53 protein-coding genes (1 of these 53 running past the window's edge) are annotated in these 57671 nt (G+C 38.9%); 8 read left to right on the top strand and 45 right to left on the bottom strand.

Going from position 1 to position 57671, the window contains the following annotated elements; genetic code table 11:
• The 3 genes from HC179_RS19005 to HC179_RS18995 form a co-directional block, all read right to left on the bottom strand.
• Positions 1-74 carry the beginning of a ring-cleaving dioxygenase gene (locus tag HC179_RS19005; protein WP_168865883.1) on the bottom strand. It extends 904 nt beyond the left edge of the window, so the window shows 74 of its 978 coding nt (coding positions 1-74); it begins with the start codon at positions 72-74; its stop codon lies beyond the left edge, outside the window.
• A gap of 42 nt (positions 75-116) precedes the next feature.
• Positions 117-1133 (bottom strand): nuclease-related domain-containing protein, encoded by a 1017-nt coding sequence (locus HC179_RS19000; RefSeq protein WP_168865774.1) that lies wholly within the window; start codon positions 1131-1133, stop codon positions 117-119.
• Between the two features lie 425 nt (positions 1134-1558).
• Positions 1559-2362: an RDD family protein gene (locus tag HC179_RS18995; protein WP_168865773.1), complete on the bottom strand. Its 804-nt coding sequence runs from the start codon at positions 2360-2362 to the stop codon at positions 1559-1561.
• Positions 2363-2470: 108 nt separating this feature from the next.
• On the opposite strand from HC179_RS18995, the gene HC179_RS18990 reads away from it, so the two are divergent.
• Entirely contained in the window at positions 2471-3433 is a 963-nt protein-coding gene (locus HC179_RS18990; RefSeq protein WP_168865772.1) for a stage II sporulation protein M, read from the top strand.
• Here the strand turns inward: HC179_RS18990 and HC179_RS18985 are convergent.
• The 22 genes from HC179_RS18985 to HC179_RS18880 form a co-directional block, all read right to left on the bottom strand.
• Positions 3425-4786, bottom strand: a complete 1362-nt coding sequence (locus tag HC179_RS18985; RefSeq protein ID WP_168865771.1) for a DUF58 domain-containing protein — start codon at positions 4784-4786, stop codon at positions 3425-3427. The genes HC179_RS18990 and HC179_RS18985 overlap by 9 nt on opposite strands.
• Positions 4737-5666: an AAA family ATPase gene (locus tag HC179_RS18980; protein ID WP_168865770.1), complete on the bottom strand. Its 930-nt coding sequence runs from the start codon at positions 5664-5666 to the stop codon at positions 4737-4739. Before HC179_RS18980 ends, HC179_RS18985 begins: the two co-directional genes overlap by 50 nt.
• Positions 5663-6802, bottom strand: a complete 1140-nt coding sequence (locus HC179_RS18975; protein ID WP_168865769.1) for a DUF4350 domain-containing protein — start codon at positions 6800-6802, stop codon at positions 5663-5665. Before HC179_RS18975 ends, HC179_RS18980 begins: the two co-directional genes overlap by 4 nt.
• Before the next feature lie 18 nt (positions 6803-6820).
• Entirely contained in the window at positions 6821-7456 is a 636-nt protein-coding gene (locus tag HC179_RS18970; RefSeq protein ID WP_168865768.1) for a DUF4129 domain-containing protein, read from the bottom strand.
• Positions 7457-7492: 36 nt separating this feature from the next.
• Positions 7493-8407: a hypothetical protein gene (locus tag HC179_RS18965; RefSeq protein WP_168865767.1), complete on the bottom strand. Its 915-nt coding sequence runs from the start codon at positions 8405-8407 to the stop codon at positions 7493-7495.
• A gap of 152 nt (positions 8408-8559) precedes the next feature.
• Positions 8560-8937 carry a nucleotide excision repair endonuclease gene (locus tag HC179_RS18960; protein ID WP_168865766.1) on the bottom strand — a complete coding sequence of 126 codons (378 nt, stop codon included), beginning with the start codon at positions 8935-8937 and terminating at the stop codon, positions 8560-8562.
• Between the two features lie 70 nt (positions 8938-9007).
• Complete coding sequence (locus tag HC179_RS18955; protein WP_168865765.1) at positions 9008-10132, bottom strand: NAD(P)/FAD-dependent oxidoreductase; 1125 nt, start codon at positions 10130-10132, stop codon at positions 9008-9010.
• Between the two features lie 115 nt (positions 10133-10247).
• Entirely contained in the window at positions 10248-11585 is a 1338-nt protein-coding gene (locus tag HC179_RS18950) for an alkaline phosphatase (protein ID WP_168865764.1), read from the bottom strand.
• Positions 11586-11809: 224 nt separating this feature from the next.
• Positions 11810-12646 (bottom strand): sugar phosphate isomerase/epimerase family protein, encoded by an 837-nt coding sequence (locus HC179_RS18945; protein WP_168865763.1) that lies wholly within the window; start codon positions 12644-12646, stop codon positions 11810-11812.
• A 14-nt stretch (positions 12647-12660) separates the two neighbouring features.
• The gene (locus HC179_RS18940) at positions 12661-13632 is read right to left on the bottom strand and encodes a DUF6005 family protein (protein WP_168865762.1); all 972 of its coding nucleotides are present in this window, start codon (positions 13630-13632) and stop codon (positions 12661-12663) included.
• Complete coding sequence (gene asbD / locus HC179_RS18935; protein WP_168865761.1) at positions 13629-13922, bottom strand: petrobactin biosynthesis protein AsbD; 294 nt, start codon at positions 13920-13922, stop codon at positions 13629-13631. Before asbD ends, HC179_RS18940 begins: the two co-directional genes overlap by 4 nt.
• Positions 13919-15157, bottom strand: a complete 1239-nt coding sequence (locus HC179_RS18930) for an AMP-binding protein (RefSeq protein WP_168865760.1) — start codon at positions 15155-15157, stop codon at positions 13919-13921. Before HC179_RS18930 ends, asbD begins: the two co-directional genes overlap by 4 nt.
• Positions 15158-16873 (bottom strand): IucA/IucC family protein, encoded by a 1716-nt coding sequence (locus tag HC179_RS18925; RefSeq protein ID WP_168865759.1) that lies wholly within the window; start codon positions 16871-16873, stop codon positions 15158-15160. It lies immediately after the preceding gene.
• Complete coding sequence (locus tag HC179_RS18920) at positions 16851-18665, bottom strand: IucA/IucC family protein (protein ID WP_168865758.1); 1815 nt, start codon at positions 18663-18665, stop codon at positions 16851-16853. The genes HC179_RS18925 and HC179_RS18920 overlap by 23 nt, the downstream gene beginning before the upstream one ends.
• A 161-nt stretch (positions 18666-18826) precedes the next feature.
• Positions 18827-20329 carry a helix-turn-helix domain-containing protein gene (locus HC179_RS18915; protein ID WP_168865757.1) on the bottom strand — a complete coding sequence of 501 codons (1503 nt, stop codon included), beginning with the start codon at positions 20327-20329 and terminating at the stop codon, positions 18827-18829.
• A gap of 103 nt (positions 20330-20432) precedes the next feature.
• Positions 20433-20876, bottom strand: coding sequence for a YrvL family regulatory protein (locus HC179_RS18910; protein ID WP_168865756.1), 444 nt, complete (start codon positions 20874-20876; stop codon positions 20433-20435).
• A 114-nt stretch (positions 20877-20990) separates the two neighbouring features.
• The gene (speD, locus tag HC179_RS18905) at positions 20991-21812 is read right to left on the bottom strand and encodes an adenosylmethionine decarboxylase (RefSeq protein WP_168865755.1); all 822 of its coding nucleotides are present in this window, start codon (positions 21810-21812) and stop codon (positions 20991-20993) included.
• Between the two features lie 66 nt (positions 21813-21878).
• Complete coding sequence (locus HC179_RS18900) at positions 21879-22790, bottom strand: CBASS cGAMP-activated phospholipase (RefSeq protein ID WP_168865754.1); 912 nt, start codon at positions 22788-22790, stop codon at positions 21879-21881.
• A gap of 86 nt (positions 22791-22876) precedes the next feature.
• On the bottom strand, positions 22877-23830 hold the full coding sequence (locus tag HC179_RS18895; protein WP_168865753.1) for an ArsA family ATPase: 954 nt from the start codon (positions 23828-23830) through the stop codon (positions 22877-22879).
• 11 nt (positions 23831-23841) lie between these two features.
• The gene (locus tag HC179_RS18890; RefSeq protein WP_148986263.1) at positions 23842-24105 is read right to left on the bottom strand and encodes a cory-CC-star protein; all 264 of its coding nucleotides are present in this window, start codon (positions 24103-24105) and stop codon (positions 23842-23844) included.
• Positions 24106-24296: 191 nt separating this feature from the next.
• Complete coding sequence (locus HC179_RS18885; protein ID WP_168865752.1) at positions 24297-26039, bottom strand: carbon starvation CstA family protein; 1743 nt, start codon at positions 26037-26039, stop codon at positions 24297-24299.
• A gap of 422 nt (positions 26040-26461) precedes the next feature.
• Positions 26462-29050: a DEAD/DEAH box helicase gene (locus tag HC179_RS18880; RefSeq protein ID WP_168865751.1), complete on the bottom strand. Its 2589-nt coding sequence runs from the start codon at positions 29048-29050 to the stop codon at positions 26462-26464.
• Positions 29051-29361: 311 nt separating this feature from the next.
• Between HC179_RS18880 and HC179_RS18875 the strand changes: the two genes are divergently transcribed.
• Positions 29362-29892 carry a YceI family protein gene (locus tag HC179_RS18875; RefSeq protein ID WP_168865750.1) on the top strand — a complete coding sequence of 177 codons (531 nt, stop codon included), beginning with the start codon at positions 29362-29364 and terminating at the stop codon, positions 29890-29892.
• 49 nt (positions 29893-29941) lie between these two features.
• On the opposite strand, the gene HC179_RS18870 is transcribed toward HC179_RS18875, so the two are convergent.
• From HC179_RS18870 to HC179_RS18835, 8 genes are all read right to left on the bottom strand, one after another.
• Positions 29942-30220, bottom strand: coding sequence for a DUF1871 family protein (locus HC179_RS18870; protein WP_168865749.1), 279 nt, complete (start codon positions 30218-30220; stop codon positions 29942-29944).
• An 18-nt stretch (positions 30221-30238) separates the two neighbouring features.
• The gene (locus HC179_RS18865; RefSeq protein ID WP_168865748.1) at positions 30239-32218 is read right to left on the bottom strand and encodes a penicillin-binding transpeptidase domain-containing protein; all 1980 of its coding nucleotides are present in this window, start codon (positions 32216-32218) and stop codon (positions 30239-30241) included.
• Between the two features lie 667 nt (positions 32219-32885).
• Positions 32886-33890, bottom strand: coding sequence for an LLM class flavin-dependent oxidoreductase (locus HC179_RS18860; RefSeq protein ID WP_168865882.1), 1005 nt, complete (start codon positions 33888-33890; stop codon positions 32886-32888).
• Between the two features lie 16 nt (positions 33891-33906).
• Positions 33907-35076: a M20 family metallopeptidase gene (locus tag HC179_RS18855; RefSeq protein WP_168865747.1), complete on the bottom strand. Its 1170-nt coding sequence runs from the start codon at positions 35074-35076 to the stop codon at positions 33907-33909.
• A 126-nt stretch (positions 35077-35202) separates the two neighbouring features.
• Positions 35203-36426 carry an NADH:flavin oxidoreductase/NADH oxidase family protein gene (locus HC179_RS18850; protein ID WP_168865746.1) on the bottom strand — a complete coding sequence of 408 codons (1224 nt, stop codon included), beginning with the start codon at positions 36424-36426 and terminating at the stop codon, positions 35203-35205.
• Between the two features lie 86 nt (positions 36427-36512).
• A complete protein-coding gene (locus tag HC179_RS18845; protein WP_010199532.1) occupies positions 36513-36605 on the bottom strand; it encodes a YjcZ family sporulation protein in 93 nt (30 codons plus the stop codon).
• Positions 36606-36708: 103 nt separating this feature from the next.
• Positions 36709-37938, bottom strand: coding sequence for an aminopeptidase (locus HC179_RS18840; RefSeq protein ID WP_168865745.1), 1230 nt, complete (start codon positions 37936-37938; stop codon positions 36709-36711).
• A 562-nt stretch (positions 37939-38500) separates the two neighbouring features.
• The gene (locus HC179_RS18835; protein ID WP_168865744.1) at positions 38501-39778 is read right to left on the bottom strand and encodes a hypothetical protein; all 1278 of its coding nucleotides are present in this window, start codon (positions 39776-39778) and stop codon (positions 38501-38503) included.
• 189 nt (positions 39779-39967) lie between these two features.
• Here HC179_RS18835 and HC179_RS18830 point away from each other — a divergent pair, with 189 nt between their 5' ends.
• Positions 39968-40723 (top strand): helix-turn-helix domain-containing protein, encoded by a 756-nt coding sequence (locus HC179_RS18830; protein WP_168865743.1) that lies wholly within the window; start codon positions 39968-39970, stop codon positions 40721-40723.
• Between the two features lie 22 nt (positions 40724-40745).
• Here HC179_RS18830 and dat read toward each other — a convergent pair whose 3' ends face one another.
• The 3 genes from dat to HC179_RS18815 form a co-directional block, all read right to left on the bottom strand.
• Positions 40746-41606, bottom strand: a complete 861-nt coding sequence (gene dat / locus HC179_RS18825; RefSeq protein WP_168865742.1) for a D-amino-acid transaminase — start codon at positions 41604-41606, stop codon at positions 40746-40748.
• Between the two features lie 21 nt (positions 41607-41627).
• Positions 41628-42392 carry an exodeoxyribonuclease III gene (locus tag HC179_RS18820; RefSeq protein WP_168865741.1) on the bottom strand — a complete coding sequence of 255 codons (765 nt, stop codon included), beginning with the start codon at positions 42390-42392 and terminating at the stop codon, positions 41628-41630.
• 93 nt (positions 42393-42485) lie between these two features.
• Positions 42486-43400 (bottom strand): DUF899 family protein, encoded by a 915-nt coding sequence (locus HC179_RS18815; protein WP_346775162.1) that lies wholly within the window; start codon positions 43398-43400, stop codon positions 42486-42488.
• A gap of 100 nt (positions 43401-43500) precedes the next feature.
• Here HC179_RS18815 and HC179_RS18810 point away from each other — a divergent pair, with 100 nt between their 5' ends.
• Both HC179_RS18810 and HC179_RS18805 read left to right on the top strand, forming a co-directional pair.
• Entirely contained in the window at positions 43501-43788 is a 288-nt protein-coding gene (locus HC179_RS18810) for a hypothetical protein (RefSeq protein WP_168865739.1), read from the top strand.
• Positions 43789-44109: 321 nt separating this feature from the next.
• Positions 44110-44448 carry a hypothetical protein gene (locus HC179_RS18805; protein WP_168865738.1) on the top strand — a complete coding sequence of 113 codons (339 nt, stop codon included), beginning with the start codon at positions 44110-44112 and terminating at the stop codon, positions 44446-44448.
• 697 nt (positions 44449-45145) lie between these two features.
• Here the strand turns inward: HC179_RS18805 and HC179_RS18800 are convergent.
• The 5 genes from HC179_RS18800 to HC179_RS18780 all read right to left on the bottom strand — a co-directional run bounded on the left by HC179_RS18800 (position 45146) and on the right by HC179_RS18780 (position 49647).
• A complete protein-coding gene (locus HC179_RS18800) occupies positions 45146-45460 on the bottom strand; it encodes a ferredoxin family protein (RefSeq protein ID WP_047968712.1) in 315 nt (104 codons plus the stop codon).
• A complete protein-coding gene (locus tag HC179_RS18795) occupies positions 45442-46737 on the bottom strand; it encodes an FAD-dependent oxidoreductase (protein WP_088018292.1) in 1296 nt (431 codons plus the stop codon). Before HC179_RS18795 ends, HC179_RS18800 begins: the two co-directional genes overlap by 19 nt.
• Complete coding sequence (locus tag HC179_RS18790; RefSeq protein WP_168865737.1) at positions 46737-47759, bottom strand: FAD-binding protein; 1023 nt, start codon at positions 47757-47759, stop codon at positions 46737-46739. The genes HC179_RS18795 and HC179_RS18790 overlap by 1 nt, the downstream gene beginning before the upstream one ends.
• Complete coding sequence (locus HC179_RS18785; protein WP_168865736.1) at positions 47756-48586, bottom strand: electron transfer flavoprotein subunit beta/FixA family protein; 831 nt, start codon at positions 48584-48586, stop codon at positions 47756-47758. Before HC179_RS18785 ends, HC179_RS18790 begins: the two co-directional genes overlap by 4 nt.
• 182 nt (positions 48587-48768) lie before the next feature.
• Entirely contained in the window at positions 48769-49647 is an 879-nt protein-coding gene (locus HC179_RS18780) for a LysR family transcriptional regulator (RefSeq protein ID WP_168865735.1), read from the bottom strand.
• 108 nt (positions 49648-49755) lie between these two features.
• Here HC179_RS18780 and HC179_RS18775 point away from each other — a divergent pair, with 108 nt between their 5' ends.
• Positions 49756-50844, top strand: a complete 1089-nt coding sequence (locus HC179_RS18775) for a citrate/2-methylcitrate synthase (protein ID WP_168865734.1) — start codon at positions 49756-49758, stop codon at positions 50842-50844.
• Between the two features lie 674 nt (positions 50845-51518).
• Here the strand turns inward: HC179_RS18775 and HC179_RS18770 are convergent.
• Together HC179_RS18770 and HC179_RS18765 are read right to left on the bottom strand one after the other, a co-directional pair.
• A complete protein-coding gene (locus HC179_RS18770; protein WP_168865733.1) occupies positions 51519-52232 on the bottom strand; it encodes a DsbA family oxidoreductase in 714 nt (237 codons plus the stop codon).
• A gap of 108 nt (positions 52233-52340) precedes the next feature.
• Complete coding sequence (locus tag HC179_RS18765; RefSeq protein ID WP_168865732.1) at positions 52341-54530, bottom strand: DEAD/DEAH box helicase; 2190 nt, start codon at positions 54528-54530, stop codon at positions 52341-52343.
• Positions 54531-54681: 151 nt separating this feature from the next.
• On the opposite strand from HC179_RS18765, the gene HC179_RS18760 reads away from it, so the two are divergent.
• Together HC179_RS18760 and HC179_RS18755 are read left to right on the top strand one after the other, a co-directional pair.
• On the top strand, positions 54682-54852 hold the full coding sequence (locus HC179_RS18760) for a hypothetical protein (RefSeq protein WP_168865731.1): 171 nt from the start codon (positions 54682-54684) through the stop codon (positions 54850-54852).
• Positions 54853-54980: 128 nt separating this feature from the next.
• Entirely contained in the window at positions 54981-55295 is a 315-nt protein-coding gene (locus HC179_RS18755; RefSeq protein WP_168865730.1) for a hypothetical protein, read from the top strand.
• A 56-nt stretch (positions 55296-55351) separates the two neighbouring features.
• Here HC179_RS18755 and HC179_RS18750 read toward each other — a convergent pair whose 3' ends face one another.
• Both HC179_RS18750 and HC179_RS18745 read right to left on the bottom strand, forming a co-directional pair.
• Positions 55352-56212 (bottom strand): YhjD/YihY/BrkB family envelope integrity protein, encoded by an 861-nt coding sequence (locus tag HC179_RS18750; protein ID WP_168865729.1) that lies wholly within the window; start codon positions 56210-56212, stop codon positions 55352-55354.
• Positions 56213-56233: 21 nt separating this feature from the next.
• Entirely contained in the window at positions 56234-57067 is an 834-nt protein-coding gene (locus HC179_RS18745; RefSeq protein WP_168865881.1) for a dimethylarginine dimethylaminohydrolase family protein, read from the bottom strand.
• Between the last annotated feature and the right edge of the window lie 604 nt (positions 57068-57671).

The following is a 57671-nucleotide window of genomic DNA, read 5'->3' as shown; positions in this document are numbered from 1 at the left end:
GTGAAAAATTCGTAGTTCTTTTCTGCACTGCTGGTTATCGCCGTTACGTGATGAATCCCTTTTAATCCGTTTATCATAAGGATCTCCCCTTTTTTATTGAAATGTTATTGTGATATTTATCTTGAATTCGAGATAATTATATCGTGGTTGGATGAAGATGTCAAATTGATGAGTGGACATAGGTTATATTTTATCGACCTGGTGTTTCCAACAGTTTGAAGTCCCATGGAAGTCAGGATTCTTTTCATTACATTAGTAGAGGGTACACATAGGAACTCTCTAGCCTCTTTATTGGAAATGGTCTCGTTAAATAATAAACAATAATCTCTTAACGCCGGTATGTGTGCGTCTTTTGATTTATTGTAGCACTTAGGACAACACCAAAAAGTATGAGTCCTATACATAGGAATAGCCAGGCAGCTTGAACATTGTACACCTAATAAAAGTTCATTTGGCTTAATGTTTACCTGTTTTAAAGTGAGGGTTGGTTTAACTTTATGGTGCTTAATAATGGCGCGAGCAAGGTTATGAATTTCTTTAGTGGAAAGAATCTGTTTATTGGAGATTGTTTGTTGTTGTTCGATTTTTGTCGGGAGAAAATGACCATGAATGACCTTTTGGTTTGTTGATTTATCTCCGGGATCGACTTGAATAATGCAAGAAGGATTCGAGATGACGACGAAAGAGTTAAGTGGGATTCGAGGGAAATCAAACTGTTCAATCCATTGCTTGAGCAGCCTTTCTTGATTACTGACCTGTGTAATCGGACACTGATAATTTTTCACATTGCCCATATACGTCTGAGTCAGCTGATTGAATTTCCTGTCAAAATAAATGGTCCCACCCATATTTTTCACTTCTAATAGGGATATAAAGTTAGCCGAAAGGAGTAACGTATCAATATGGAAGTTTTGATTCTGGAATTGTAAACTGACGGAATGGAGAATGTGATAGTCTTGATTAGGAAGGATGCTAAGGGGGTAGTTAATGGCACTTTCGCCTTTATAGCCTTTAAATTGTTTGGCTATCAATTCCTTTACTCGCGGCATCGAGGGGTGATCTTCATCAAGGCGTCTCTCAATAGCCTGCAAAAATAGTATATTAACAGGGTACTCTCTCTCTTTTACTATCATTTTTAACCTCCGATGCTAATTTATTTGTAAATTATACCACTTACACAGTGGAATGTCGCTCGAAATTGAGTGGTTTTTTGGAATCGGGCGAAAATTTCAATTTACGGGCGATTTTTAAAAAATACGGGCGATAATCAGAGTAATCGGGCGATTTTTAGGATTTACGGGCGATAATTCAACTTTACGGGCGAAAATAGCAATTAATCGGGCGAATCCCAATAATAGGTAAAATCCGCCCACCTGCCTCATGCTATTCCTCGCCCCAAAGTCAAAGCCGGAAACCATCATCCCTCAAGTCCAAAAGGAAAAGCCGGAAACCATCATCCCTCAAGTCCAAAAGGAAAAGCCCCCGGTCAAAATCTAAACCGCTAATTTCCCATCTCCTATGCAATTGCCACTCCTATATTGCAAATCCTGCCCCCCGTCTACAACTCATACTCCCACTCTTCCTTCATCTGCAAATACAGTACTAGCAGCATATCCTCTAACTCATCATAATGCTTACTAGACGGGTCTAGCCCTAATTTCGGAAACAAGATATCAGCCATTTTTCGAGTCATAACGATGCGGTCATCAGCATTTAAAGTTTCCAATCGCTCTGCGTAAGTCTTCAAAAGCTTCCACTCTTTAGCTCCAAGGGACTTCAACGCCCATTCTTCTACAAGGCCGCCTTCCGAACTAAGTCCTTTTTCAGCAATACGTTTATCCAGCTTGGAAACTTTCTTTTTCTTCTTTCCCCTTCTTTCATGCACAACAATGGTACCTGCAACAAGATCCCCTAATCGCTTATGCTTGGAGTGAAAAAAGATCATCAGCATCCCCACAAGGTAGTTTGCTGGCAAAATATCGATGATTCGAAGGAAATTACGAATGATGCTAGCAAGCAAGGTGATGCTGTGCCCATTTTCTTGAATGACACGTATTCCAACCATCTTTTTCCCTAATGTTCGACCACCTGTAAAGTACTCAAACACGACATAATAGCCCCAATTTAGTAAAAACATTAATATAAGGACTCCTGCAAACATATAAGACGGAATGTCTGTTTCAACGTACTCAAATATACTTGCATTCAATCCGAAAATTAGTGCAATAACAATTAAAATATTAATTATAACCAACAAGATTGTATCAAGAATAAAGGCTGCTGCACGGCTGCCTAAGCCTGCAGCGTGAAACTGTAAAGAAACATATTCGGGAGTTTTAATATCCACTTGTTCAGTCTTCAAGGTGATTCCCACTTTCTATGGATAAATTTTACTTTAGGGTGTTTCTATTTATCTATAATATTACTATAATATAGAAGATAGGTGAAAATGAGACACGAGGTGTAAAAGATGAATGTCAAACAATTTATTAAACAACACCGCGGCCAATGGAAGGAGCTAGAAAAACTAGCATCTGATTTACATAAGCGAAAGAATATTACCGGAAAGAACCTCGAGCGGTTTCACAGTCTTTACCAAAAGGCCGCACAACATTTATCTTATAGTCAAACTTATTTTCCAGAAGAAGAAGTCACATTTTACCTGAATGGCCTTGTATCCAAGTCTCATAATCTTTTATACAAAGATCAGATAACGAGTTGGAAGCAAGCAAGCGACTTTTTGGGCCATAAGTTTATTGGATTGCTTTTCGAACAATGGAAGTTTGTCTTGGTAGCTTTGCTTCTTTTTACGATTGGGGGACTTGGAAGTTATTTTGCCGTCCTGTATGATCCACTCTATTTGTACTCCATCCTACCAGGAGACATGGCACAAAACTTTGATCCTGAAAAACTTGGTGACAGTGACGGAAGGGTGGATGCCCCTGTTATGTCAGCAAGTATTTTGACCAATAATATTCAAGTTGCCATCCTTGCATTTGCCGGCGGGATAACCTTTGGATTGTTGACAGTCTATGTATTAATCTACAATGGAATTATTGTAGGCGCGATCTCTGCCCTGTTTTGGCATTATGATAAAACATACGAGTTTTGGGCTTATATTGTTCCACATGGGATGATTGAACTGACAGCGATTTTCATTGCCGGCGGCGCTGGTTTACTAATGGGGTACAAGCTTTTTGTACCTGGTGAATATTCGCGAGGCTATCAGTTGAAGTGGAATGCTAAACGATCTTTGCAATTGTTACTTGGAACGATTCCGTTGTTTATCATAGCAGGGATAATTGAAGGATTCATTACCCCTGCTGCCATATCGTTGGAAGCCAAATATTTGGTTGCTGGACTGACTGTTATGGGATTAATACTTTATGTTACTATAGGTAGTCTTAAGCTTCGTAAAACCCAGTTACAATAATCCTCTGTTCATGGTATCGATATAATGGGATACAGCGGTTGTTGCAAGCCGTTCTTCACGGGCTTCCATCATCAGGAGGCCTTGTTTTTCCCATTTGGCTTTTTCTCGTTTCTTCGTTAATAGTTGTTGCTGTGCGACACCTTTGATCATCGTCTCTTCTAAAGAGGTAACAGGAGCCCCTGCTCTTTTCTTCAATATCTCGTCTTCTACCCCAATCATGAAAAAGAGATGCCTTTGTCTTACCCGCTTTAAGTAAATCAAGGCACTTTCCTCATGCAAAAATGTTTTAACATCACTGAATAAAAGGATAAGGCTTCGCTTCTTTTGAACAAGCTGTAAATATTGAAATACTTCTGCATAATTGGATTCTGCTGCATCAACCTGAATGTTATAAATGGTCTTCAGGATTGTTTGCAAATGAGGCAACCCTTTTGCAGGCGGGATATATGCCTTTACCTTTTTAGAAAAAGCAAGTACCGCGACATAATCTCCTTTTTGCAATGCTGCTGCAGCAACCGTCATGGCTGCTTCTAATGACCGCTCCAAACGGTTTCCCTTTTTTAGTTCTGCCCCCATCATTCTTCCACAATCGATAAGTATAGTGATGTATTTACCGTGCTCTGGTTCATACTCATTTGTCATGACTTCCTGTAATTTAGCCGTTTGGCGCCAGTTTATTTTCCTTGGATCATCCCCCACTCCGTAAGAACGTATTTTAGAAAATTCCCCAACGCCGCTTTTCTGCTTTCTAATGGTTACTCCTTCATGAATCAAAAATTTCTGGGCATTTTCCAAGTACTGTTTAGTTTCCGTCATATCCGGAATGACTTTTATCGTATCTTTCTTTGCAAAGTTCATTTGCTTTTGCCAAAGACCAATCCTACTTTGATATCGTAAATACAGATGTGAAACAAGATACTCACCTCTAACAGGCGCAGTGGTGTGATAGGTAAATTGTTTTTTAGTGTTTTTTTCTACCATTCCGGTAATAGGAAACGGCCGAGAAAAGGACTGAGGAATACCATCTTTTATTTCAACCCTCATATCATATTCTGTTGGATTCTCTACCACTATGTTAACGTGATAACTAATTCCTCTTTCCATCTCGATAGGAATAATTCTCGTCATACTGAGTGCTTTTTTATTTGGTATAAATACAAGATCCACCAAACTAAAAAGAATAAAAAATACATTTAATAGGAAGATAATCGGCCAAGAAACGTTTACAAAAAGACTCAATAGAATAAAAGTCATAGAAAGTATAGAAAGTAAGAGAACTAGTCTACTAGTTGGAAGAATCCCTTTATCTCGGAACAGGAATCGACCCCACAAGTTCTTCAATGATTTGTTCAACAGTCGCTCCCTCCAATTCCGTATGAGGAGATAATTGAATCCGGTGACGAAGCGCGGGTTTTGTCACCATTTTAATATCATCAGGAGTTACATAGTTACGGTTGCTCAAGTAAGCCCATGCCTGTGCTGCTTTTCCAATGGAAATACCTGCACGAGTGCTCGCTCCGAACCTGATAGCATCCGACTCACGAGTGTTACGGACAATTTGCATAACATATTCTAGGATACTTTCACTTAGGGTAACTTGCTGAATCTCTTTTCTAATGTTTAGAAACGTTTCCATATCTAATACTGGCTTGGTATCTGATTGAGTAAATTTATTTTCCAGTACTTGTTTCAGCACTGCCGTTTCTTCTTCCAGGCTAGGAAAATCAATACGTAGCTTGAAAAGAAAGCGGTCTTGCTGTGCTTCCGGTAGCGGATATGTTCCTTCAAATTCAATTGGATTTTGAGTGGCTACCACAAAAAACACATCAGCCAAAGGAAAAGTCTCGCCATGAATTGTAACCTGTTTCTCTTCCATCGCCTCAAGGAGGGCAGCCTGCGTTTTTGCAGGGGTCCTATTAATCTCATCTGCAAGAAGAATGTTACTGAAAATAGGTCCCTTCAATGTTTCAAAGTTGCCTTCTTTCATATTGTAAATGGAACTTCCTGTAATATCACTTGGTAAAAGGTCTGGGGTAAATTGAATTCGATTGAATTTACCGCCCAACAGGCTGGCAAGAGTTCGAACCATTTGGGTTTTCCCGGTGCCCGGCACCCCTTCTAATAAAACGTGGCCGCCTGCCAGTACGGAAGAAAGTAAAAGTTTCAAATTCAAATGTTGACCTAGTATTCTTTCCTCATATTTCTCAAGAAGAGATGCTAATTCTACTTTCATCCCTCTTCCACCTCTTTCCTTAAGGTATCTAATTGTTTTGACCATTCAAGATATTCTTGTTTTGTGATTTTCTTTTTTGCTAACACCTGTGTTAATTGATAAGTAAATAAATCTATTTTCCCATCTTCTTTTGCTTTCCATTTCTTATGGAGGAAGACAGCACACTCTTTCCAGTCCCTGCTATATGGAATACCCCATCTTTCTTGTAGCAAATATTTTACATATTCCGCCTGATTGCTCAGAGAATCCTGATAAGCATTTCCTTTTAAGTACCATGCAGCTAAAGCTCGAAGACTTTCATCACTATACCTGACTGTTTCTTCACGAGGCTGTAATATAGGACCGAATCTCTTACCTTGCTTCCAAAGAAATAAAATCGCAACTAGCATTCCCTGGAAGAGTAACAATAAAAACCAGTCTTGGTAGACATCTATAGAAGATGTGCCAATATCTCCGTGGTTGTACTCATCAAAGAGAATGATTGTGTCATTATTTAACCCTTCTTCTTGTATAAGGCTAAGTAAAAGCGGGAGATGATCCTTTTTTAAAATTTCTTGGTTTGTTAGCCAATGAGGCGTCAAAGCTACGATGAGTGTTCCATCTCCATACTTCCGCTTAACAGCTACATCACCGAGCTGATCGGAAAGAAGTATTTCATCTTCTCCTCCTGGTTCTATCCTTACAGGAGAATAAATATCCCCTACAAAGTTGGTTTGGCCCGCATCATCGATGGTTTGCTCAGGGAACATCGACTCAACAAAGGTCGTGCGAATATCAAAAAATCCCTTTGGGTTATTTTTAAATAAAAGGATGGTGTTCCCTTTTTCCAAGAAATCAATATAAGATTCCATCGTTTTTGTATCAGGAGTAAAGTATGGTTCAACCATCAACAATACCTGTCGTCTTTCTTTATCAGGTAACAAATTCGGGGATTGTTCCCATCTATTCACCATTCCTATTTCGTTTTCCAGATAAGTGTAGAAGGCTTTCAAACCCGTAGGTGAAGGAGATTCTGAGTCATATGGTGAGAATTCTTCAGGATTTTGAGATAGAACAAAGTAGGAGCAGATTGCAAAAAGAACGAGTAGAATTCCAAGCCATATCCATCCTTTTTTCTTTGTGGTAATTCCGTTCAAGTCCCACCCTCCTTCCTTTTATAGATCTTGATCTGTATCATATATCCACTTTAATGCGGTATCACGGTAAGATAAATAGTCGTCTTTTCCAATTTTTTGTTTACCATAAGTTCCTCTGTCGAACAAATGGGCAAAATTAAAGAAAAAATCAGCTAGTTTTCTCTGTTCTCTTCTTAATTCATCATAATACTCCCAATTTGTTTTCCATATTTTTGCTACGAGCCAATTCCGATCATGGAAGTTTAGTAATAACCCCAGAAATAGATGTCTAGTAGCAAGTGAATAGTCTTCCATGTCTTCGTATTTCTTTGCCTCCGCCACATGTTGTTGAAAAGACCATTCTAACTCCTCACCTGATTGAAAAGGCTTCGTTTCATTTTTACGACTATTTCGCTTACTTCTTGCAAGGTAAGCAATGATCCAAACCGTTAAAATTACAATTACAAGGATGATGACCAAAATCAATATATTCCCTGCTGTTCCGCTTGTATTTTCCATGGAAGGGAAAAGTCGTGATAGCAAATCTGCTAGCCATGCTTTTAATTCATCCCACCAAATTTGCAAGGTATTTCTCGAATCAGTATAAAATGCTTGATATTCCTGTTGATCTAGGATTTCTTGTATTTGTTCTCTTGCTTTTGGTTCTTTAAGCACGATTTATCACCTGTCCTTTTCCAAAGGAGTCGGGGTTTATCCAATATGATAATCATCAATGAGCTCTCTCAAATCATCTGCATCATGACGAACTTTCAAATCCAGATACATGACAGCGTACCCTACTGCCATAATGAGTGTTGTAAAAAGAGTGGTAAAACTAACAATTAACCCAAGAAGTACACTGTTACCAAGGAAAGCTGAGAACGATAATTCTATTGCTACGCCTATTGAAGCAGTTATCAGAAAGAAAATGATGTAAAGACCAATCAACTTAAATGTTCTACCTTTAGATAAACGCCAGCTTCTTGTTAACCCCGGAGCGTTCTTATCCAACACTACAGAGCCGAAGAAGAAACTCCATCTTGTAAGAAGAAATGCGCCGATTAGCAATAAACTAACAGTCATTAGGATCGATACAATGATTCCGGCAATCACATCTATTGAGAAGACAAGAACCGAAGTAAATATCCCTGCCATCGTAAATCCAAAAATGATACCAAACGCAATAAGTACATATAACAGAGAAGAACCAATCAATGGAAAAAATCGTCCAAATGCTTGTTTGACTATTTTACTGACTGTAAACTCTCGATTATGGTAAATATGATTAACGCCAAAGATGATTGCAGCTTGAGCAACAGGATATGTAAATAATACCAATAATGAAACAAATAATATTCCAAGGTCAGCTGCAAGATTGGAAGATAAAGAGGCTTCTTCCGTCATTTCAATATTCCTAATCATCTCTTCATACCAAACTCCCCCGCCACCTTCTTGTCTAATGAAGCTTTTCCCTGCCGCTAATTCAATAATTGCTTGCAGAAGGTAAATGGGACCAACCAGAAGTAATAAAATGAAGAAAAAATCCTTAAATTTGTATTTACTGATTTTAAACGTCTGATCTAGAATTTCTCCGAACCCTTTTGGTTTATTAAAATTACTGTTCATTCCTTTTCCTCCCTTAAACTATTCCAAATGTTGTCATATCGACTATTTTACCATTAATCTATCATATTAAGAGAAATATATTATGAAAATGAGCAGATTTAGGAGAAATAAAAAACCGTTCTCCAGTGGGGAGAACGGCCTTTGAATTTGAATTATTGTTTGTTGAAAACTTTTTCAACATTATACTTTGCTTGAAGTGTGTTAGCGATGTATGTTTCATAAATTTCTCTTTCCATAGGGTCTTCTACGATACACACGTCTATACGATATACTTCATCGCGGTGATTTTTAATTGGGGATACATTGTCCTCAAAGTGTTTTTTAATTCGTTGGCGAAGCTTTCTCGCTTTTCCGACAAACAACAAATCTTCATTGATATTAAAGAACATAAAGATCCCGCCTTGATCTCGTGGGATTTTATGAAAATCAATAAAGCCATTGATTGGTGTAATAATTGGTTCATCATTTGTGCGAATCTGCTGGCGTTCCGTAATGGAGACACTAGGATTAGGTATAGTTATTTTTATCATTGTAGTTCACGTCCTCTTTTCAGTAGAGATACATGGTAACACAACGAATCGATAATAGCTATAATTGTTTTTAAACAATAGATTTAATGGCTCCTGCTACATCATAGTTACTGATATCAAGAACCGTTTGTTGTCCCATAGCTAGCCTAGCTAATTCGGCTCCTAAAAAAGGTCCGCTTGTTAAACCTGATGCTCCGAGACCATTGGCAATTAAAACATTATCATGATTTGGAAGCTTGCCTATTACCGGAAGAAAACCTGGTGTAAACGGGCGAAATCCCACTCTAGTTTCCAATATTGTCCCCTTTGATAAACCTGGTGCCATTTCCAATGCCTTACTTAAGATCTCATTCATGCCACCTGCAGTAACCCTTGTATCAAAACCTGCATTGTCTTCATGTGTTGCCCCAACCACAATCCGGCCGTTTTCAAAGCTAAGGATATACTGATTATTCGGTGGCATAACAACAGGCCAATCTTGGGTTTGTTCATTGTCAATTTCCAAGTGAACAATCTGGGCTTTTTGAGGGACTACATCAAAAATCATACCTAACTCTTCAAATATTTTCTGTGACCAAGCTCCACCTGTTACGATAAATAGATCTGCCTCTACTCTCTCGTCACCCAAGATTACTCCTTTAACTTGATTACCCTGGACATCAAGATTTGCATCACCATCAAGGAAAGTTGCTCCATGTTTCTTGGCGGCACTTATGAGCGCATTGCGCAGGGCACGGCCATTTACCTTTGCCCCACCGGTAATATGGACAGAACCGAACTCATCTGACAACACGGGGAAAAGCTCTTTTGTTTGTTCAGGACTTAAGATTGTCACCTCGCCAATTTCAGGAGCTTCATCTCTTCTTTTAATGGCTCTTTCCGCCATCTTCTGAAGTTTTTCTTTATCATTATGTAAGTTAATTGCCCCAACACGGTTATATCCCGTTTCTGTTTCTCCATCTTTTTCTAGCTGATCAATTATAGCTGGATAATACCTAGCACCGTTTTTGACCATGTTATACCAGGCTTTATTACGACGCTGCGATATCCAAGGACAGATGATTCCTGCTGCGGCATCTGTTGCCTGACCTTTATCTTGACGGTCGATAACCGTTACATTCTCACCTGATTTAGCTAAATGATAGGCGGCAGAGGCCCCGAGTATTCCAGCCCCTATAATTACGATATTTTTCATTATTAAATAGCACCTTTTCTATTTTGATTGTTTTATTAGTGTACAGGATTTTTTATCCGTGCTCAATTTTCTTCAGAAAAAAAACCCTTTCTTATACAAGAAAAGGGTTTGCAAGTTATCTATTAAACTTAATTTTCATCGCTTCCGCCATTATTTTAGGAAGATCGGTGTTGTCCAATAATCCGCTAAATTTATCTGATTGTGGTCCATAGGCATAAACCGGTAGGTCTGTTCCTGTATGTGCCGTAGTTGTCCATCCGATAAGAGCACGGTCACTTACTACTTCATTAATTGCAATGGAAGGCTTTTCTGCCTTTTTGATTCTCTCTATTTCATCTTCTGTTATATCCAAGGAAGTATATTTCTTTACCACTTCTTTAATATTGCTTTTATCTTTATTAAGTTCGCTTGCCATTTTGTCACCTGTTGCTGTTACGCTATCCAGGACATCCATTTTCAAGTCATATTCACCGTTTGAACCAACGGACATTCCACCTGTTTCATGATCACCTGCTACAACAACTAATGTATTTCCATCTTTTTCTGCAAATTCTAGAGCCGCTTCCACAGCTTTGTCAAATGCTTCGGAATCAGTCATGGCCCATGCCGAGTCATGAGCATGTCCTGCCCAATCAATTTGAGAACCTTCTACCATTAAAAAGAACCCTTGTTTATTTTTGCTCAACGTATCAATTGCTGTGTTGGTCATTTCAGCCAGGCTAGGTTCGTCCGTCTCGTCACGGTGCATCTCAGGAGACATGGCTGCAGTTGCAAACAAACCTAGCAACTTATCGCCTTCTGCATTTTTTAACTCTTCTTTATTTGAAGCATATTGATAGCCATTTTTTTTTGCTTGCTCAATCAAATCGACCTCAGGCTGCTTTCCTCCATTTTCTTTACTTAGAAAATAGTCTCTGCCCCCTCCAAGAATAACATCAACGCCGTTTTCAAAGTATTGTGGGGCAATGGATGATTCATCCGAACGTGATGCGACACTAGCTCCAAATACTGCAGGAGTTGCATGTGTAATAGTGGATGTTGCTACTAGTCCGGTAGATTTCTTGGATGCTTCTGCCGCATCTAAAATGGAATCTACTTCTTTTCCATCAGGAGTCACGCCAACCATGCCATTATTGGTCTTTACTCCAGTAGCCATTGCGGTACCTGCTGCTGCAGAATCTGTTACTTCGGTGTCTGCTGAATGCGTTTTGATCAATCCTTTTACATGTGGATCAAAAGAAGATTCCTCACCTTTATACCATCGGTAGTTTGTTGCATAACCGGCATTGTATCCATCTGGAATCATATAAATCACATTTTTGACTTTCCCCTGTTTTTGTTCTATGTTGACAGCCTCTTTTTTTGCTTCCGCTTTATCCATTCCCACACTTACTTGTACACCTGAAAATACTAATCCTGCTGCGACTGCAACACTTGCGACTTTTTTGAACATGACTTTTCCTCCCTCAGCATTTTTGCTACCTGCTCAGGTTAACAAGTAAAAGTAAAGGAGGAATGAAGATTCTATTAAAGCTATTTTACAAAAATAAGGGTATTTTCTACTAATTTACGATTCGTCGGAAAATAAATATAGTCTTCTATAATAGCGCAAGTGAAATAAGTGCTAAAATTCATTACTTAACGGTATCAAGTGTAAATGTAGAGTTAATAAATTGTTTAACTAACATACAATCTATTGACCTCTTTTGTTAAATAAAGGATTCTTTTTGCATCTTTCTCTAGCACCTCTTTTACATTGCCACCAAACCATTCTAGAGACGCATCAATTTCTGTCATGCAGGAAGCGGTTTTTATAAATTCCTCATAATCAAGGATTCCTTCAAATAGAGGAGTCATCCCTTCCCTTGAGCCTGCTGCGGCATATACATTGTGCGGATTAAATACATCAAGTTTGCTTTTAGATGATATATTTTTAAAATGAAAGTGCTCAATAAATGGTTTAAGTTTTAATAAAGCTTCTATTGGATCCGCTCCTGATTCCCATATATGTAATACATCAAAGTTAATTTTTAAAGCAGGATGATTCACTTCCTCCAATAGTTTTAAAGTAGATGGTACCGTGTCGGTCAGGGTATTTGGATGGGTTTCTAAAAGGAGAAATTGATTTTCTCTTTCTAGCTCCTGACAAATCATTTTTAATTTCTCAACTATTGATTTACGCTCTTGTGTATTCATCGAGGCACTCGCACGCTGCCCGGCAAACGTCCTTAATTTATGTGTTCCCCAACGGTGCCCAAGCTCGCTCAATTCCATTGTCGCACAAAGAAGTTCCTTATCTGACAAGTGAAGAGGAAGATAGTCGCTTAACATACTTGTATATAGGTTGTACGATGCCAACCAATCACTATGATAGTAAGGGTCATCTTTCAAATTCTTAGCATGAATGCCCCAAATTTCTATACCTTGAAAATAATTTGACTGTGCCCATTCTGCTATCTCTTTCATAGAATGGAGATGGTGTCGAAATGAGATGGTACATAAAGATAAATTCATATACATTACCTCCTTCATGCTAGTACTTTGGATTGATTCATAATCATCCAGGCATCAAAACAATCTTTAAGGCCGCCCTTAATTGAATATTCCAGTTTTTCTTGTTCGGTTATTTTCATATGGATATCTTTTAACATGTTTACATCACCAGTCATCGCATATTTCATTGCACGATAATGTATGGTTGTAAACCCTTTTACAAGCTTTTCTATTTCATCGCACCACTCTTCAAACCATTCCTCTGTGTAACCGTTAGCCTCCCAGAAGAATGCGAAGGCATGTTCATAGGCATATTTTCTGATTGCCAAGACAGGAATTTGCTTAAGGGCATCCGATAGTCCAGTTCTTCTATCCTTTTCAGAGCCTTTTGAAAATAAGTCTACTATTTGGCGGATTGCTTCTGACATGGGATTTTCATTCAATTTCATACATGTTTGAAAATAAGCCTCTATAGTTTCAGGGCTAGTCGGATTAATATGCTCCGCATCAAAGTAATACCCGCCCTTTACTGCAGGAGCCATAATAGCATCTATTATTTTTTGTTTAGACAATCTACCTTCCCACCTAAAATCAGGATCAAACATAAACCATTCATCTGGATCCTCTGTTTCCTCTAACATGACATAATGTGGGAATGGACTTTGATGAAACTTATTTTCACGTTCAGGAAGCATGGAAAGGTCGAGCATCACCATAATGGAGCGGTAGTTTGGCTTATTTTTCATCAATTCGAGCAAAGTCTTCATATTAGTAAATTTTGACTTTGTCTCGTCATACCATTTATGAATTTTTATACCATACAGCAATTCATACCACGTTTTAAAAAAGTCGTGATCGATATTTTCAGAATGGTAGCTTAAGGTGCCATCCTGTGTAACATCAAAATCTGCATCCCATACACCAAAGTAAAAGGGGCGATGGTCCAAGCCTTCCGTTTTTTTAATTACTTCACATACACAGCTTACAAAGCAATGAACTTTTATCATACTTGCCCCTCCTTTTCTTGGGACTTCTCGGAACTCAATTCCTCCAAAAAATTCAATAATGATTCAACGGTATGGAAGTCTTTGGGCACAAGCATGTCGTCTGGAATGCTCAATCCCAGATCTAACTCTACATGTAAAATAAGTTGTAATATCATAATGGAATCCATATAGAGATCCTCATTTAATCTTGCGCTCTCTTTAAATGATTTCCATGTTGGTATAGTTAGCTTATGCTTCAAAATATTGTAAATAGCTTGATAAAGCTCTTCTCTGCTTAAACACTCTTTCATCCCATCATCTCTCCTACTAGCTTTCTGCTAATCTTTCCATTTGGCAGTGTTGGAATTTTTTCCACCTGAGTAAATTCAACAGGAACTTGATGTGGGGCCATTTGCCTCACGCACCAGTCCCTTAACTGGGACTCTTCCACAAACGATGAAGCCACAAATTGAACACATACTCTCTCACCTGCAAATGCATCTGGTTTTTTATAGGCAATCACTTCTTCGATGTTTGGTTCCTTCAGAATTATTTCTTCTACCTCTTGTGGATACACGTTAAGTCCCGCTACGTTAATCATGTCATCCATTCTTCCAAGGAGGCATAAAGACCCTACTTCGCTAAAATAACCTATATCATTCGTATGGATAGATTTTGAACTCCCTTGCAATATCACCTCTTGGGGATGGTCCTTACCTTTTCCTGCTATAACTTTAAAATGTCCCAGCGGAAATCCCATTTCACTTGGACTCTGTACATCAGGATTAATGGCAATGCACCCGGCTTCTGAACACCCATACTGTTGCAAAACTCGATTGGATCTTCTTTTCAAGTCGTCTAGACAAACAGCAGACATCAACATGCCGGATGTCATGACATATTTAAAGGAAAAATCTTGAGGTGAGAGCTTGGTTAACGTATGTAAAAATGCAGGTGAAGCATATAAAATATGGTTTGGCGTTTCCACTAATTTCTTTAAAACATATTTGGGGTTGAGGTTACTAAGAATGATAGGAGCTATATCTCGCTCTAAAGCAGTAAGCACCCCACTGATAAAGCCGTAGGAATGGGAGATAGGGCATGCAATGATGGGTACAGTCCCTATATCCACTGGCAAACTCTCATTATAGTTTTTTATCTCTTCCTCAATGTCTTCCCATGGACGTTCCAAACATTTTGGTTCACCAGTTGTGCCAGAGCTCATTTGGACAAGTACACCCTGCTTTTCTTCCCTGTCATTTATCATTAAAATAGGAGCTTGAAACGTATCATACATTAAAATATGACTAGAGCTTTTGTGTGCAATGCGTATTGCCGCATCTCTTGGGGTAGAAGCATGAATTGGTACAACGGAGCCGCCTTTTTCTTTCATATATAAACAAAGTGCCAAGCCCTCAAATGCGTTTTTTGTACACACTGCGATTCTTTTTTTACTGCAATCATGCAGCACATTCATTTGATCAAAGTGTTCAAATTGTTTGATAAGGTCATTCTTTGAATAATACTGGTCGTTAATAAAGAACATCTATAATAACTTCCCTTCATTAATTAAGCTGTTGTAAACAGGATGACGATATTCCCTTTTATCCATTCCAACTTTTCTAGTAAAAAGAGATTCCGTAAAGATTTCTTCTTTGTCTGCTCCAAGTTGTTTATTTCTTTCCTGTAATCGAGGGTGATGTAAAAAATGCGTTTGTATTGCATCTCTAACTTCTTTCCAGAAATCCTCTTCTGCAAAATCCATGTGATGACTTAGTAGAAAGGATAGTTCACTTAAGTGAAAAACAAATAAAGTATCCATAATCAATTCCCGTAAACCTTCTACCGAGGACATCCAATAATACTCATCATTCGGTGCATGTAGGTAGCATGGATGTAGTTCTGAAAAATTAGGAGTCAACTCAGGCTGTTTCAGGAATTCATTCACATATTCCAAGCTTTCATGGAAATCCCGCAAAATCACTCTTTTCGGCCAGCCATTTTCATGAACAAGAATCATATTCTGAGCATGTGCTTCTAGTGCCACTCCCTCTGATACAAGCAAGTGCCATACTGGGACAACCGTAACTTTTACAAATTGCTCCACCCATTTCTTCATACCGTAACGCTCAAGCCAAGGAAGGATGAAGGGCTTCCCGTCTTTTTCTAGTAATGACATTGCATTCATTGGTACGGCGCTTTCCAGGCCCATAACGGAACTAGTTGGACTGATCCTCCAGATAGCTGCCAGGTGACCGGAAAGGTTCGGAAATTCCTCCATAGCCACCATACCGGCATATTCAGCCAAAATAGTAAGACTCTCTGTTAGATAGTCATCAGACTCTATCAAATTTGCCACCCAGTTTGAAAGTGCCGGAGCTGTACATACTGAGTGAGGTTCTATCAGTCTTAGAGAAGAAGTGTTTACCATGTTTATTGGTAATTTAATATGTGCCTTTTCAGGATGTGTCTCATTCCACAATGTTCTAACAGATTGGGTCGCTCGATAAAAATCACCAGCAGATCCAAGTGGGATAATATCATCTGGTCCTAGAAATTTTACTTCTTGCAGAATCTTGTTCTCCCATTGCCAAGGATGTACAGGAAACAGTGAGTAATTTTTGATTGTACCTCCTGCCATGTTCAGACGATCAAGGAGTAAGGAATAAGTTCTTTCACCAACTTCATTTTGTAAGAATGCTTCTTCAGAGTTTGGAAGAGAGGCGTTCACATATTCCCGTTTGATTGCAACCCAGAATAGCTGAAAAGATTGCCTCGCCTCTGGACCATACATTTCATGATCGTATGTATTAAAACCAGTCCTTGCCTTAAAACAAGGATGGTAGGGGTGCCCTTCCATGATTGCTGACTCCATTTCTTCATAGGAAAGATCACGCCTACATGGTTGCTCAAGATTTTGCTCATTCCAGTCACCAAGCAAAATGGTTTGGTGTAACTCCTCTATCAAGCTATCTTGTATTTTATGATCATTTGAAAGCTGTGAGACAATCTCCCTTATTGGTTCAGGTATTTGATGGCCTTGTTGGTCTGTAATTTTAATAGTGGATTCATGTAGTCGAATTCTTCCAAAAGAAGAGCGTGTCGCTTCTGAGTGAATACGAAAATTATTACCAAATATGATGATATGAGTTTTAAAACCTTCCTCCAACATTTCAAAAGGGAGTAACTTTTCAAAAACTATCGCCTCTAACAACTGCTTTATTACCCTTTTTTCCGTATTAGACGCTACTTGCTGTGGCATAATGTTTCTCCTTTTTTTCCATGGAAAGCATCAAGTAAAATGGATTTGGCATGGAAGTATAGACTGCCTGTTCTAAATCAGTCAAAAGTTCGTCCACATCATGAAAACGTGTCAAAAGGTTTGCTTTGCACGGAAGTACCTTGTTATTCAATATAAAATGGACAAATCTTTTTCCTTCCCCAGACAATCTCTCTTTAAGATTATTCAATTCTTTCATCATCCAATGGACTAATTTTTCTTCTGCAATCAAGCCATCCTCTCCCATTCTGTATATGATGGAAAAGATATGGTTAATAAAAAGATAATAGGTAAAACGATGTTGGATCATTTCTTCGTCGAAGAATAGTTCAGGTGTGTTCTTCAAATTAACAACCATTCTCACTAGCTTTTCTCTCTTTGAATTTGATAAATAATAGCCTTGATTATCTCTAAAGTAATAATGTGTAGGAAACCCGTCTGATACATCCACCAAACTATTTTGCTGGTGTGCCTCTAATGCCAATCCAAATTCATCATACAAAGAAATCATTGGCTCGACCGAACAGTGCCAATATTTTTGAAACCATTGAAAACTTGCTTCTTCTGGGTTTAGTTGATAAGTGCGGGAAATGCTATGAATCAATTTTTTCATTAATGATGCTTCTCCAGGGAGTGGATCTTGCACCAATGCTGCAATGGAATGAACCCCTTTTCCTTCACCATCTTTAAATGGATTTGACCGAAGAATAACTTCAAAACCATTTTCTATTTTCCCGGGAAGGTTTAGAGACAAGGAAATCGGATCATTTAATACTCGGAAACACCTATGCTTTTGTAAAAAGTCTATCCTATTGAATAATTCCGCCATGACAACTCCAGCTTCGAGCTCATGCACTTTGTTTACTCTCATGGAATTTGTCACTTTTACAGGGATGGAGAACTTGTACATCCAGTTATCTTTTTCGTTGTAAACTGTTCTTAAAGAAGAAGTGGCACTGAACGTGTCTCCCATAGGGCCTATATATTTCAATAGGTTAGCCTGCATTGCTTTTTGTACATAGTCCTGTTGCAGAAGCCACTGAGATTGTAATGGGTGCATGGGTAAAAGGTATTTACCTTCCCTTGTCATTTTCAGAATCTCATTCTTTATTAACGAGGAATCTTCTTCAGCATAGAAGTTTTCTTTCAAAATCGATTGATCTACTTCAAAATAATGTAACTGAAAAGTTCCTTTTAGTTCGGGAGCATATAGATCATGCTGCCAAGAGGCCATCCCTTGTCTACTTTTTGGGGTTGGATGCAACCAATGACCAAATAATATCGATTGCTCTGATTCTAAAAAGCTGTAATCTTCTACTTTTTTATCATCATTTTTTAAATCTGATTTTTCCATATATGTACAAATGGTATGATAGCTATCAATCAACCGTAAAATAAGTTCATCATAATGAGATGTCATCTCATGGCAATTATTGTTTTTAGCTTGCAGGTTCAATTCTTGAATGCATGAAATCATACAATTTAAAGGTTCTTCTTCCTTCCATTCTAATTCCTTATCATCGAATTTGTAGACTCTCCCTAGTTTGTGTTTACCTACTAAGGAACGATAATTGACTTCAATTAGCAATCTTATATGTTGTAAAGGAAGCACCAGTTCCAAAGCTTCCTCACTATTGACTATGTAAGGCAGTTTAAACAGCTTAAGCAAGTCGTTTTTCTTTACCCAGTTCTCATCTCCAACCTCACGAATATAACAATTCATGAAGGCTTCGTAGGAGGCCTTTTCTGCAATTTTTTTAGTTGAATTATGCATAATGCCACCCTTTCTAATTTTTTACCACTTTAATGATAATGATTATCATTTCTGATTAAAAAAGAATGAATCTCTTGATGAAATTCATTCTCAATGATAACTATTATCAATTAAAGTTTCCATGCACAAATCTAACTTTCGACATAGACATAATATACTCATCACATATAAAGAAGTTTTTCATCTAAGTTAAAATAGCTAACTAGACCCTCTATCATATGTTTTCTTCCCAATGGTCCCCATGGATCCCATTCATTGCTGCTTGGTATATATATTTCCTTATTTTCAACTGCTCTTAGTTTGTCCCATTCAGGATCCTTTGCAACCTTATCTACCGCTGCTTTAGAGCTCCATAAGAATAGAATTTTTTCTGGGTTAAGTTCCAATAATTCTTTAACAGTTATGGTAATATACCCACTTTTAGGCAAGCCTTGATGAGGTGTAAAATCTAGTGTTTGATACAACAGATCCATGCAAGCATGATTAGAAGCACCATAAAGTCTAATTTCTTCATTTCTTACCCACACTACTGCCCATCCCCCACTTTTGGCCACCTCTTTAAGCATCTCTTTTGCGCGATTCTCTAATTTCTCCATTTCTTTCTTGATGGTAGCTACCGCCTCTTCTCTACCAAAAAACTGAGCAATTTGTTCTAAATAATCATCCCACGTCTTTTGAAAATCTATCAAATGGACATCGTTATTTTTCAGCCATGTCAGTGTTTGATGCTCTCCATGGTGAAGAGAGGTTTTTATAATACAATCAGGATTGACTTTCATAATATCTTTGGAGTTAATAGTTTTTTCTGCGTTTAAAAGTAAAGTACCCTCTAAAGGCTTTTCTAGATAAGAGGGAATCCCATTTGTTTTTGGATAAATACTAGGATACACAGGTGCGGCCACCGGTTGAATGCCTAATGCTAGTAGGTGGTCTTGCAAAAATAATTGACTGACCACTGCCACACGATTTTGAATTTTTTTTATGTAAATAGTGGGCGATAACCCTTCACGTTTTTTAAATAAACGGCTAAAATAAAACTCGTCTTGAATCCCTATTTGAAGAGCTACATCTTTAATATTTATACCTTTATTTTGCACAATCAGTTCCTTGGCTTTTTTTATTTTCGTATCAAGAACAAATTCTTTTGGTGGGATTCCTGTTTTCTTCTTAAAAGCTCTCGCAAAGGAAACTGGCGTCATACGAGCTTTAGCAGCAAGATCCTGAACACTAAAAGGTTTATGAGAGTTCTTGTAAATATAGGTTATGGTTTGTTCTATATCATCTAAAGGTTGCACTTCTGTCATACTACCAATTAATTTCCACAGCTTTGCTTGGAAATTGCAACGGTCCAAAAACGATTTACTTTTTTGAAGGATAATCAACTCGTCTAAAATAGGACTTATCTTACAAGGTTCCGTAGCAGTGAAGTAAATATGTTCTTGGTTCATATCCATTATTTCAATGATATATATTTTTAAATAGTTGTTTGCAGGTGACACGATAGAGTCGTTTTTCATCCAATAGGCTTTTCCCTCGGATAGTTCCTGTACATCAGACAACTTTGTACTTTTAACAGCAGCTGTATTTGCTGCAACATAAATAATGGAAGGAGGTGCAATTAGCTCTTCTCCTTCCTCTAATAAGTGATGTGAAATTGTGTACATTACGTTTTCCCCTTACTTTCATTCTTTAAGATTCTCCTATTATATATGATAATGATTATCAATTGCAATAAAGTGCTAAGATTTTAGTTCTTAAGGTCCCAATTCATTCCTTGAAATGCTTTTTTTCTACCAAACTATCTAAAACAAGCAACAAACTAGCCGCAACCAATTCTGTATACAATGGAACTGTGATCCCCTTTATCCATTCATCTGTAAGATATAAAGGAATCCATATGAATAGAAAGGAAATCCCTATTTGTGAAATGGTAATAATCCATTTCCTTCTTAATCGAGGCAAAACTCTAATAAGAAAGGTCATGGTAGCTATTTCAAACATTAAGGTTAATGGTATCAATAGGACAATATAGGAAATCAAGGAACTTTTTGTCTCATATTGGACACTGAAGAGTTGAAAAAGGCCCGCAAAACCAAACAAAAAGGCTCCACCTACAATAAGCAGGGCAAATGCAAAAAGAAGTGTCATTGAAATCGCTAAAATCAGTTTATCGGAACCACTTAAATTTGGATCATGATTATGTTGTCCCATAATGCTCTCCCCTTTTTAACCCTATTATTAGGTGTTATTCTTCTAAAGGGGAATTCATTCCAATAAAAAAAGCAATAAGTCTTGGACTCATCGCTTTTTCAGATTAATCGTTATTCATTCTTCTTCTCGGTGTCCAAAATTAATGTTTTTGCCATAAAATATTTCGTCCATTTCATTTGTAAGCTTGTTTGTAATTTCATACCTTTCATCATCTGACAGTTTGTCTTTAGAGTATCCGAACAGATAATTATTTAGATCAAATTCCTTTAGACGGCACTTTGTGTGAAAAATATTTTCCTGATAGATATTTACATCAATCATATCATAAAGGCTTTTAACATCATTTGGTATGTAGTTTTGGATTGAATTGATGTCATGGTCAATAAACAGCTTGTTACCGTTAATATCTCTTGTAAAGCCACGTACTCGGTAATCCATGGTCATGATATCTGTTTCAAAAGAGTGGATCAGATAGTTTAAAGCTTTCAATGGGGATATCTCTCCGCAAGTGGACACATCAATATCGGCCCGAAAGGTACTGATCCCCTCTACAGGATGGTATTCCGGATAAGTATGTACGGTAATATGGCTTTTATCAAGCTGGCATACTACAGAATCCGGTAGTGGTCCTGGAGACTCCTCATAAGATTCAGTCGGAACTTCTACTACTGGTCCTTCAGAAACAAGTACCGTCACACTAGCCCCTTGAGGTACATAATCCTGTTTAGCGACATTTAGTACATGGGCACCAATTAGTTCAGCGACGTTTTTTAAAATTTTGGTCAAGCGATCGGCATTATATTGTTCATCTATATAATCAATATAGGATTCCCTTTCCTCTTTTGTCTTTGTATAACAAATATCATACATATTAAAACTCAGGGATTTTGTTAAATTATTAAACTCATGTAGTGTGATTCTTTTTTCCGAAGACAAAGCAAAATTCCCCCTTCATTTATTTTCTACAGTTATAGTACCCCTTCTGATAGAGAAAAAAACAAATCAGGTACTTAAGAATTCGCTTATCACTTTTTTCTGTTCGGAATAAACTGATTTCCCTAGTTGGATCAGCTCGTCCATATAGGTTACATCATCAAATGGTACTTCCTCTCCCAGCTCCTTATTAAGTCGGATGTAATTACTTCCTAATAGATGCCTGCATTGATAGGACACAGACTCAGATGATAATTGCAAAGCAAGGTCTAATAATTTTGGCGTCACTTTCATGGAAGGGAATCGAAAGGGCAGCCACTGTTTTACTCCCCAATATTTGTCCTTTTGAATGGTAAAGTCAATTTTTTGAAGTCCAGTCCCAATAGAGAGAATTTCTATGTCTTCCAGTTTCAATTTGAAATATTCCATCCCTTCTGTAATACAAACCAGAGATGGATTATTTGCCCACAGTCCTCCATCAATGGAAAGATAGTCATTGCCGATATTGTTTGGGGGAAAATATACTGGTGCAGAACAAGAGGAAAGCACCGCATCCCATAAGTGAATGGTCAAATCCTTTGCTTCCTTGTTTCCATAATTGGAACGATGTACAAATGGCCGACCATGTGTTAAATCAACAGCAGGTATTAAAAGAGGACTTGTTATATTCTTTAATTTTCGATTCCCAAATGCTTGCATGATAAACTGTCTAAGCTGACGATCACTATAGATGCTTTTAAAAAGGCCTACTTTTGCTTGGCGAGTAAATATTTGTTTTCCGTATTTTTTATAGCCTGATAATACTTCTTTCATTGGCTTTTTGATGGAAATCGAAGAGGCGATAATAGAGCCCGTACTTGTTCCTGCAACAAGGTCTACTAGGTCAGCTATTGGTTGGTTGAAATCTTTCTCCATCTCCTGAAGAATAGAAACCGCAAATACTCCCCGGATTCCTCCCCCATCAAGACATAACATTTTCATGTACCCTATCTCCCGTACTCATTTCCTTTTAGGCTTTCCTTCAACCAAGAAAAAACTCCTAAGAAAAGGAGGAATTTGCTCCTTTCTTAAGAGTTCTTCATAGTAAAGTTATTTGTTAGCGTATATGCATACTTCCTCAAATGGCTTAAATTAGAAATGTCATGTTCAAAAAGTGGAGTTTTAATTATTTCTTGCTTATGGAAAATTTCATGAATATGCTGGATATATGGTCTTTCATTTTCTCTGCGATTTTTCATAAAGACACCATCTGCATGGTCTGGGATGACCTTATTTACAAAAACAGTGGAAACGTCCATGTTTTGCTTTTCTAACATATCTATCGCTTTTTTTGTTTCCAATATAGGAAGTCGTTCTGCATTAAGGACAAAAGCATATCCCGTCTTCTTCTGATCAAGGAGAATATCCCGCACCTTTACAAACTTTTGCTTTCTAGCCTGTAACTTATCAAATATAGGGTCTTCAACCGGTTCTCCATCGTTTAATAGCTGACTATAGTTTTGCTGAACCTTTTTTCTCTTATCCAATAAGCCACTTATCCAGACATTCATCAGTTCAGGTAATGTTAAAAGCCTAATGGTGTGGCCGGTTGGAGCAGTGTCAAATATGATATGGTCGAAAGAATTGTATTCTTCAAGCACTAAGGAAGTAATTTTATCAAATAGTGCCGCTTCATCTGCTCCTGGTGATGCGCTTGCCAGATCAATTTGCCTATGTACCTCATTCACCATGGTGGCCTTTACTAACCCCTTTAGATTAGTTTTCACCTCCTCGATGTATCTCTTAGATTCAGCGTGAGGGTTAATTTCCAAGAGATGCAGATATATGTCGATCGACAATACCTTATCTTTCGGCTTTACATGAAAGATGTCTCCAATATTGTGGGCTGGATCCGTTGATACTAATAAAACCTTTTTGTCTTCTTCTGATAAGAGGTGTGCAATAGCAGAAGCTGTGGTTGATTTTCCAACTCCCCCTTTGCCACCAATAAACATAATTTTGCAGTTGAAAAGCTTGCTCATTCTTCTACCTCCTAACAGCAGCGTATTCCATTTAGTGGTGATTTCTCCATCCCCATTCGCAGGTGCCAATCATGAAACCTCTCAATGACAAATGGGTATAGCTCTAACGTATAGTAAAATGCAGGATTAGGAAGACCGAGCATTTCAGAAAAACATAATAAAGTAAACAAATCCTCTTCTTCCCTCAACTCTCTTGCAATCTCAGTTCGGTGGGGTTGTTGAAGTATTTCATCATAAATAGTGATGACTTTCTTGAATTTTTCCAGAATGTCCATTATTAAGAAAACCCCTTTCTGCTTTTATATAAGCTCTGTTAAACACCGCTGTTGATTTCCGCACTAGGCTTCGCTTTCCTAGGGGCGTTTGCTTCAATCAACAGCTAGGTTGCTGCAAAAATCAACAGTATGCTTTAACAGAGCCTTTATATAAGAAGAGGATGAGCAACATGCTTCATCCTCTCTAAATGTTACATGGACGGATCTATTGGTGGGGACTTGTCAGTTTTAAAGAATACTCTGAATGCCTCCAAAATAATCCAAAATGCAAACACGAAAATAATTCCACCTAAAATGAAAAGTAACATGTTCGCATCTGTTTCTCCCAGACCTGACCATTGAAAAACGACTTGTACAAACATAGCATAAATAGTCATAGAGAATATGAAAATCATAGGTACGAAAGTATAGAAGAAGTTTCTACCCTGCTTCTTTAACCAAACTGATATTAGCAGTAAACTTACTCCAGCCAAAAGCTGATTACTTGTACCAAACAGCGGCCAGAGTAAGTAACCTCCTGAACCAAATCCATTCGGACCTTTTGGAATCAATACTAATGCAGCACTCGAAACAACGGCAACAGAAGTTGCTACATGCATGTTTGTTAAAGGTTTAAAGTTATATTCACTTCCGATTTCAGAAATGATGTATCTCATGAGACGTAAGGATGTATCCAAGCTAGTTGCAGCAAAACTAACAACAATCACGGTGACAATGGTTCTGGCAATATCCGCTGGAATCGCAATACCTGTAGCGAGTTGGGCCGCACCGTTAATAAAATTGGACATCCCCCCTAAGCTTGCTGCACCAAAGTCGGAGTAAGCTGCCCTAAAATCACCAGCATTGGCAAACAAAGTCGCAACCGCAATAATGGAGATCAAAGCAAGAATCCCTTCTCCTACCGATCCCAAATAACCAACAAAACGTGCGTCTGTTTCTTTGTCGAGTTGTTTAGAGGTGGTACCCGAAGCAACTAGTCCATGGAATCCAGAAATCGCCCCACAGGCAATGGTGATAAATAACAATGGGAACCAAGAAACATCACTTACTTCATTTGTCATCGGGGCAGTCAGTTCAGGTCTGAGTACTAGTAAACCTGCGTAAAGCATTAATAAGCCAACGACTAATTGGTGAGAATTGATATAGTCACGTGGCTGCAGTAATTTCCATACAGGTAAAGTTGATGCAAAATAACAATAAATCAATAAAAGCATGATCCATATAAAAAATGACATGGATACTCCATCTAATCCGAAGATTACCGTGTTATCGGCACCGCCAAAATAACGGACCAAGTCAATTTGGAGGAACTGAACCTTACTTGTCAAAACTGCTGAACCGTACATAACGGCAAGTGCAATCAAAGAGGGAACCAGCATTTTTGCCTTTCTTTTGTAAACTGCATATCCAATCCAAATCGCAATCGGGATCTCAATAAAGATTGGAATTACTGCAGCTGGGAACTTAATGAACAAGTTTGAGATAACCCAAGCAAACACGGCATTTACCATGAGAACTAAGATTAAAATGATAAATAAAAAGAGCATTTTTGCGCGTTTTCCGATTAGACGGTCTGTTAAAGTGCCAATAGATTGTCCTTTATTTCGGACAGAAAGCACAAGTGTACCAAAATCATGAACACCAGCTGCAAAGACAGTACCAAGTATAACCCAAAGAAAGGCAGGTCCCCATCCCCAATAAAGTGCGATTGCAGGACCTAAAATAGGCGAAGCCCCCGCCACTGAAGAAAAGTGATGTCCCCAAAGGACCACCTTCTTCGTTGGTACAAAATCCACCCCATCATTGTACTTATGGGCAGGTGTTACATAATCAGGATCCAGGCGATAAATCTTTTCTGCGATGAATTTGGAATAATAACGATAGCCCAGAGCAAAAACGATAAAACCGATGATTGCCAACCAAACAGAATTCACCCTAATTCCTCCCTCTTTCTATGTATACAAGAAAAGATTACTAATGAGTGAAAGCGTTGTCAATATAGATTTCTGAAAATTCGTACTAAATACATACTACTTTTATTATCAGGTCATAAAATAGGTGGAAAGTAGCATGTTTAAATCATGGTAGGCGGAGCTCTTTTGTTTGTTTGTTTGTTTGTTAGTTAGAAAACAATGTTCTACCTTTTCCAGCTCTACTTCTACCTTTTCCAGACTTACTTCTATAATTAAGACTCTAACTTCTATCTGTAACTAGAAAAGTTCTACCATAAAATAGCGACCTTCTACCTTTTGCAATTTTCGACATAGGGGAACAAAAACAAAAAGTCTGAAGAACTTATGTACAAAGAAAAGAGGTGCTCTCGAGGGCACCTCTTCAAAAATTATAGATTAAACGCTTAAAATGGGCGTTTTATGGAAAAGTTCTTGTGCTTTTTCCGCAGCTTGGAAAAGTGACAAGCATCACATACTGCATATTTAAAATTAGGATCCAACTTTTTCCCACATTTGCTACACTGCTTGGTCCGCATCTTCACATCTGTTTGCAATCGTTCATGCACTTCATCACTAAATGATTCTCTTATTCTTTCCCAATATGTTGCTTCCGTCCTTCTTTCCAATCTATATAAAAACAGCAAATGGAGACCGATGGATTTATATGATAGTTCCACATTCTCCAGGCTATCCTTATTCATGAACGGTTCCGGCAGTTCTTCCCTTGTGACAATCGCTTCCATAGTTTGCTTCCATTGGTTGATGAGTGTCTGCTCTTTTGTAGAAAACGGGAGATGTAAAAAGCCATACAAATCATTAACCGAAAGCCTTGCTTCAATCATGGTGTCCTCGATTGTCTCATATAAAATTTGTTCCTCGCTAAGGGTGGCCTTCTCTGTACCCGCAGGACTTTCGAACTTATCCCACAGCTCAAAGAAATGACCAAGCTTGTTTGAGTACTTTTGAAATCGCTCTAATATCGAATTGGTTGGGGCAATCGCAAAAGTGTGTACCTGACGATCTTTTCCACCTAGTAGCTTTTCCATTGCTTTAACGTCTCCTGTAAAAGCAACTTTTCCAACATCATACATTCCCTTACGTCCTGCTCGACCTGCAATTTGCTTTACTTCTTGTGAGGTCAGACGTCTTCGTCTCGTTCCATCAAACTTTTCATTTTGCAAAAAGACCACTCTTCTAATAGGTAAATTCAAGCCCATCCCGATAGCATCTGTAGCAACAATTACCGTTGTTTCTCCATCAATAAAACGCTGCATCTGCTTCTTTCGTGTTTCAGGGGGCATACTTCCATATATCATGCTGACTTGATGACCATTGTTCTGGAGAATCGATGCCGTTTCTAGAACCCGCTTCCGAGAAAAACAGACAAGTGCATCTCCTTTTTTTGTTTCCCTAAGAGTGAATGGCCGCTCTTCAACCTGAAGAGGTGTGTCCCTTTTATATTCATTAATTTCAATTGCCGCATTTCCTAATAGCTGCAGTACCATTTCTTTCATACTGAAGCTGCCGACAATGTGCACTTCATCCGCATTGGCCTTTGTAATGGCTTTGTACCAAGAGAACCCGCGGTCCTTATCTGCAATCATTTGTGCCTCATCGATTACGATAACTTCATAATAATCTTTTTCATAAAACATTTCGACCGTGCTAGAGAAATGGGTTGCACCCGGAGACAGTTTCTCTTCTTCCCCTGTTTTTAATGAGCAGGGTACTCCTTCAGAATTTAATGTGTCGTAGACCTCCAATGCCAATAGGCGCAGTGGAGCAAGATATAATCCGCTTTTTGCTTCTTTCATTCTTTGTAAAGCTTGAAATGTCTTTCCTGTGTTCGTTTCCCCAATATGTATAACATACCTTGTACTTCTACCGTTCGAAGGAATATATTCCCTACCGAAAATATCTTCTAACATCCTCTCCTCTTCTTCTTGTTTTCGGCGGATCTCTGCCAAAATTTCCTCTTCTTTTCGCTTCCGGTCGTTGATATCTCTTTGCAAATACTGCTCATGTACCTCTAAGTTGAAAGGTTGTTCCGCAAGTTCAAGCAAATCGGAAACAAATTCATCTTGTATTTGCTCCATATAATCATTGACCAATAAGTAAAAAGAGTTTGCAAGTAGTTTTCGAAGCTTAGAAACAGTAAATTCTTCAGAAGTCACGGTTTCGTAGTCTGTTAAAATTTCTTCAGGAAGCTCATTCATTATTAGGCTAGGGAGAAAACCGAACAGATAATCCGTAATTCTTTTTTCATAGAAAAAATAATATGTTTCATACTCCAAGTATTCCTCATAATAATCAAAGCTTTGGTGAACAGCACCTGTCAGCTCACCGAAAAAGTCCTTCAAAGTGTGATAATCGGATGCATCCATAGGGCCAGACTCTTTTAACACATCTTCTCTTCTGTAGGAGTCTGTTTCTTCAAACTTCGGGTTGCTCTGTAGGTCCTCTTTTACCTTCTTGGCAACAAAGTGTCTGACATACAAGAAGTAATTCGCTTGATTTCTTTCCACTACCTTATGAGCTGCCTGATCAACCGCATCCGTAACAGCATCTATGCGAAGTTGCAAACGTTTTTCTTCCATTCTTTTTTGGAAATCTTTACGGGCCTGAATGTATTTTTCTGCCCATACTGACGGGTTCGTATACGAGGAATTCCGTAACCACTCTTCTGCGTGAAAAGGTTCATATTCCCGCATTTCATTTTTAAACAGTTGGTTGATTATTTTTTTGTCAACCCCTTCTGTTTCAAACCCGCGTTCACTCAAAATGTGTTTTTTCTCTTTTCGGGCAACGTCATTTGTTACTTTATTAAGCCAGACATTGTACCAAATCTGTTCCACGTAATGCTTACGCTCTTCCATATATTCCGCAAACGTTGGAAGGTCCTCTTTCGTTTCAAAATATTGTTGAATATCTTCTTCTATCTTATATTTTGTTCGATCCAAGGATGTAGAATGAATGATGTTTAATTTGTCCATGATGAAGTCTCCTTTATTGTATGTTTAGAGACTTTAGATGTTTGCCTTAATCCTTGTCTAAAAGCTCTAGTCTTGTGGTTTTTAATATCTTTTGATAATTCATTGGTTTTAAACAAAAATCTGATGTTTCCTGCAACATATCATAAGAAAATCCCCTTGTCACGAGTTACATCTCATATTTTTAAAATAGAGTAAATTATAGGAAAAATAGTTGTTGACAATTTAACACCTCGAGCATATAATTTATCTTGAAGTTATAAATCTTGAATTAAAGATATTTTATTAAAAGGGAATCTAGGAGGAATATTATTATGGCTAAAACAGTTTGGAATGTTGACAAATCCCACAGCACAGTGGACTTTTCGGTAAAGCACATGATGTTCGCAACAGTAAAGGGTGGATTTCATGAATATGATGCAACAATCGTTGCAGATCCAACAGATTTAACAACAGCTGATATCGAGTTTGTTGTGGATGTTGCAAGTATTGATACACGCAGTAGCGATCGTGATGCTCACCTTCGATCTGGAGATTTCTTTGATGTGGATAACCATCCAAAAATGATTTTCAAAGCTACAACTATTGAAAAAACAGACGATAATGAATACAACGTAACAGGAGATCTTACTCTGCGTGGTACGACAAAATCTGAAACATTTTCTGTAGTATTCGAAGGAACTGGTCAAGATCCTTGGGGAAATGAGAAAGCAGGTTTTGCAGTAGAAGGAAAAATCAAGCGAAGTGACTATGGCTTGACTTGGAATGCTCCACTTGAAGCCGGTGGTGTACTTGTTGGGGATCAAATTAAGATAGCACTACAATTACAAGCTGCTAAGGGATAAAATAATAAAAAGGGAATTGCTAAAAGGCAAAGGCAATTCCCTTTTTTGTTTATTTTTTAATTTCTTCCCAAATTAAAACCGCTACTTGCAAGCATGTTATAGAAGGGAAATCAGTGGAAAAAGAAGCGTCCATATTCTGTTTGATATGCCTTGCTAATTCGTCTACTGAATCAACTTCATCTAGCGCATCTATAATTTTATCAATTTCATTTCGGTACCTATCTTCCCCCGCACCCATCGCAAGAAGGTCCATCGGATCCCATTCATTGATAATCTGGATGACGATTTCTTGTTTCTTTATCTTAGACACACCAATAAAACTTTCCATCTATAACACCTGCCCTAATTAGTTTGAAAGAGCCTCATAAAATTTGTTCGTCAATTCTATTGTGTATCTGCTTCCACCTCTGTCAATCACATCCTCAATCAACATTGCTGTCAAAAATGTCGGGTCCTTTTGATCGTAAGAAACCCATAACCCGTTTTCCAATCTTTCTTCTTTATTAATTTCAGCAGTACCGGTCTTTCCTGCAATCTCACGTCCTGGTACATTTGCCACATTGGATTTTCCTTCCGTAACAGTCTTTCTAAGATTGTCCTGAAGGAGTTTTGCGTTCTCAGGCGATACGATATCCTTCCATACTTCAGAAGTTTCTTTCTCCAGCAGCAACGGCTTCATCATCGACCCGTCATTTACTACTCCACTATAAATACTTGCAAGGTGTACGATGTTTAATAAGATTTCACCTTGTCCATAAGCGGTATGGGCCAATAGGACTTCATTTTGGAAAGAGCCCGCGTTGGAAATTTGTGAATCGCTTACTGCGGGATACGCGAAAGGAAGTTCTTCCCCAATTCCTAATTTCGCTAACCCTTCCTCAAAATCCTCTATTCCAATGTCAATAGCTGCCTTAGCAAAATAAATATTGTCTGAGTTGTTCAATCCACTTTTTAAATCTACTTTTGTATCGTCCACATACACTCTGGTTACTTTACTTCCCCCGATATCCCATTGCTTGTCAGGGATGTCATATTGGTGGTTAGGATCAAGCTTCCCGCTTTCTAGACCGATAATGGAAGTGAGGAGTTTCATGGTGGAGCCTGGGGAATACGTACCACGGAAGCGATTTTCACTAGCATTGAGCCCTGCTTCCTTTAATTCCTCCAGCCTCTTTTTCTTGCTCAGTGAAGTTCCCATAGTAACAGTGTTTGGGTCATATGCCGGCGTACTCACAAGACTTAACACCTTTCCGGTACTAGGGTCAATGGTAGTTGCATGCCCAGCATCATCTTTCATGACATCATACAATTTTTGTTGCATATTGGCATCAATAGTCAAGGAAATGTCTTTACCACGTTCTGGCTCAGTTCTTGCAATGATTTTTTCAGTGCCGTCTTCTTTTACTTGGGTGATTTCCAAGCCTTTCTTACCTTTTAATTCCTTTTCATATAATCCTTCAACCCCGGTAACACCTAGTCTATCACCCTGTTCATATCCCTCAAACTCTTCTAAATCTTGCGCTGTTGCCTCAGCTATATAGCCCACTAAATGAGCTGTTGCTTCTGCGAATGGATAAACACGCTCTATCGATCTTCCATTTGTAACTCCTTCAATTTCAATTAATTGTAAAACTAGATCCCTCTCGTCTTCTCGGAAATTCTTGATAGGCATGGCATAATGAGGTTGTGCCCAGCTTAAAGTATATAGGCTTGTTATTTCTTCTTCTGACATATCAATCAATTCTGCAAGCTTTGCCAAATCCCTTTCTGCATTAAATTCACCAGGCACAATTTGCAGATTCATCACTTCCTCGTTAGCTGCAAGCTTGTTCCCCTTACTGTCTAAGATTTCACCCCGTGTTGCTTTGGTGTACTCCATCACAAATTCATCTGTCAAATCATATTCTGGAAAAATAAAACTTGGCTCCCACTGGATATACCAATGTTCGTTCTCTTCCTCATCTAACACTTTATCCATGACAAAATTCACTTCGTAATCTATCTTTCTAGCAAATGTGTCATATGTGATCTTACCTGGAATGATGACGGTTTCTTGTTCTTCCCATTGGACTTCTTGATCTAACACTTCTATTTTTAAATTTTCCATTTTAAAAAGGTCATAAACTTCTTTGTGTTTTTCTTCAAATAGTTGCAGCGGTAAGTTTTCTTTTGAATCTGATTGGAGAAATTCTTCATACATGTTTGAGAAATCTTGTTCCTCCCATGTGGTTATGTAGCTGTTTAATACATGATAAGGATTGACAGGTTCTTTTTGACACCCAGCTAGTACCATCAACATGACTATCATAAACAATATCTTTTTCATTGAAGCCCCCACCCTCTCTTGTCTATTATTTTTAAGGATACATGAATTTCCATATTGGTTAAAGGAAAAAGATTCATCTGTTTCTTGGAATAACCAGCTAAACCTTCATGAAGACCTCAGGGAAACAGTTTCTGGTAGAGTGAAGTTTTCATAAGCGGGATGAAGACCTCAGGGAAGCAGTTTCTGGTAGAGTGAAGTCCTCATAAGCGGGATGAAGACCTCAGGGTAGCAGTTTCTGGTAGAGTGAGGTCCTCATAAGCGGGATGAAGACCTCAGGGAAACAGTTTCTGGTAGAGTGAGGTCCTCATAAGCGGGATGAAGACCTCAGGGAAGCAGTTTCTGGTAGAGTGAAGTCCTCATAAGCGGGATGAATACCTCAGGGAAACAGTTTCTAGTAGAGAGAAGTCCTCTTAAGCGGGATGAAGACCTCAGGGAAGTAACTTTCAGTTGAGAGAAGTCCTCATAAGCGGGATGAAGACCTCAAGGAAGCAATTTTCAGCTGAGAGAAGTCCTCAATAGCTGTATGAAGACCTCTGCTTTTGAGATTTTAGTAAAAAGAGGTCTTCATTCCAAACTTTATAAGCTACCGCTAATACTGATCTTGGTTCCCAATAACAAAAACAAAACCCCTACTCAAAAAGTAGAGGTCAAAAGTAAATATACTGCTTTATTGTCCAAACCAAGTATCTGCAAGGATTTGATAAGATTTCAACCTTGCCTGCTGATCATATACATGAGTATTCACTATAAGTTCGTCTGCTTGTGTTTCTTCAAGTATTGCGGAAAGCTTTTTCCTAACTGTTTCTGCATTTCCTGTAACGGTATATTTCAACTGTTGTGCTACCACCTGTTTCTCATACTCACTCCAAAGGGAGTCCATATCTTCCACTGGTGGCTTCAGCTGGCCTGGATTTCCACGGATTAAATTTAGGAATTGTTGCTGAATGGAGGTCGCTAAATATTCAGCTTCCTCATCACTATCAGCAGCAATTACGTTAACCCCAATCATGGCATACGGCTTCTCTAAGTGCTCAGATGGTTTGAAGGAACTGCGATAAATTTGAAGTGCAGGCAACGTATAGTCTGGTGAAAAATGACTGGCAAATGCAAATGGCAGTCCTTGTTCTGCAGAAAGCTTTGCGCTGAATCCGCTTGAGCCTAGCAACCAAATTGGAACATCCAGTCCTTCTCCAGGTACTGCTTTTACTCTGGTGGTTCCATCAGGATGAAAATAGGAACGTAATTCCGCTAACTGGTTAGGAAAATCTTCTCCTCCTGTTCTGCGTTCTCTCCTAAGTGCCGCCGCAGTCAGCTGGTCACTTCCTGGTGCCCGGCCGAGTCCAAGGTCAATTCTTCCAGGATATAAGGATTCTAACGTCCCAAACTGTTCTGCAATGACAAGCGGGGCATGATTAGGCAGCATAATGCCGCCGGAACCAACTCTTATGGATTTTGTTGCCCCAGCTATATGCCCAATCACGACAGAAGTTGCAGAGCTCGCGATTCCCCTCATATTATGGTGCTCGGCAAGCCAATAACGGGTATATCCTAGACTTTCCACATGCTGTGCAAGTTCTACACTATTCTGAAAAGATGTTTGAGCAGTACTTCCCTCTACAATTGGGGCCAGATCCAAGACAGATAATGGTACCTGGTTATTTCTTACGGTCATCATATATTCTCCTTTCTTACTTTGGAGCCTTCTCGAACTCTTCTTTTATCTTCGTTAATAGCTCTTGTTTGATTAAGAGTTCGCATGCGGTTAATGCCATTGCTTTAGCTCCAAGAATCATTGCCTCTTTTCCTTGCTCACTCAATGCCGCGTCACGGAATTCAGTGGTATGACAACTATATAACTCATTACAAATTTTAATGTACGGATGAATGGACGGAACTACTAGACTTACATTTCCCATATCTAGTGAACCAGATCCGTCTCTATTTTCAATAACCTCTCTAGATGACACTCCTAGCGATAATAGCTGTTCGGTAAAGACATCGGACAGTGCTTCATTGGTAACCATATTGTCGTAGGATAATTCATAATTGGATACTTTAACGGAAGCCCCGGTCATCATCGCTGCGCCTTCCGCTATGGATTTTACTTTTCCAACCAATTCATTCACATAACTGCGAGTTTTGGCACGAACGTAAAATTGAGCGACAGCATAATCTGGCACCACGTTGGCAGCTTTTCCGCCTTCAGGAATGATCCCATGAATTCGTGTATCACTTGTAACATGTTGTCTAAGTGCATTAATACCGTTAAAAGTTTGAATTACAGCATCCAATGCATTGATTCCTTTTTCAGGGTTTGCCGCTGCATGGGCAGGCTTCCCAAAGAACTCAAATTGGATAGCATCCATCGCAAGCGAGGACCCACTCTTCACATAGGAATGCAGTGGATGAACCATCATGGCAACATCCAATTTATCAAAAACACCCTGCTCAGCCATTGTCACCTTGCCGCCTTTGGTCTCTTCGGCAGGCGTACCATAAACAATAACTTTACCTCCAGTATCTTGTAATACTTTACTTGTGGCAATGCCGGCTGCGATACCCATCGTGCCTATTAGATTATGGCCGCAAGCATGTCCAATCTCAGGTAGGGCGTCATATTCACACATAAAACCGATAGTCGGACCCGGTTTCCCACTGTCAAAAACAGCCTCAAAAGCAGTTTGCAGCCCACAAATCCCCAATTGAACATCAAATCCGTGTTCTGAAAGTTTATCAGAAAGAACTTTAGCTGATTTAAATTCCTCATGTCCAAGTTCAGGGTTTTCACCTATATATATACTAATCTCAAAGAAATCATTTTTATGCGAATCAAGGAAATCTATTATGATCTGCTTCATTTATTAATCCCCTTTGGTCAATTATTTAGTGAATGGAAATATAGTAACATGAAGTTTCTTCAAATAATAATTATTTGCCTCCAAAAAGCAAAGGGAGCTCTACACTTAATAGAAGCTCCCTCTTCCTTATACTCTTCTCATTTGAAAAACATCTAAACCATTTTTCCATAGTGTCTGCAGTAGAGCCACCTTTGGAGAAAGTTCTGGTTTTGGTTCCTTGCCCTTTCCAATACGCTCTAACTGATTACTATACCAGGTCAATTCTAGCATAGCGGTTTGATCCACTAGTTTAATTCCTGTCTTTCTTGGTAATAGTTCAATAGATTCCCTTTTCCCTTGTAGTAGTTCCTTAGGAAGGTAAGGATAAACTGCCATTGGACGAGCTAATCCCACCATGGATGTTGCTTCTTCAATTACTGCATCCTTCATTCCGCTTAACGTTCTGAATCCTCCTGTTACAACAAGTGGTGCTTTGGTTACCTTCCTAGCTTCTGTTGCAAATTCAAGAAAGTACGCTTCCCTTCTTTTTGTGCTCTCTTTTACATTCATCCCTGTCATTTGTGGACTTTCATAGGATCCTCCTGAAATTTCAATCAAGTCTATTCCCAGTTGGTCCAATGTCTGAATAACCTGTAATGCTTCGTCCTCAGAAAATCCGGCCTTCATAAAATCTGCAGAATTAAGTTTAACTCCGATCGGAAAAGAGTTACCGACTTGTTCTCGAACCTCTTTATAGATTTCCAACAGAAATCTCATTCGGTTTTCGAGCGAACCTCCCCATTGGTCTGTCCGTTTATTATGTCTGGGTGATAAAAACTGACTGATGAGATAACCATGGGCACCATGAAGCTGAACACCCGTAAATCCTGCTCTTTTGGCAATTTTTGCAGTATTAGCAAACCGTTGGATAATGTTAATTATTTCCTCTTCATGCAGCTCCCTCGCCACAGGGAAGTAGCGTTGAAGTTTTGAATCAAATTCTACTTTGGACGGGGCAACAGCTTCTTTTACGATTCCTTTAAATACTTGTTTCCCCGGATGATTGATTTGCATCCAAAGGTGAGTTCCATTCATTGTTCCCGCCTTTGCCCAACTCTTTAACAAATCTAACTCTTTTTCATTTTCAACAACAACGTTTCGAGGTTCACCGAGGGCACGTTTGTCGACCATGACATTGCCTGTCACAACAATGCCTGCTTCACTTTCTGCCCAAGTTTCATATAGACGAACCAGTTTTTGTGTGGGTCTATTGTGTTCGTCTGCCATCCCTTCGCTCATTGCTGCTTTAAAAAATCTGTTTTTAATTTCAACCCCATTTGGCAGCAACAACTTGTCATGTAACTGTGCCATTCTTTTACCTCCCCTACCCTTGTCCTAACATGGATATGAAAAAAATGGTTGGAAGAACACTCCAACCATTCACTCTATTTGTTAAATTAGTATCTTAACGCACCAGCACCTGCGATAATCAAGATAATGAAAAGCACTACAATCAGTGCAAAGCCTCCACCATAGTTTCCACCTGACATACAATTCCCTCCTTCACGTAGAGTACAATACAATTTATGCATGATACTTGTCCTACGTATAGGCTTTGGAATGTTTTTTAGGCAAGGAATGTTCTATAGTGGTTTATGCCCAATTACCTTGGCGGAATAAAGGTACGCTTTCACCGTCCTTAGTAATACCGTCAATATCCATGTCACTTGAACCAATCATGAAATCAACATGGGTAATGCTTGAATTCGCTCCAGCTGCTTCAAGTTCTTCTTCTGACATCTGTTTTCCGCCTTCAAGTGCGAAAGAATACGCATTTCCAATCGCCAAATGATGCGAAGCATTTTCATCAAATAATGTGTTATAGAAAATGAGATTTGTATTGGAAATTGGAGAATCATGTGGCACAAGTGCAACTTCACCTAAATAGTGTGATCCCTCATCTGTTTCAATCAATTTTTGAAGTGTTTCATAGCCTTCTTCCGCTTCAAATGAGACGATTCTTCCGTTTTCAAAAGTGATGGAAAAATTATCAATCATGTTTCCACCGTAGTTCAATGGCTTGGAACTTCTCACTGTACCATTGACTCCTGTTTTAAGTGGAGTGGTAAAGACCTCCTCGGTTGGCATGTTGGCTATGAAGGCTACACCGTTTTCGTTAATGCTTTCCGGTCCTATCCATACATGTTTCTCAGCTAAATCAATTGTCAAATCTGTACCTTCAGCTTTATAGTGTAGTGATTTAAACTTTTTGTTATTTAGGAATTCCACTTTCTCACTAAGTTTTTCTTTGTGTTCCATCCACGCTTTGACAGGATCCTCAAGATTTGCTCTTGTTGCGTGGAAAATAGCTTCCCACAATTTTTCTTCCTGTTCTTGCTCTGTCATATCTGGGAATACTTTTGCGGACCAGCCTTTAGATGGAACCGCAACAATAGACCAGCTAATTTTATCAGCCATGACCATTTTACGATAGCCTTTGGTTGCTTCACCTGCTGCCTTTTGTAAGTTTGCAATTTTTGAAGCATCCACCCCTTTTAACAAATCTGGGTTTACAGACGTGATAGCAAGCATTGCAGCTCCTTCTTCGTATGCCTTCTCAAACATTTCCGCTCTCCAGCTAGGGAAATACTCAAAGGACTCGTCTGGAGCTTCATCATAACGGATTCTAGTCACCTGCTCATCGGTCCATTCAATCTGAACCAGTTTTGCTCCTGCTTCATATGCTTTTTTTGTAACGAGTCTAACGAAAGGTGCTGTAGCGATGTCAGCGTTTACAATTAGGGTTTGGCCTTTTTGTACATTAACGCCAACTTTTACGGCAAGCTCTGCGTATTTTTCCATGTTTGTGTGAAGATTACTCAATATGTATACCCCCTAAGAATTTTCCTATGTTCCCAAAAAATATCATGTTCCCATTGATTTGTCTAGTTTTCTAGTGGAAAAAAGGCAGTAACCATAGTTGGTCCTGCCTAAAAGTTGCATTTACTGTTGATCTCCGTTTCAGGTGCTTCGCTTACCGCGGACGGTACCGGAGCCTCCCTTCGTTAGAGGCCACTGAGTCTTTGATATTGGATGTTGTATAAACGCCGCTGTTGATTTACGCAAATGGCTTCGCTTTCCTAGGGGCTGACGTGAGCCTCCTCGGAAAGCCAGCGGGGTCTCCACCTAGCGCTATCTAGCGCTATCTCCCTCAGGAGTCTCCGCCTTTTGCTCCAATCACCAGCTAAGAATCATTAACAACTTTAGGTTATCAGTTTTTCTGTGGCCTTCTTTGTTGCGGGGTCTCTCCTGTCCCTTCCTCCCGCAGGACAAGGAAAGCTACGACAGCGCTCCATCGTACGAATAAAATGCGTTAGCATTTTTGAGGAGTCTTCGCACCTTACACTACAATCAACATGGAAATTCAACAACATAAATCCTTCTATTACTTTTTCAAAACCCCACTGACTCTCGGGAGGTTTCTACTGAAAAGTGACATGCCGTGTTTGAATGCTGCTAAGCCATACAGCATGCTGCTCCAGTCAATTAGGGTTACTTTTGTTGGATACCAGCGGTTTGGTTGCTCAAGATGCCACCAGGAAATGCGGTGTAATCCGAATTTGTAAGCCGCTTTAAATTTTTCTTCGTCCTCATTATCCTCTGGGTTAGAGTAGACATCATATGGAATGTGAAGGGAATATTGTGCGTACAGGTCATAGATTCCTGCAGGATATACAGGCAGGTAACCACCAATAATGTAGGAAGATGCAATATTGTGAGGCGCATCGTTAATACGGTCAGCATGATATCCGCCGAATAGCCCGTCATTCGGACCTGCACCATACCCCCAGATATAAGATGGTACATCCTCAAGCTCTTTCCATTTCATCCTGTCAGCCAGACAAGCATTCTTATAGAATTCCAGGTAGGTTGTACTTTCTGCATATTCTGGAACTAAGTAATAAGGAAACTGGTGAACGAAGGATGATAAAAACGCACCGGGATGGTCGTTTAGAACGGCTAGTCCACGAAACTCTTCTTGTGGAAGCTCCCTTATTTTATCTTCTGCAAAATTGTTTAACCATAGTGCCTGAATGTTCTCATCATGAGGTTTCCCTAGTAGAGCAAGGTAGGATACCATAACATATTCGTTATAGGCCGGTAGCGGGGCAATTCCTTCTCCGTTCTTGGCTATCATGTTAATGACGCCTTTATCTTGGTCTGCAACTACGATACTCCAATCGATAGAGTAAAGCAGTTTTTCAGCCATTTCCAAAATTCGGGGCTCTTTTTTCGCGAAATGATTTCCTGCAAATAATGCACCAGTTAGGAGAAGGGTCGTATCTATAGTAGAAAACTCCGAATCCAGGTTTTCTCCTGTTTCCATATCGACGAAGTGGGCAAAGAAACCAGATTTTTCATCTCTGGCAACGTGGCATCCCTCTATTTCCCCACATACCCCTTGCAAGGTTTTTAGTGCCTTTGAAGCTGCATGATCATCCCAGTCTTCTACATCTGCTATAGCAAGGCTGATTAGACCGACACCTGTGGCCGCAATGGAACAGCGGAAATCCGGATTTGCTCCAAGGGTCATATATCCATCTGCATATAGTCCTGTACGTTGATTACGTGAAGCTTCAAATAATGCATAGGAATCATGAAATTGACGATCAAAAAACTTTTTCACTTTAGTTGGTAGATTTTTATATTCGTTGGTTGGCATCTCATTTTGCCCCTTTCATCCCGTTATTTGGAAGAAGTTTGTATATTTCATTCTTTTGTTTTTTTTATGTAATCGATTTCTTTGCTGAAAATGTTATTATTATCATATAAAATATATTGTTCTTTGAAAATAGACAAAACTATACTAGTTGGACAATTCATCATTTTATAATAGAACGGAGAGAGTATAATGTCCATTATTCATGGGGTTTTCTACGACATTTCCCCACATTGGGACGTGGAGAAAGCTAAAGGTCTAGACACCCTTGTTTATGTTACAGAAGGAAAAGTTCATTACCAAGTGGAAGATCGGGTTATGCAATTGACGAAAGGAGATCTTTTATTCATTCCTTCTACTTACAATAGGTCGTGGAAAAATGACAAAGACGAAGGACATCGTAAATATACCGTCGTTTTTGAGAAAAGTGAGTCACCTTATCAAAATTTTGTAGCAAGTGAGATTGTTTCATTTAAACCACGAAAGTCTATTTATTATGAACAACGGCTGACTTTTTTAAATGAGCAGTGGCTGAGTAAGAGGGTTTATTATGAGGAATTGTCTCAAAATATTTTATTGGAACTATTAATCATGATTGCTCAGGAGAGAGCAGAGTGGCATACTTCTCCTGTAAAAGTATCTTCAGTACGTGATATGCAAGAATATATTCTTCAGCATTATCGCCATAATATTACCATAGAAGAGTTGGCAGCTTTAATTGGGGTGACACCGAATTATGTAACAGTCTTGTTTAAAGAGGTAATAGGTATCACCCCTATCCAATACCTTCACCAGACACGAATTAATAATGCTTGGAATTTAATTAGTACAACGAAGATGACGATTAAGGAAATCGCGGAGCATTTAGGTTACTGTGATCAGTCGTATTTCAATCGGATGTTTAAGAAATGGATGGGTATACCTCCTTCTCAAGTCAAGAAATCTTAAGAAAAAGCATAGAGAGTGGACTCTATGCTTTTTCTGTGATTGTTTTTGTTTCGGATTTGACTGCTTCGCGGAAAGCTGTTTGGAATTTGCGTGTAAATGGGCCAGGCTTTGCTTGTGAAAATGTGACGCCATCAACTTTGATGATTGGCATGACTTCGCTTGTAGTAGAAGTAAGGAATACCTCATCTGCCTCCATGAGATCCTTTTTTTGGAATGGTTGAATTTTGTAGTCCCAACCATTGGTATCCATTATTTCTAACAGTTTCGTTCTAGTAATCCCGTTTAAAATCAAGTTATTGGCTGGATGTGTCTGAAGAATTCCATCTTTGACGATGAAAATATTAGAAGATGAACCTTCTGTAACTATCCCGTTTCTAATAAGAATCGTCTCAAATGCCCCCGCCTCGCTTGCTTTCTGCTTGACCATAATATTGTAGAGCAGGTTAAGGCTTTTGATGTCGCATCGAAGCCAACGCAAGTCTTCATCAGTTATGGCTTCCACTCCATTTTTCTGCGCATCCTCCACACTTTTATAAGAAAGGGGATATGCAACCAGTTGGGGAGTTAATGTTTGATCATAATGGTGTGATCTGTTAGATACTCCTCTTGAAATTTGAAGGTAGAGTCCTCCCTTAGTCATGTTATTGGCTTTTATAAGTTCCATTAACCTGTCACAAAGCTGTTCTGGTTGCTCAGTTAGTTGAATACCGATTTCCTTAGCACTTCTATACAACCTTGCAATATGTTCTTTTAGGGTAAAAGGAACTCCTTCGTATATATTAACAACCTCATACACACCATCCCCAAACTGATAGCCTCTGTCTTCAATGTCCACTTTTGCTTCATTTCTTTCCATAATCGTATCATTGAGCAATACTTTCATTTATTAATACCTCCAGATGTGTTATTTATTTAGAATGAGTACAACAGGGCAATGGTCGCTTCCCAAAATATCAGAGTGTATTTCAGCGCCCTTCAATGAATCCTTTACCTTATCGGAAACGATGAAATAATCAATGCGCCAACCGATATTTCTCTCACGGACCTTATTCATATACGACCACCATGTGTATTTATCAGTGGTTTCAGGATAAAAATGGCGGAATGTATCAGTAAATCCTTCTCCTAGCAATCTAGTCATCTTTCCTCTTTCTTCTTCTGTAAATCCAGAGTTGTTGCGATTAGATTTTGGATTCTTTAAGTCCTTTTCAGTGTGCGCTACATTCAGGTCGCCGCATACAATGACGGGCTTCTCTTGATCTAGCATTTTTATGTATGCTAAGAAGCGGTCCTCCCAATCCAGTCTGAATGAAAGTCTGGCCAAATCTCGCTGAGAGTTTGGGGTGTACACGTTCAATAAGAAAAAATTCTCATATTCAAGTGTAAGTACCCTTCCTTCCGGTTCGCACTCTTCGGCTTTTTCCAAATCCAATCCATAGCGCACTTGCAGTGGTTTCACCTTAGTAAAAACAGCTGTGCCTGAATATCCTTTTTTGATTGCATAGTTCCAATATTGATAATACCCTGGCGTATCTAAGTCGATTTGCCCTTCTTGAAGTTTGGTTTCCTGTATGCAGAAAATATCCGCATCCATCTCACTAAAGTAATCCATGAATCCTTTTTTAACACAAGCTCTAATTCCATTCACATTCCAAGATACTAATTTCATAGGCGTACGTAATTCCCTTCTAAACTATTACTATATTTAGCCCAGTATATCAAAAAGAACCGCTTTTCAAAATGAAAAGCGATCCTAAGTTCATTACACTTGAAATAGATGGAATTTTAATCCGTAAGGGTCCCTTACCATTATACTCTTCTCGCTAAACTCCTTCGTAACGATGCATTTATTTGCGCTTAAGACTCTCTTTGCATCTTCAATGTTATCAACAGCGAATTCGAAAAATACAGATTGATCATCCCCCTTATTATGATTCTCTATGTATAAATTGGTGCCATTCATTGAAAATAGTGTTTCAGCATCTGTACTTTTTTCGGGTTTCATCCCAAGTATTTGGTGATAAAATTCAATAGCATTCTCATAATCCTTCACTTGTATTGCTATGTTATTCGTCAACTGATAAGGGGAACGGTCATTGATTTTCTTACTTGGTTTATAATCTTCATATCCGGAAGGAAGTAGGTCGAACAATGGCCATACCGAACAAAAATCATCTCCCGGTCCAAAAAACGCGCTTGAATGACGGTATATACCTCCATTATCATCTTTTGTAAAAACGGTAACACCAGGATAATAACCACCATTCACCACAAATCCCATGTCTTCTTTAAAAGTTGTGTCTTTTGTAGATACTACCGGGAAGATCCAACTTCTCTCTGCTGCGAAATTCTCTTGTATTTCTGGTGTATCTGGGGTCGATACGACAAACGCAGCCTTCCTGCGGATATGATGGTATACACTATTAAAACCATCTGCCCACATAGTGCAATAGGAACAGCTTTTCCCCATATTGTGGACCACAAATAATTCATTTTTATCTTCGAATAACTCTTCCAGGCTTACCCTCCCATTTTGAGAAGATGAGAAAACATAATTATCGACTTTCTCTTTTTCTATGTTGCGTTTCAATTCTGCTAACTGCTTTTTCTTTTCAAGAATTTCCTTTTCGAGCTGTTGAATTTCTGTTAACTTTTCCGTTTGGTTCAATATGCCCACTCCTTTTTTTGAAGAAATTTGTCAAAAACATACACTGTTCTTTACCTTGTGAATCATTTAAGATATTAAATAATATAAATGTTTCGTAGGGAGGGATGGAATGCATTTACTAAGAATAGTTTCATTGTTTGTTATTTTCTTAATGGCTTTCCTTATTAATCTGGATCATTCCACTCCCAATAGTATTCTAGCTATCTATGAGAAATCCTTTTATTTGGAGTTTGAGAATGCCCCTTTGGTTGAAAATCCTGATGACGAGGGCATTATTGGAATAGTATGTAACAGTGATTTCTATAAAAACAACTTCATCTCCCTTATTCAGGAACAAACAGGCGTCAAATTAACCTTCCATCTTGTGACTGTTTTTTACCAGGGGAGTTATATTTGATATACGATGATTTGCCTCATTCTTATTTTAAAAAATAATGAAGGAGGAATGTAATCATGTTATGGGTTCGAATCATAGCCATCAGCTTTTTTTCGTTTACATCCATTAGTCTCTTATTATTTCAAGGAATTGAATTTGTGAAAGCATTTAGTGATTTCTTTCACCATAGATAAATGATTAGAAAAGGCCAGGTTCCATTGGGACCCGGCCTTTTGTATGAAATAATATTTAATTTTCTAAAAACACAAAATATTTTAAGTGTACCTTCATATAATAATACAACTACTACTTACCCACATTTCATGTAAAGGAGAGATGTTTATGAGAGAAGCTCCTAATTTTGGAGAATTTTACCCAAAGTCTTTGGTTCCGATTAATAAGGATGATCTTGTAATTTTTCTAGAAAAAGTGACGAACTTTGAATGCAGTGAGAATTACAGCCATTGGTTGATTGCCCTTGAAGGAAGAGCAATGGGGACTGGAGAAGATTATTACCATTGGCAAGTAGTTGTGTTCCCAGCTGAAATTGGTGGGGGTTTTGACTATAAGCATCCACTATATGTTTCTAGCTTTTTCTTATCCATTGATGAAGCCATAGATTATACCTCTGAAGTGGAACGGATTGCTAGTGACGGGCAGCTTTATACGATTGCAGGCTAGTCGTCAAAATAAATGTAAAAAAAGAAAAACGCCATGTTTTTCTTTTTGCAAAGGCTTGTGAAAGAATATACATATGATGCCCCTAGGTTCCCTCTTTAAAAACCCACTCTAAAATGAACAAAATCGCTAGCGCGAGGAAAAATTCCACCCCAATTTTATAATTTCCGCATAGCTTTGAAAAAATGACTTGACCGTCTTCCCTTTGCGCTCACATTTGACTATTTCAATAAACCCCTTGTCACCAAGGGCTTCATATTACCGATGAGGACTTCTCTCCTCCTGTTTTCTCGTCACTGATGTCTTCATACCCCCGATGAGGACTTCTCTTCTCCTAATTTCTCGTCACTGATGTCTTCATACCCCCTATGAGGACTTCTCTCCTCCTGTTTTCTCGTCAATGATGTCTTCATACGCCCGATGAGGACCTCTCTTCTCCTAATTTCTCGTCACTGATGTCTTCATACCCCCGAAGAGGACCTCTCTCCTACTAATTTCTCGTCACTAATGTCTTCATACGCCCGATGAGGACCTCTCTTCTCCTAATTTTTCTTCATTGAGGACCCCTCTATTCCCAAATCCTTGTCATCACCGAGGTGTTCATTCCGGCGTCAAGAATTACTCTAAAGACTATCGTCAATTTTATTATTTTATAATCTCCTAAAGAACAAAAAAAGCCCACCGCTAATGCGATAGACTCCTAAGCTAAACGGAATACGATTCCATGACCGCCTTTTGGATATTCCCATTTAATATTTTGATGGGGACAACCAATCCGGCAGCTTCCACACTCATGACAACCCTCGTAACCGACATGCATCCTAATATTTTCCCATTTGTAAATCTCTGCGGGACAAAAGATGGTACAGATTTTATCAGGGCATTTTGTTAAACAAATATCTTCATCCATTACCGTCAAATGAGATTTGGTGTCAGCATTAAAGCGAACCAGGTATTGTTTTTCTTCGATAGACTGACCCTTCTTCTGTTCACTCATTACTTCATCACCTTCCATGCCCGGTATGCGTCTCGGGCTAGTTTGAGTTTCTCTTTTGGTGATCCGAGATCCTTCCAGATCTTTTTCTGTTTCTCCCACTTGGACTTACCATCAACTGTAAACATCTGGCTGGCTGCTCTGTTTACCATTGGGATGTACTGATCAAAGTATTGCGGAAACTTATTAAAGTGATGGGTGGAATCCTTGTATTTTTTCATATCCTGACCAACAAAGCTCTTCATGAGATTGACCCTGTATTGATCCAGCGTCCGTTCGGAAAAATCTCCAACTGACATGGCTTCTAGAATAGTGGATGCCGCCAACCTCCCTGAGGTCATGGCAAGGTTCGATCCTTCACGATGGATGGCATTCACGAGCTGTGCCGCGTCACCCACCACTAATACCCCGTCTGCCACGATACGGCCCATTGACTTTAGGCCACCTTCTGGAATCAAGTGAGCAAGGTATTCGACAGGTTCTCCGCCTGCAAGATAAGGTCGTACCATTGGATGTGTTTTCACATATTCCAACAGCTCATATGGTCTTATTTTATGCTCGATTAATCCGGATAGAAGTGTTCCGACCCCGATACTTAGAGTATCTTTATTTGTATATAGGAATCCTGTTCCGAGAATCCCTTTTGTGGCATCTCCCAAAAGCTCAATAGTACATCCCTGATTCTTTTCCAGATTGAAACGGTCCTCAATCACCTTACTGTCCAGCTTAATGATTTCCATCGTTGCAAGGGCGACTTCATCTGGCCGGTATTCCTTGTGAAAACCGAGCGATTTACCGAGCAAGGAGTTCACGCCATCTGCAAGGACCACTACATCTGCATAAACTTCACCGTCAGGCCTATCTGTCCTTACCCCCACCACTTTTCCATTTTCCACGATGCACTCCAGCACCACCGTTTCATTGACAAGTAATGCCCCTTGTTCCACCGCTTTTCCTGCAAACCATTGATCAAACTTCGCCCTTAGGACGGTGAAATTATTATAAGGTTCCTGTGCCCACTCCAGACCTTTATAGCCGAATGTAACAGCGGATTCCTTGTCCATCATCATAAAACGCTGTTCAACAATGGGCCTTTCAAGCGGGGCCTCTTTATGAAAATCAGGAATAATATCTTCCATCATCTTTCTGTATAACACTCCGCCCATTACATTTTTAGACCCTGGGTATTCCCCTCTTTCCAACAAAAGAACATTCGCACCGCCCTTAGCAAGTTCATATGCACAAGAGATACCCGCTGGACCTGCACCAACCACGATACAATCAAACTTTTCTGGCATTAAACCTCTACCTCCTCTCCATGTAAAGCCTTATGGAATTCCTTTACAAGCAATGGTACTATTTCAAACGCATCTCCGACGATTCCATAATGGCAGGAGTTAAAAATGGCCGCATCCGGGTCTTTATTAATGGCGATAATCATTCCTGAATTTTTCATTCCCACAATATGCTGGATGGCCCCTGAGATACCGATGGCAAAATAAATCTTAGGTGTTACCGTGACCCCTGTCTGCCCGACCTGATGATGGTGCTCGACCCAGCCTGCTTCGACTACATCCCGGCTTGCGCCAACCACTCCTCCAAGCGTTTTTGCCAGTTGATGGACAATACCAAATCCTTGTTCACTTCCAAGACCTTTTCCGCCAGCAACGACTATATCCGCTTCATCGATTCTTATCTTTTTGGTGGTTTCCCTGACAATCTTTAATACTTTTGTACGCATATCGTCTTCTTTAATATCAATTTTCTCTGCAATTAACTTGCCCGCACGACCCTTCTGAGGTTGGAGCGCTTTCATTACTTTCGGACGGACAGTAGCCATTTGCGGACGGTACTTTTTACAGAGGATGGTCGCCATGATATTCCCACCGAATGCCGGGCGACTTGCCAAAAGTAATCCCGTATCTTCTTCTACATCCAGTTCGGTTGTGTCAGCAGTTAAGCCTGTTGGAAGATCTGTCGCAACAGCACTAGCAAGGTCTTTACCAGTTGAAGTGGCCCCGTATAGAATAATCTCCGGTTTGTACTTTTCACTGCAATGTAGTAGTGCTTTCATAAAAGATTCCGTACGATACAATTGAAAGATCGGTTGATCATAAACATAAACCTTGTCTGCTCCATATTCAAAAATTGTATCTGCAAGTCCTGTGACAGTATCACCAATGATGATTCCAGCAAGCTCCACTCCTCGTTTGTCTGCAAGCGTTCGCCCGGCGCCAAGCAGTTCCAAGGAAACCGGTGCAATCTTCCCTTCATTTTCTTCAATGAAAACCCAGACCCCGCTATAATCCTCAAAACTCACTTTAATCCCCTCATTTCTGCAAACAACTCTTTCTTTTCCAACACTACGGAAAGCAACTGTTGTACCTGTTCGTCTGAATTGCCCTCAAGTAGCTTTCCACCCTCTGGTTTAGGGGGAGCCCAAACTTTTGCAACAATGGTTGGAGAGCCCTTTAACCCTAACTGTTTCCGGTCAATATCCTCCAGGTCATTGACAGACCAAATAATAGGTTGATATCGGGCAGCCTTTAGCATGTTAGGAAAGGAAGAATAAGGAACCTCGTTAATCTCTTTTTCTACCGAAAGCAAACAAGGTAATGATGTTTGTACAACCTCATATCCATCCTCTAGTTTTCTATGAACCACCATATAGCCATCCTCTTTTTGGATTTCAACAACTTTATTCACAGAAGTCAATGGCGGTATATCAAGACGCCGGGCAATACCAGGCCCTACTTGTCCTGTATCACCATCAATGGTCATTTTTCCACAGATAATCAAATCGATCGGCTTGATTTCGCTAATCTTATTGATTGCCTTTGTCAGTGCATAACTGGTTGCTAAGGTGTCCGCTCCGGCAAAAGCCCTGTCTGAAATCATGTATCCCTCGTCGGCCCCAATTTCGATGCATTTCCTAATAGCTTTTACTGCTGGTGGTGGTCCCATTGTGACGACCGATACGGTTCCTCCATATTTGTTTTTCAGGCGTACAGCCTCTTCTACCGCGTGGGCATCGTAAGGATTTAATATCGCTGGGGCACTTGCACGGTCCATCGTATTCGTTTTTGGATTCATCTTAATTACTTTTGTATCTGGTACTTGCTTTATACAGGCAACAATGTGAAGCAAATCTATTCCCTCCTGCCCTTTATCTATTTTGTGATGTATAGTAATGTATATTCGTCCCACTACTATTACTATATAAATTAGATAGATAGAAAATACCGATTTTTATAGATTTGTTGACAAGCTTGGGCAAAAGAAAAAACATTACTCTTCTTTTGGGAGTAATGTTTTCATTTTGCTTACTACTAAATTCTGTATTTTGATAAGAATCTTAAAAACTCATTTTGTAACGAATGCTCATATTTCATCAGTGCATATGCTTTTGCATCTGGTAGATTTATCGACTGGCAATCTACTTCAAGAAGCCTCCCTTCTAAAAGTTCACGCCTCACAGTGGATTTAGGTAAAATGGACACCCCTAACCCCTCTATAATGAACCGCTTAGTAATATGAGTTTGAGACACTTTCATCATTTTTGCAAGGGGATACTTGGCCTTAATTTGCTGAGATAGTTCGTCCCAATACCCAGGGTGATTATGAGTCAATAAGGTATGGTGGCCAAAGATCTCCTCTTCTTCGAGTGGAGATCCTGTCTCCAAATCAAAGCCATCGTGAGGCACAACCAAAACTAGGGGATCATCATATAAGGAGTGGCATTTCAGGTCTGTTTTTCTGTTAGGCAGACATGATAAACCGATATCGACTTCCTCCAATTCTACAGCATGTTCAATTTTAATTGATTCTATAATTTTAACGGATATTTCTATTGTAGGATGAGACTGAATAAATTGTTTAAGCACAAAAGGCAAAATCGTATCTGCAATTAATGGCGAAATTCCTATTGTGAGTTGTGATGTGAACCCCTGCTGAATAGAATGCAACTCTGAAATTCCTTCTTCATAAAGAGCTAGTAACGTTTTTGCATGTTTTAAGTAACTTCTCCCTGCCTCAGTTAACATCACTCTTCTACCATCTCGAACAAACAGTTCAATCCCGACTTCCTTTTCCATTTGCTTGATATGTACAGTCACTGTCGGTTGTGAAATATACAATAATTCTGATGCTTTTCTGAAATTACTATGTTCTGCAGCAATTACAAATGTTTTTAACCAATTCAGCTCCATTGGATTCCCCCTGATTACCTTTTTTAATCAATATATTTTATTATCTTTAATTTTCATAATCAATTATATTTTATAAAATATAATTAACAAAAGAAAGGGTGATTATCAGTGGATGTACAAAGAGGTTTAAAAGGTGTAATTGCTACTCAAACAAGTATTGCCGAAGTGGATGGGACAAATGGCCGTTTAGTTTATCGTGGATTTGAGATTAGAGACATTTCAAATGGGTATTCTTTCGAGGAAATTGCTCATCTCTTATGGTTCGGAGAACTTCCTACTGCTCTACAGTTAGAAAATTTCAAGTCACTTTTTACATCATATAGGCGCCTCTCCCCAACGATGAAAAAAGTCTTATTTGCTCTTCCAGAAGATATGGATATGATGAGTATCATAAGAACAGTGATTTCCAGTGCGGGAGATCACTCTATGAAATGGAAACCTACAGTTGAAGATGCGATGAAACTGACAGCGGTTGTACCTACAATCATTGCTTGTAGAAAGAGAAATTTAGAAGGAAAAGAATTAATTCCTCCGCGTCTAGATTTAAGCCATGTTGAGAATTATTTGTATATGTTAAACGGAAGAGAAGCAAGCCCTGAGCATGTCCGTGCATTGGAGACGTATATGATACTGACAATGGAACACGGTATGAATGCATCAACTTTCTCCGCCAGAGTAACCGCTTCAACCGAAACGGACCTTGCATCTGCAGTGACTTCTGCAATCGGTACGATGAAAGGCCCCTTGCATGGTGGCGCTCCTTCTGAGGTAATATCTCTGTTGAACGAATTGAGTGAAGTAAAAGATAAAAAGTTACAATTGCGAGAAAAAATACTGGCTGGAGAAAAACTGATGGGATTTGGGCACCGAGTATATAAAACGCATGATCCCCGGTCTATTGCACTGAAGGAAACTTTATCTAGCCTTGTAGGAAGAGATAGATGGCTGGATTTAGCTTTAGAGGTAGAGAGTGCGGCTATAGATGTATTAGAAGAGTTTAAACCAGGAAGAGGACTCTATACAAATGTAGAATTTTATGCAGCAGCCATTATGAAAGCAATTAATTTGGATTCTTCCCTTTTTACGCCAACTTTTACAGCAAGTCGAATGGTCGGCTGGACCGCGCATGTTTTGGAACAGGCTGAAGATAATGTGATTTATCGGCCGTTGTCGAAGTATATAGGGAATTTTAGTTAAGCGGGCGCCTTATATAAAGGTGCTTTTTTAGTGGTGAATTTTTAGTCTTGTTAATTTCTAAAACTACAAACTTTCTCATGAATTAACGAGATGGTGGTAGGCTGCTGCATAATTTTTGTGTGTATTTATAAGTTAATTTAAGAAAAAACTATAGAAATTAGTGAATTTTAGGGTGTTTAAAACCGTTCGGTCAAATTCTACTCAAGTTCGGACATTTTTATGCTGTTTTGGAGGAGGGTTTGGACAATTGTACTTGGATGTTTGGACAAATATTTGAGGTGTTCGGTCATATGAAAAATTGGTTCGGTCAACTTTCTTGAATCTTCGGTCAAAAACCGAAAATCTTCGGTCAACTTCGTGAAAACTTTGGACAAAATCATAAAATCTTCGGACATTTCAATGTAACACCACCATCTCTCCCCTTATATGATTGATTATCTACAATATCGAGACACTAAGTTTACATAACAATATTATAATCTATTAAAATAGATAATGAAGACATATCCAACAATAAATTCAGCCTAGTAGTACCTTCATCTTGCATAATTAGTAGATTGATCCCCATCACTTCAAGAAAAACCAGAACCCCACAAAAAAGGTTCTGGCTGCTCCAAACTTAAATATCCATATTGCTTGAAAAGTGGGTCAAACTACCTGTCCCCCAAATCCAATCACTCACAACAATCATCAGAGCAATAGGATGTCTCACTTTTATTCTTAGATTCAAAATTCTGCAGTTTTGGCTTTTGGTTTTCTTCTTCCCAAACTTTAGCTAATGCTTCTGCAAAAACCTCCGGCGGTTGGGCGCCAGAGATGGCATACTTGCTGTTTAATACAAAGAATGGAACACCTTGTACACCAATTTCTCTTGCTTCTCTTTGGTCGAAACGGACATCCTTTTCAAAAGCATCTCCTGCTAAAACTTCTTCCACTTCCCCAGAGTCCAACCCTAGGCTTATCGCTAATTCTTTTAAATACCCTTTATCGCCAATATGTTTTGACTCTGTGAAGTGTGCTCTTAGTAAATGCTCGGTCATTTCTTTCGCTTTACCTTTTGTTTCGGCATATTTACCTAAACGATGAGCATCAAATGTATTTGTTGGGATAGAGTTATCAAAATTAAACTGCAAACCGACTTCAGCAGCTTGTTTTGCAACCCCTGCGCTCATTCTTTTCGCCTCTTCTACAGGCATACCATACTTTTTTGCAAGTATTTCATATATAGAGAATTCCGTATCACGCTTTGCATTTGGGTCTAATTCAAAGCTTTTATATTCAATTGTAACTTCATCTTTATGTGGGAAATCTTCCAATGCTTTTTCCAATCTTCGTTTTCCTATATAGCAGAAAGGACAAACATAATCTGACCAGATTTCTATTTTCATCGTTGCACCTCATTTCCTAAACTAGTATTTATTATCATACCATAATGTGTGAGAAACCTCTTTCAATAAGCCTTGGAGAGAAAGGGGAATCCTGGCCAAATGAACCTCTTAAATCCCAAACTGGTGAATAAGTTTCTGGCAAAGTGCCTCTGACTCCACCCTAACACTTACATAAGGTGGTTTCGTGTTGGTGGTTGCCTCTACAGGCACTCCAAGCCAAAGAATGCGGTTGTCGATTATGATAAAAGGAAACGTTACTTCCTTTGTGATAATGGATACCCTGTTCTTCCACTTAGTTAAGTAGGATCTCCACTCTTCGGGAAGCGCATTACTGTTTTGAATGCCTATTGTAATAGAATGAGCAGAACGTTTCATGTCCTCCATCACTCTATCCCACTTTCTAGCATGCATCCATTGGACCTTTGGATGCTGATGTTTAATCCAAGAACCTACTTGATGTGGCTGTACATGAAATTGCGACTCTTCCTGATAGTCTACCAATTTTCTGATAATCTTATTGTAAGAAACCTTCTTTTTAATGTATTGACTGTCACAAATGTGAATGAATTTTCCTTTTGACCTTGTGATGGCAACATTCAATAAACGTTCGCTTTCTTTACCAACTAACAACATCCCCGGCCTCTCTATAGGAAGGCTATCAACAGAATCGAATATGATAATATCCTGCTCACTTCCTTGAAAACGGTGGACCGTCGCGGTTACGATCTCGGCTGTTTCAAGTTCAAGTCCATAAATATCTTGCAGCAACACATCCATCCATTGAGCTTGAGCACGGTATGGTGAAATATAACCAATAGATCTTCCTCCCTCTATATATGCTTCATGAATGAGTTGAAACCCTTTGAGTAAATGCCATAAATTAATCCGGGACCTGCTGCTTTTGTCAGTAAAGGCATGCTCACCTGTATTGCACGTATCAAGCAAAATGGATGCTTGATCAGGGAATGGCCGCTGCCTGGCAATGAGCTGTCGATTTTTTATAACACTTGGATGGTCACCTACAAGAGAATGATAGATATATTTGTTTGTAAAAGCAGAGATATCTGGATGCATTCTCCGTTGTTCTTTTAATAGGAACAAATGAGGGTGTAAGCGAGAGGATTGAACATTTTCGGCTACTCCTGTTCGATGGAACACATCTTCTTTTAACCATTTTTCTACTAACTCATGTCTTCCTGAGGCGATAGGTGGGAGTTGCTTGAAATCTCCGCATATAATAATATGTTTGGCAAGTGATGCCGCAAAAGCTGTTTGCGGTACATATGCCATACTAGCTTCATCTACAATGACCACATCATATTCTGTATCATATATAGCCGGATCCATCGCCGCTTTGGCGAGAGTAGTTCCTATAATGGACGCATTCTCTAGAAAATCCATTTCTTTTTGCCTTATTTTTTCCAATACCCTTGCTATTTTCGTTTCAACCTTAAGCAATGATTCAGAATCCCTCTTACTAAAAGATTTGGATAAATCAAATTTTAGGAGCTTCCTCTGTTCCAACACATCATCTCTGTCTTTAGCAAGTAAAGGATCTCTGCTTTGAAGAAGCTGTGAGGTTGTAATAGCTGGAAGGTTTGTTAATATGTCACTGTTATGTGAACCATATCGAAGAACGTCACCTTCTCTATTGCGTTCCTGCTTGGAAAGAAAGATAGAAATCTCTCGCATCAAGACATCTACGGACTGATTACTGTGAGATAGTAGCAAGACTTTCTTCTTTTTAAAATATTTATTAGCAGCTACCCTTGCCAGCGTATAGGTTTTTCCTGTACCAGGAGGTCCCCATACGAACGTAACGGGATTATATTTGGATCGTAGAATCAATTCATGAACACTGCTTTTTATAATCTCGGTTGGATGTTTTGGTTTCATTTCCGGATGCATTAGTCTTTTAATACGGGCCCGCTTCTTTTTACTTTCTTTCAATTCATCCAATCGTTGGAAAAGTTGATCCAATAATTCCCAAGGATCATGAGATAGATACGCCTCTGTAAGGATGTCTCCAAGGGATTGTTCAAAATAAATAATGACATTCTTCCCTTCTGACGATAGAATCTTCCCTTCCGTTTTGATTCCCCCCCACTCCACTTTCACTAGTGAACCTACAGGAATTCTTACGGAAGTATAGGTTTCAAAGAAGTATGTAAAACCTTCATCGGTGGATATTAGGTGTCCATTATTTATTAGATATTTGGTGCTCCCAAATTTCTTTAAATGTTGTATTTCAGCTTGTAATGCTTTTTTCCATTCGTTAATATACTGAATCGTCTTCATTTATTATTTCCTCAACTCATCATTTTTTCATTCCCAAACTATATCATAAACCTCTCCAAATATTAAATTTTGATGATTAAGTGGGATTACTCCTTATTGTATGAGATAATGAAAGAATGATTAGAATTCCAAATGGAAAGAAGGAACATCAATGAAACAAAAAAACAAGTTCCAAGATAATGAAAAAGTCATTTTGAAAAGTACTGGCGAGGAAGTTACCATCTTAAAATTCAACTACGTCCCCAATTTAAAAAGATACTCCTACACCATAAAAGAAAACCCTAAAACCTTTTATTTCGAAGAAGAGATTAAACATAGCTAATAATAGTTAACTAAACTCGAGAAACCTGTAGCTCCTAGCTCAGGTTTCTTTTTGTGTTAAAAACTTATCATGTTTTTATCATCTATTGTGGGGTATTTAGTCTATATGTAATAAAAGGAGGGGAAAAATTGCTACTTGTATATTTGAGTATTGGAATTTTAGTAATATCGATCATTTTGCTTAGTATTGCCTTCATCTCATTTCGGAAAAAGACGAATCCCACTTTATCTTATATTAATACAGTGAGTGAACGTCTCCAGGAAGAAAACAACGCAATCCAAGAGCAGGTGAATCAATTAAAAAATAAACAAGAAGCCATCAAGAATGATCTGGATTGGAAGAAATCAGTCTTTTCCTTTACTGTCGCAGAATTAAAGAAACTTCCCAATTCATTTAAGAGTAGTTCAAAACAAAAACTTCATGAGTATGAACGCGGCATGTAAGCATTCATCAAACAAAAGCACCGTTACCCCCTCAAAGGAGAACGGTGCTTTTGTTATTAAAGTGCTGTGAATTTTTCATCGTGATACTTATTAGAGCTGGTAGTAATCCGATCTTTATGATAAATGGCATTTATTTCGCCTCCGATGACGAGGGCGAGTCCTGTCAAAAACAACCATAACATCAAAATAATTACCCCACCAAGACTCCCGTAGGTAGCGGAATAGTTTCCAAAATTACTAACATAAAACGAAAAGCCCAAGGATACAAGCTGCCAGATTACGGTGGCAACTATTGCACCGGGAAACAACTCTTTAAACGACTTGCTTATATCAGGAGCAATGCGATACAGGACCGCAATAATAGTAAAAATAACGAAAAACGCAATGATGAACCTAAGAATATTTAATATGATGGCTGTACTTCCTGGAATATAAATAAACGATTCCAACTGATTAATGATAATCCCACCAAAAACAGGGAGGAAAAATGCAATAAGGAAAGCAAAAATTAATCCGATAGTTAGCCCTATAGAGAGAAGCCTTACCAAATAAAAAGGCCTACTTTCTTCTACATTAAACGCTTCATTCATCGCGCTGATAAACGCGTTCATTCCGTTAGAAGCTGACCAAATTGTTCCAAGTACTCCGAAGGTCAGCAGTCCTCCATTAGGCTTATTGACGAATTCATTAATGTTTTCTTCAAAAACAGCAACAGTTTCGGGTGGCATCATGGTTTGTAAAAACTCTATTACTTTTTGCGGATCGATATTCAAATAAGGAATAATGGATAAAGCCAGCACTAACAAAGGAAATAATGATAGCATGTAATAATAAGCCTGTTCTGCTGCTAATCCTGTGGCGCGGTCTTTTTTCATTTCAAGACCCAATCTTTTCAAAAATTTAACGAGTCGCGACACTTTCACACCCACCTCTCAATTTCAGCCTCTGAGTAAAGGCAATGTACAACACCTGAACGAGCCACCGGACTTGATGATTTCAGAAATATCTACTTCGACTACGTCATAACCCCTGTTGCGGAGCTGCTCATTTACTTGTTTATTGCACGGAAGACTGAAAATCTTTTTACTTCCTATAGACAATACATTTGTTCCCATGGTGAATTGTTCTTCTTTAGATACTTCAATCAATTCATATCTTTTGGATAAAAAATTCAATTCTTCTTCTCTTAGTGCAGGAGAAAAAACTAGTGCCTCTGTCGGCGAAATAACATTAAATACACAGTCCAAATGGAGATATGATTTGTCTATCGGTATAGGTTTAACGGTATACTCAGAAAGAGATTCGCTAATATGTTTCAAAGTCCTCTTGCTTGTTCTGCCACTAATTCCAATGTACACGATATCACGGTCAATAATGATATCCCCGCCTTCTACACTGTAACCTGAGAAGGATGAATAGGATAATTGTTGTTCATCTAGCCACGATTTAAGGATATTTTCTTCACCTGATCTAATATTACTGCCCATATTCGCCACAAAAACGGTATCTCCAAGAGTAAACCCAATATCTCTAGTGAAAACCTGTTCTGGGTATTGCTCACTTGGAGGTAAACTATACACATCCACACCGTTTGCTAACATGGCTTGTACAAAATTGCGATGTTGCTTTGTTGCCAATGTTTCATCGATATTATCTTCCAAAAAATGTTTTTGTGTTTCATTAATCACTTCGGTAATGCTCATATGAGTTGGAGGACACACTATGACCTTTTGCAATTCTCCAAATTCATCTTTACATGTAGGTCTTATCATTTTATCCGTATAATCCAAATCAATTGTCACTTTGTAATCCTCCGATCAAATATATGTAGGTTGTTCTATGAATTCTATTCCCTAAACGGAGAATTAATTAAACATTTTAATACAAAAAAGCAGTTACCCTAGGGTAATTGCCAAAAAGGAATCAAGGTCTTAGATCCTTTGAAATATTCCGGGATCTTGCCTTTACGCTTCATCCTTTACTGATATGAGGAGGACCTCTCTTCTCCTTTATCCTCTTCCCTGAGGTCTTCATCACCACCATGAGGACCTCTCTTCTCCTCTTTCCTCGTCACAGCGGTCTTCATCACCACCATGAGGACCTCTCTTCTCCTTTATCCTCTTCCCTGAGGTCTTCATCACCACCATGAGGTCCTCTCTTCTCCTCTTTCCTCTTCCCTAAGGTCTTCATCACCACGATGAGGACCTCTCTTCTTCTTTTTTCTCGTCACAGAGGTCTTCATCACCACCATGATATGCTCCCTTTTAAGTAGACAGATTAAAAAACAAAAATCTGTTTCCGCGAAGGGGAGTATTTATAATGTCAAAAAAAGCAAACTCTTTCGATGTCAAAATCAATGTCATAAGGGCTTTGGAA

The sequence above is a fragment of the Bacillus sp. RO1 genome, assembly GCF_012524115.1.
Lineage (GTDB): Bacteria > Bacillota > Bacilli > Bacillales > Bacillaceae_I > Sutcliffiella_A.
The sequence above is the reverse complement of the archived record's forward strand: the minus strand, read 5'-3'. Positions and strand labels throughout refer to the sequence as shown.

What these genes read in the sequence shown, in the direction of transcription:
- HC179_RS19000 (WP_168865774.1), bottom strand. Translation starts at nt 1,133, where the DNA reads ATGATAGTAAAAGAGAGAGAGTACCCTGTTAATATACTATTTTTGCAG.
- HC179_RS18990 (WP_168865772.1), top strand. Translation starts at nt 2,471, where the DNA reads ATGAATGTCAAACAATTTATTAAACAACACCGCGGCCAATGGAAGGAG.
- HC179_RS18980 (WP_168865770.1), bottom strand. Translation starts at nt 5,666, where the DNA reads ATGAAAGTAGAATTAGCATCTCTTCTTGAGAAATATGAGGAAAGAATA.
- HC179_RS18965 (WP_168865767.1), bottom strand. Translation starts at nt 8,407, where the DNA reads ATGAACAGTAATTTTAATAAACCAAAAGGGTTCGGAGAAATTCTAGAT.
- HC179_RS18960 (WP_168865766.1), bottom strand. Translation starts at nt 8,937, where the DNA reads ATGATAAAAATAACTATACCTAATCCTAGTGTCTCCATTACGGAACGC.
- HC179_RS18955 (WP_168865765.1), bottom strand. Translation starts at nt 10,132, where the DNA reads ATGAAAAATATCGTAATTATAGGGGCTGGAATACTCGGGGCCTCTGCC.
- HC179_RS18950 (WP_168865764.1), bottom strand. Translation starts at nt 11,585, where the DNA reads ATGTTCAAAAAAGTCGCAAGTGTTGCAGTCGCAGCAGGATTAGTATTT.
- HC179_RS18945 (WP_168865763.1), bottom strand. Translation starts at nt 12,646, where the DNA reads ATGAATTTATCTTTATGTACCATCTCATTTCGACACCATCTCCATTCT.
- HC179_RS18940 (WP_168865762.1), bottom strand. Translation starts at nt 13,632, where the DNA reads ATGATAAAAGTTCATTGCTTTGTAAGCTGTGTATGTGAAGTAATTAAA.
- asbD (WP_168865761.1), bottom strand. Translation starts at nt 13,922, where the DNA reads ATGAAAGAGTGTTTAAGCAGAGAAGAGCTTTATCAAGCTATTTACAAT.
- HC179_RS18930 (WP_168865760.1), bottom strand. Translation starts at nt 15,157, where the DNA reads ATGTTCTTTATTAACGACCAGTATTATTCAAAGAATGACCTTATCAAA.
- HC179_RS18925 (WP_168865759.1), bottom strand. Translation starts at nt 16,873, where the DNA reads ATGCCACAGCAAGTAGCGTCTAATACGGAAAAAAGGGTAATAAAGCAG.
- HC179_RS18920 (WP_168865758.1), bottom strand. Translation starts at nt 18,665, where the DNA reads ATGCATAATTCAACTAAAAAAATTGCAGAAAAGGCCTCCTACGAAGCC.
- HC179_RS18915 (WP_168865757.1), bottom strand. Translation starts at nt 20,329, where the DNA reads ATGTACACAATTTCACATCACTTATTAGAGGAAGGAGAAGAGCTAATT.
- HC179_RS18910 (WP_168865756.1), bottom strand. Translation starts at nt 20,876, where the DNA reads ATGGGACAACATAATCATGATCCAAATTTAAGTGGTTCCGATAAACTG.
- HC179_RS18900 (WP_168865754.1), bottom strand. Translation starts at nt 22,790, where the DNA reads ATGAAAATGTTATGTCTTGATGGGGGAGGAATCCGGGGAGTATTTGCG.
- HC179_RS18895 (WP_168865753.1), bottom strand. Translation starts at nt 23,830, where the DNA reads ATGAGCAAGCTTTTCAACTGCAAAATTATGTTTATTGGTGGCAAAGGG.
- HC179_RS18890 (WP_148986263.1), bottom strand. Translation starts at nt 24,105, where the DNA reads ATGGACATTCTGGAAAAATTCAAGAAAGTCATCACTATTTATGATGAA.
- HC179_RS18880 (WP_168865751.1), bottom strand. Translation starts at nt 29,050, where the DNA reads ATGGACAAATTAAACATCATTCATTCTACATCCTTGGATCGAACAAAA.
- HC179_RS18875 (WP_168865750.1), top strand. Translation starts at nt 29,362, where the DNA reads ATGGCTAAAACAGTTTGGAATGTTGACAAATCCCACAGCACAGTGGAC.
- HC179_RS18870 (WP_168865749.1), bottom strand. Translation starts at nt 30,220, where the DNA reads ATGGAAAGTTTTATTGGTGTGTCTAAGATAAAGAAACAAGAAATCGTC.
- HC179_RS18865 (WP_168865748.1), bottom strand. Translation starts at nt 32,218, where the DNA reads ATGAAAAAGATATTGTTTATGATAGTCATGTTGATGGTACTAGCTGGG.
- HC179_RS18860 (WP_168865882.1), bottom strand. Translation starts at nt 33,890, where the DNA reads ATGACCGTAAGAAATAACCAGGTACCATTATCTGTCTTGGATCTGGCC.
- HC179_RS18855 (WP_168865747.1), bottom strand. Translation starts at nt 35,076, where the DNA reads ATGAAGCAGATCATAATAGATTTCCTTGATTCGCATAAAAATGATTTC.
- HC179_RS18850 (WP_168865746.1), bottom strand. Translation starts at nt 36,426, where the DNA reads ATGGCACAGTTACATGACAAGTTGTTGCTGCCAAATGGGGTTGAAATT.
- HC179_RS18845 (WP_010199532.1), bottom strand. Translation starts at nt 36,605, where the DNA reads ATGTCAGGTGGAAACTATGGTGGAGGCTTTGCACTGATTGTAGTGCTT.
- HC179_RS18835 (WP_168865744.1), bottom strand. Translation starts at nt 39,778, where the DNA reads ATGCCAACCAACGAATATAAAAATCTACCAACTAAAGTGAAAAAGTTT.
- HC179_RS18830 (WP_168865743.1), top strand. Translation starts at nt 39,968, where the DNA reads ATGTCCATTATTCATGGGGTTTTCTACGACATTTCCCCACATTGGGAC.
- dat (WP_168865742.1), bottom strand. Translation starts at nt 41,606, where the DNA reads ATGAAAGTATTGCTCAATGATACGATTATGGAAAGAAATGAAGCAAAA.
- HC179_RS18820 (WP_168865741.1), bottom strand. Translation starts at nt 42,392, where the DNA reads ATGAAATTAGTATCTTGGAATGTGAATGGAATTAGAGCTTGTGTTAAA.
- HC179_RS18810 (WP_168865739.1), top strand. Translation starts at nt 43,501, where the DNA reads ATGCATTTACTAAGAATAGTTTCATTGTTTGTTATTTTCTTAATGGCT.
- HC179_RS18805 (WP_168865738.1), top strand. Translation starts at nt 44,110, where the DNA reads ATGAGAGAAGCTCCTAATTTTGGAGAATTTTACCCAAAGTCTTTGGTT.
- HC179_RS18800 (WP_047968712.1), bottom strand. Translation starts at nt 45,460, where the DNA reads ATGGAAGGTGATGAAGTAATGAGTGAACAGAAGAAGGGTCAGTCTATC.
- HC179_RS18795 (WP_088018292.1), bottom strand. Translation starts at nt 46,737, where the DNA reads ATGCCAGAAAAGTTTGATTGTATCGTGGTTGGTGCAGGTCCAGCGGGT.
- HC179_RS18780 (WP_168865735.1), bottom strand. Translation starts at nt 49,647, where the DNA reads ATGGAGCTGAATTGGTTAAAAACATTTGTAATTGCTGCAGAACATAGT.
- HC179_RS18770 (WP_168865733.1), bottom strand. Translation starts at nt 52,232, where the DNA reads ATGAAAATAGAAATCTGGTCAGATTATGTTTGTCCTTTCTGCTATATA.
- HC179_RS18765 (WP_168865732.1), bottom strand. Translation starts at nt 54,530, where the DNA reads ATGAAGACGATTCAGTATATTAACGAATGGAAAAAAGCATTACAAGCT.
- HC179_RS18760 (WP_168865731.1), top strand. Translation starts at nt 54,682, where the DNA reads ATGAAACAAAAAAACAAGTTCCAAGATAATGAAAAAGTCATTTTGAAA.
- HC179_RS18745 (WP_168865881.1), bottom strand. Translation starts at nt 57,067, where the DNA reads ATGATAAGACCTACATGTAAAGATGAATTTGGAGAATTGCAAAAGGTC.